Source organism: Mycobacterium sp. E342, from assembly GCF_001667665.1.
Taxonomy (GTDB): Bacteria; Actinomycetota; Actinomycetes; order Mycobacteriales; family Mycobacteriaceae; genus Mycobacterium.
On record NZ_LZJM01000233.1, the window covers coordinates 1 to 56,598 of the forward strand.

Below are 56,598 nucleotides of genomic sequence, written 5' to 3' on the forward strand. Positions count from 1 at the left end.
ATCAGCAGGAAGGGCAGGAACAGGATCAAACTCTCCATGAAGGGCCTGTCTTTTCGTAGTGGCATCGAAGGGCATTTGGTGCCGGGACGACCCGCAGGCCGCGCACCTCGTTACGGCCAGTGTGCCAGTGCCGCAGGTCGCACCCGAGCCCCGCGGTGCACCAGAGGCCCGTCGGTGCCCGGCCGGATAGGCTTGGGTGGCGACGTGACAGGCGCGCCGCGGTGAGGAGAAAATCGTGGCCGGCCTCGAGCAGACTCGCCAGCTGGTCACCGAAATCCCCGGTCCCGCTTCGCTCGAACTCACCAAACGCCGCGCGGCGGCGGTGTCACACGGGGTGAACGTTTCGCTGCCGGTGTTCGTCGCGCGCGCGTTCGGCGGCATCATCGAGGACGTCGACGGCAACCGGCTCATCGATCTGGCCTCCGGCATCGCGGTGACCACCGTCGGCAACTCCTCGCCCCGGGTGGTGGAGGCGGTGCGCGCACAGGTCGCCGAGTTCACCCACACGTGCTTCATGGTCGTGCCGTACGAGCAGTACATCGCCGTCGCCGAAGAACTCAACCGGATCACGCCGGGCTCCGGCGAGAAGCGCACGGTGTTGTTCAATTCCGGCGCCGAGGCGGTCGAGAACGCCGTCAAAATCGCCCGGTCCTACACGCGCAAGCCCGCCGTCGTGGCGTTCAACCACGCCTACCACGGCCGCACCAACCTGGCGATGGCGCTGACCGCCAAGTCCAAGCCGTACAAGAGCGGCTTCGGCCCGTTCGCCCCGGAGGTCTATCGCGCCCCGGTGTCCTACCCGTACCGGGACGGGCTGCTCGACAAGGAGCTGGCGACCGACGGCGAGAAGGCCGCCGCCCGGGCCATCGACGTGATCGAGAGCCAGATCGGCGCCGACAGCCTCGCCGCCGTGATCATCGAGCCGATCGCCGGCGAGGGCGGGTTCATCGTGCCCGCCGAGGGATTCCTGCCCGCCCTGCTCGACTGGTGCCGCAACAACGACGTGGTGTTCATCGCCGACGAGGTGCAGACCGGGTTCGCGCGCACCGGCGCGATGTTCGCGTGCGAGCACGAGGGTATCGAGCCCGACCTGATCTGCACGGCCAAGGGCATCGCCGACGGGCTGCCGCTGTCGGCGGTCACCGGGCGCGCGCAGGTCATGGACGCATCGCACGTCGGCGGTTTGGGCGGCACATTCGGCGGCAACCCCATCGCGTGTGCGGCGGCACTGGCCACCATCACCACGATCGAAAGTGACGGACTGATCGCGCGAGCCCAACAGCTGGAACGGCTGATCACCGAACCGCTGTTGCGCCTGCAGGCCGGCGATGACCGCATCGGCGATGTGCGTGGCCGGGGCGCCATGATCGCCATCGAGTTGGTGAAGTCCGGGACCGCCGAGCCCGATGCCGAGCTGACCCGGACGCTGTCCACCGCCGCCCACGCGGCCGGGGTCGTCGTGTTGACCTGCGGCATGTTCGGCAACATCATCCGGCTGCTGCCGCCGCTGACGATCAGTGACGAGCTGCTGAGCGAGGGGCTCGACGTTTTGGGCGGGCTGCTCGGCGACCTCTAGAACCGGGGATTCGACCGGGCGGCGTGGGCAATCTCACAACACTGGCCGGGGCGCGGTCATGGTGGAATACCGTTACTTTAGCTAACGTTCTATCTGTCAGCGCATTGGCGCCAAACTGTCTCACTATTTTTCATTGCGAGGGAATTGTTTATGTCGACCATCGACCACGACGAGCGGCTCGAGCGCCGCATCGAGGACCTGACCGCAAACGACCCACAGTTCGCCGCCGCACGCCCGGACCCGGCCGTCGAAGCGGCCCTGGAGACGCCGGGGCTGCGACTCCCGGACGTCATCCGGACCGTGATGGAGGGATATGCGGACCGCCCGGCGCTGGCGCACCGGGTGGTGGAGTTCGTCGCGGACCCGGCGACCGGGCGCACCAGGCTCGAGCTGCTCCCCCGGTTCGAGACCGTCACCTACCGTCAGCTGGGCGAGCGGGTCGCCGCGCTCGGCCGCGCCTGGGCCAACGACGAGGTGCAGGTCGGTGACCGGGTCTGCGTCCTGGGCTTCAACAGCGTCGACTACGCCACCATCGACATGGCGCTGGCGACGATCAGCGCCATCTCGGTCCCGCTGCAGACCAGCGCGTCGCTGACCTCGCTGCAGCCGATCGTGACCGAGACCGAACCCACCGTCATCGCGGCCAGCGCCAACCAGCTGCCCGATGCCGTCGAGCTGATCCTCAGCGGCCACCGACCCGCGAAACTGGTGGTGTTCGATTACCACCCCGAGGTCGACGACGAGCGCGAGGCGCTGGAAGCCGCACGCGCGGGGCTGGCGGCGGCCAACGTGGTGGTGGAGACGCTGACCGAGGTCCTCGACCGCGGCAAGGCGCTGCCGGACGCGCCGCTGCCGACCAGCGAGGAGCCCGACCCGCTGGCCCTGCTCATCTATACCTCCGGGAGCACCGGCGCGCCCAAGGGTGCGATGTACCCCCAGAGCAACGTCGCCAAGATCTGGCGCCGGGGCAGCAGGAACTGGTTCGGGGAAAGCGCCGCGTCGATCACCCTCAACTTCATGCCGATGAGCCACGTCATGGGCCGCGGCATCCTGTACGGCACGCTCGGCAACGGCGGCACCGCCTACTTCGCGGCCAAGAGCGACCTCTCGACGCTGCTGGAAGACCTCGAGCTGGTGCGGCCCACCGAGCTGAACTTCGTGCCGCGCATCTGGGAGACGCTGTTCGGCGAGTTCCAGCGCCAGGTGGAGCGGCGGCTGTCCGAGGGAGGTGACCGCCAGGCCGTCGCAGCGGAGGTGCTCACCGAGCAGCGCCAGTACCTGCTGGGCGGGCGGTTCATCTTCGCGATGACGGGCTCGGCGCCCACCTCCCCGGAGTTGCGCACCTGGGTCGAGTCGCTGCTCGAGATGCACCTGAGGGACGGCTACGGCTCGACCGAGGCCGGGATGGTGCTGTTCGACGGCGAGATTCAGCGGCCGCCGGTGATCGACTACAAGCTCGTCGACGTGCCCGACCTCGGTTACTTCGACACCGACCGGCCCTACCCCCGCGGTGAGCTGTTGCTGCGGACCGAGAACATGTTCCCCGGCTACTACAAGCGGGCCGAGACCACGGCCAACGTGTTCGACGAGGACGGCTACTACCGGACCGGCGACGTGTTCGCCGAGGTCGCGCCCAACAAGCTGGTGTACGTCGACCGCCGCAACAACGTGCTGAAGCTGGCGCAGGGCGAATTCGTGACCCTGGCCAAGCTGGAGGCCGAGTTCGGCAACAGCCCGCTGGTGCGCCAGATCTACGTCTACGGCAACAGCGCGCAGCCCTACCTGCTGGCCGTCGTCGTGCCGACCGAAGAGGCCCTGGGCCGCTGGGACCTGGACACGCTCAAGGGAAAGATCGCCGACTCGCTGCAGAACGTCGCGCGTCAGGCCGGCCTGCAGTCCTACGAGGTGCCGCGCGACTTCATCATCGAGACCACACCGTTCAGCCTGGAGAACGGTCTGCTGACCGGGATCCGCAAGCTGGCGTGGCCGAAGCTGAAGCAGCACTACGGCGAGCGGCTCGAGCAGCTCTACGCCGAACTCGCCGAGGGGCAGGCCAACGAGCTGGCCGAACTGCGCCGCAACGGCGCCGACGCGCCCGTGCTGGCGACCGTGAGCCGGGCCGCCGCGGCCATGCTCGGCACGGCGAGCACCGAGTTGACCCCGGACGCACACTTCACCGATCTCGGCGGGGACTCGTTGTCGGCGTTGACGTTCGGCAACCTGTTGCGCGAGATCTTCGACATCGACGTGCCGGTGGGCGTCATCGTCAGCCCGGCCAGCGACCTGGCGGCCATCGCCCGCTACATCGAGGGCGAGCGCCAGGGCACCAAGCGGCCCACGTTCTCCGCCGTGCACGGGCGCGGCGCGACCGAGGTGCACGCCAGCGACCTGACGCTGGACAAGTTCCTCGAGGCCGAGACGCTGGCCGCGGCGCCCAACCTGCCCAAGCCGGCCGCCGAGGTGCGCACGGTGCTGCTGACCGGTGCCACCGGCTTCCTGGGCCGCTACCTGGCGCTGGAGTGGCTCGAGCGCATGGACCTGGTGGACGGCAAGGTGATCGCCCTGGTGCGCGCCAAGTCCGACGCCGAGGCGCGTGCGCGGCTGGACCAGACCTTCGGCGTCGGCTCTCCCCACGGCGACCCGAAGCTCCTGGCGCACTACCGGGAACTGGCCGCCGACCACCTGGAGGTCATCGCCGGTGACAAGGGCGAGGCCAACCTCGGCCTGGACCAGCAGACCTGGCAGCGGCTGGCGGACACCGTCGACCTGATCGTCGACCCGGCCGCCCTGGTCAACCACGTGCTGCCGTACAGCGAGCTGTTCGGTCCCAACGCGCTGGGCACCGCCGAACTGATCCGGATCGCGCTGACCACCAAGCTGAAGCCGTACACCTACGTGTCGACGATCGGTGTCGGCGACCAGATCAAGCCGGGCCAGTTCGTCGAGGACGCCGACGTCCGCCAGATCAGCGCGACGCGGGCGATCAACGACAACTACGCTAACGGCTACGGCAACAGCAAGTGGGCCGGCGAGGTGCTGCTGCGCGAGGCCCACGACCTGTGCGGCCTGCCCGTCGCGGTGTTCCGCTGCGACATGATCCTGGCCGACACCACCTATGCGGGACAGCTCAATCTGCCGGACATGTTCACCCGGCTGATGCTGAGCCTGGTCGCCACCGGTGTCGCGCCCGGCTCGTTCTACGAACTGGACGCCGAGGGCAACCGCCAGCGTTCGCACTACGACGGCCTGCCGGTGGAGTTCGTCGCCTCGGCGATCTCCACGCTGGGCGCGCAGGTGCCGGACAACGTCTCCGGAGCGGACGGCTTCCAGACGTACCACGTGATGAACCCGTACGACGATGGCATCGGTCTCGACGAGTACGTCGACTGGCTGATCGACGCCGGCTACGGGATCCAGCGCATCGCCGACTACGGCGACTGGCTGCGGCGGTTCGAACAGGCGATGCGGACGCTGCCCGAGCGGCAACGCCAGTACTCGCTGCTGCCGCTGCTGCACAACTACCAGAAACCCGAGAAGCCGATCAACGGATCGATGGCACCGACCGACCGCTTCCGCGCCGCGGTGCAGGAGGCGAAGATCGGCCCCGACAAAGACATCCCCCATGTCTCGGCGCCGACCATCGTCAAGTACGTCACCGACCTGCAGCTGCTCGGACTGCTGTAAAGCGCCAGAAAGCAATCGCCCAGCCCCGTTCGGGGCCGGGCGATTGCTTTTGTGTACGCGTTACTGCTGCGGGTGCGGCCAGCGCAGGTACGCGGCGTTGGCCCCCGACGCCGAGCGTTGGCGACGCCACCCCCGCTTCGGCTCCGGGTCGGCCGCCGAGCGCGGCTTGGTCAGCGCGCCCGAGGACACCTCGGCCGGCTCGTATGCCGAATCCCGGTACGGGGCGACGCCCGGCGCCGCCGCGGCGTCCGCCGGCGTCAACGGCTGTACGTCGCGCGCCAGGCGTACGGCGGTGCGCGCCAGCGCCACACCGGCCACGAAGATGATCAGGGCACCCAGTCCGGAGAAATAGGTGACCTCCAGCACCGCGCGCTTGCGCTCGGTGGCGGCGACCGGGTCACCGGCGGAGCCGATGCCCAACAGCGGCGCGAGCTGACCACCGACGACGAACCAGGCGCCGGCCAGCACCGCCAGCCATCCGCCCAGCATGGCCGCCACCCGGTTTCCGGCGACGATCAACAACAGACCGCCCAGCACGGTCGCGGCTCCCGGCAGGACCTCGAGCCACCCTCGGGCCGTACTCCACGCCCACTCCCGGTCGGGTGTGTAAGCGAAGTTGAAGCGCGGTCCGACAAACGGTATTAACGCCCCCCAAGCTCCCAAGATGACCAGGAGCAATCCGCTGACCGCGCCACGCGAGCGAGGCATGCTCAGCCCGCGGGGTTGGCCGTCTTCTGCGTATTTCATGACATCCCCTCGTTGAATACCGGGCCTATTTCCGGCCGGAGATGGGTACCCGGCGTTTTCCAGTCGTAACCCATGGGGCGCGCGAAAGCCACCGCGCCCCGTGGCCTTTGGGGCTGGTGAGGCGGGTGTTACTAGTGAAGCGCGAGGAGCAAGAGCACGATCGCGATGACCGGAAAGGTGCCCTGGCTCACCGCCGCCCGCGCCTTGTCCGGCGCGGACAACAGCAGCACCACCGCGGCCGCGGCCATCGACCCGACGCCGGCGAAGACCAACGCGGCGCCAACGGCGTTGTGCCGCAAGGCAATCGCGACGACACCGACTCCGCTCACGACCGCCAGGAACAAGTTGTAGAAGCCTTGATTGAAAGCCAGCAGCTTGGTGGTCTCGGCCTCCTCGGCCGTGGTGCCGAATGCGGCGCGGGTGCGCGGCGTGGTCCAGGTCAACGATTCCATCACGAAGATGTACACGTGCAGTAACGCCGCCAGTGCGGCGAATATCAGGCCGGCTGTGAGCATCGCTCCTCCTCGTTGGTCGAGGCCTGCAGCGCGATGAAGGCATCCGCATGTCTCGGCGTGCGGGTGGACTTTACCGACTTGCGGTTGCCCAAGCCGTCCTAAACGCGAAAAGGCGCCGGTAGCTCAGCGCTACCGACGCCCCCCGCGTGACTGTTACCGCACTACACGCCGGCGTGGTGGTGCCGGTGGAACAGGCCGCCGCCGGCGCGCCGGCCGAAGAAGCCGTGCCCGCGGGGCTCGGGTGCCACCCGGTCCGTCCGCGCCGCGGTCACGCCGCGCGTCTCGTCGTACATTGCCGGTTCACCCGCCGGGACGGCGTCGGCCGCCATCGCCGGTTCCGTCACCACGACGTCGCGCGCATGCCGGACCGCCAGGCGCCCCACGGCCGCCCCGCCCAGGAACACGATCACCGCCCCCAGGCCGGTGAAGTAGGTGATCTCGAGCAGGGCGCGTTTCACGTCCGTCGCCGCCATCGGTTGACCGACGTCGCCGATGCCCAGTGTCGGCGCGAACGCGCGGCCGACGATGAACCAGGCGCCGGCGACGACCGCCAGCCAGCCACCCAACACCGCATTCGCGCGGTTGCCGGAGAGCAGTACCAGCAGGCCGCCCACCGCGGCCGCGGCGCCGGGGAGCACCTCGAGCCAACCCTTGGTCGTGGTCCACGTCCATGCCGGGTCGGACATGTAGGCCCAGTCGATGTTGGCCCCGAAGAACGGCACCAACGCCCCCCAGGCGCCCAGAAGAATAAGGAGTAGCCCGGTCAGCGCGCCGCGGGTACGTGGCATGTACAGCGCGCGAGGGCGTTCATAGTCGTGGCGCGTGGTCCTCATCAGAATCTCCTTCACCAGGTATGGCTGCTGTGACCCTGGTTACCCCTGCGGGACCGCACGTAACCGACTGCGGACCACCCAGGCGTTTGCCGTGCGACGGTGCGGCGGCCGCGCCGAAGGTGTCCCGTGCCCGATTACCCGTGGTGGCGCCGGCCTGAGCGGGCCGGACTGCGCGGTCGGCGGGCCTTCGGGCACTTGCTCGTCCGACAGGTCACGATTTGGTAATGGTCGGGTCCGCTAGTCGAACAGGCCCGGTTGGCCCAGCCCCGTGACCCCCGGCGGCGGGCTCATGCCCAGGTGCGTCCACGCCTGGGCGGTGGCCACCCGGCCGCGGGGCGTACGCGCGACCATCCCGGCGCGGACCAGGAACGGCTCGCACACCTCCTCGACGGTGGTGGCCTCCTCGCCCACGGCCACCGCCAGCGTCGACACCCCGACCGGCCCGCCGCCGAAGCTGCGGGTCAGCGCCGACAGCACTGCCCGGTCGAGCCGGTCCAGGCCGAGTTCGTCGACGTCGTAGACCGCCAACGCGGCTTTGGCGACGTCGCGGGTGATCACCCCGTCGGCGCGGACCTCGGCGAAGTCCCGGACCCGGCGCAGCAGCCGGTTGGCGATGCGTGGCGTGCCGCGCGAGCGACGGGCGATCTCCTCGGCGGCCTCGGCGCCCAGCTCGATGCCCAGGATGCCGGCGGAGCGGGCCAGCACCCGCTCCAGCTCGGCCGGCTCGTAGAAGTCCATGTGTGCGGTGAAGCCGAACCGGTCGCGCAGCGGCCCGGTCAGCGCACCGGAGCGGGTGGTGGCGCCGACCAGGGTGAAGGGCGCCACCTCCAGCGGTATCGACGTGGCCCCGGGACCCTTGCCCACCACCACGTCGACCCGGAAGTCCTCCATGGCCAGATACAGCATTTCCTCGGCGGGCCGGGCGATGCGGTGAATCTCGTCGATGAACAGTACGTCGTGCTCGACCAGGTTGGACAGCATGGCGGCCAGGTCACCGGCGCGTTCCAGCGCGGGACCCGACGTCACCCGCAACGACGACCCGAGTTCGGCGGCGATGATCATGGCCAGCGACGTCTTGCCCAGCCCGGGCGGGCCCGACAGCAGGATGTGATCCGGGGTGCCGCCCCGGTTCTTGGCGCCCTCGATCACCAGTTGCAGCTGTTCGCGCACCCGGGGCTGGCCGATGAACTCCCGCAGCGAACGCGGCCGCAGGCTGACGTCGATGTCGCCCTCCCCGACGGCCAGCGCCGGGGACAGCTCGCGGTCGGCGAAGTCGTCCGTCATTTCGACTTACCCAGCAGCGACAGAGCGGCGCGCAGGGCGCCGGACGTGGTCGCGTCCGGCTCGGCGGCCAGCACCTTGTCGGTGGCCTCTTCGGCCTGCTTGACCGCGAAGCCCAGGCCGGCCAGCGCCTCCACCACCGGCCCCCGGACCGCGTGCCCGTTCACCATGGGTGCGCCGCCCGGTGCGGCCGTCACCGCGCCGACCTTGTCGCGCAGCTCGAGCACCATGCGTTCGGCGCCGCGTTTGCCGATGCCGGGAACCCGGGTCAGGGCGGCGACATCGCTGTCGTGCAGCACCTGTCGCAGGGCCGCGGCGTCGTGCACCGCCAGCGTCGCCATCGCCAGCCGGGGCCCGACGCCCGACACCGTCAGCAGCGTCAGGAACAGGTCGCGGGTATCGGAGTCGCCGAACCCGTAAAGCGTCTGCGAGTCCTCGCGCACCACCATCGCGGTGATCAACCGGGCCTCGGTGCCCGTGCGCAACGTCGCCAGCGTCGACGGCGTCGCGTTCACCCGGTAGCCGACACCGGCGGCCTCGATCACCGCGTGATCGAGCGCCACCTCGAGCACCTCACCGCGCACCGAGGCGATCATCGGGCGGCCTTCAGCCTGGCCAGATACTTGTGCCGCTGCTGTTCGGCCAGCGCCTCGGCCGCGGCCATCCGGGCCAACATCGGCGCCCGCCAGCAATGACAGATCGCCAGCGCCAGCGCGTCGGCGGCGTCGGCTGGCGTCGGCTTGGCTTGCAGCGCAAGGATTTTGGTGACCATGGCGGTGACCTGAGCCTTGTCGGCGGCGCCGTTGCCGGTGACGGCGGCCTTGACCTCGCTGGGGGTGTGGAAGTGCACGTCGATGCCACGCTTGGCCGCCGCCAGCGCGACCACCCCGCCGGCCTGCGCGGTGCCCATCACGGTCGACACGTTCAGTTGGGAGAACACCCGCTCGATGGCAACGACGTCCGGCTGATGGGTGGCCAGCCAGTGCTCGACGGCGTCGCTGATGGCCAGCAACCTCTTGGCCAACGGCACGTCCGACGGGGTTCGCACCACGTCGACGTCCAACGCGACCACGTTGCGCCCGCGCCGGGTTTCCACGACCGACAGCCCGCACCGGGTCAGTCCGGGGTCGATGCCCATCACCCGCATTGCCCGCTCCCACCTGTAGAACAGCTGTTCGATACCCTAGCGGGCGGGACCGACCTCCTCGCGGAGGACACGCGGCGGCGGCGCCCGATTCCCGGTCGGGAGGTTACAACGCCCAATCCGCCGAAAAGCTGTTAGCTTTAGCCGACGTTCGCTCAAGCAAGGTGGCAACGGAAGGGCTCGCGTGGGATCACTGCTGGTCATTATCGCGATCGTGCTGTTCATCGCGTCCATCGTGGTGCTCATCATCGCTTTGCGACGTCCCAAGCAGGCGGGCCCTCCGCGCGGACGCCAGGATCCGCTCTCGTTCAACGCGATGCCGGAGTTCGGCCCCCGCCAGCTGGGCCCCGGCGCCATCGTCAGCTACGGCGGCGTCGACTACGTTGTGCGCGGTTCGGTGACCTACCGCGAGGGCCCGTTCGTGTGGTGGGAGCACCTGCTGGAGGGCGGCGACCAGCCGATCTGGTTCAGCGTCGAGGAGGACGACGGGCGCCTCGAGCTGGCGATGTGGGTCAGCCGCAAGGACATCCGGCTGCAGCCGGGTGATCAATACGTCGTCGACGGGGTGACCTTTCACGAGTCCGAACGCGGTCGCGCCTCGTTCACCACCGAGGGCACCACGGGTCTGCCGGCGGGCGGCGAGATGGAGTTCGTCGACTGCGCCAACTCCGACGAGTCCGCGCTGCTCTCGTTCGAACGCTGGGCACCGGGCATGCCGTGGGAGGTGTCGACCGGCAAGCCGGTGCTTACCGGCGAGCTGACGGTGTATCCCGCACCCCCGCCCTCCCCGTCCTCCTAGGAGCGCGTCGGTGCCGCTTCACCAGCTCGCCGTAGCGCCTTCGGACGTCTCCGGAGAAAACCTCGGGCTCGCCCTCAACGCGCCCGCGCCGCCACCCCTGGCGACCTGCCTGCTGGCCCACCCCGCCGGTGGCGCGCTGCTGCTCGGGGTGCTCGGCGCCTCGCACGTCGTCACCGTCGAGCACGCCGCGGGCCGGTTCTCCGAGGAGGTCTCCTGCACGGCGCGCGGCCACGGCGTCGACCTGCCGGAGCACACGGCCACCGCCGGCTACTCCCTGGAATCCCGCACCGACACGTACGGCGAGGCAACCTTCCGCCGCATCGCCGGTGACCTCCGTGACCGGTGTGTGCGCGAAAAGGGTTGGCTCGGCGGCTCTTTCCCCGGAGACGACGCCGCGCTGACCGCGTTGGCCGCCGAGCCTGACGGCGCCGGCTGGCGCTGGCAGACCTGGCACCTGTATCCGGCCGGCCTTGTGGCGTCGGGCGGCACGGTGGTGCACACGGCGAGCCGGTGGCATCCGTGAGCCGCAACCGCCTGTTGGTGATCGCCGGCGCGCTCGCGGTGGCCGCCGTCGCCTGCCTGGTGCCCGGAATCATCCTGCTGCAGAAGAACATCGGATCCTACATCGCCGGCCACTATCACGAGTACGCCCACGACGCGAACGGCACGCGCTACGAGTGCAGCGGTTCCCCCGACGACGTGGCCGACACGCTCGCCGAATACGAGGCACCCCAGGCCCGGGCCGCCAACGGCGACAACGAGTACCTGCGCTACAGCAACAACATCGTGATCGTCGGCCCCGACGGCAACCGCCCGTGCAGCATCCGCGTGGAAGGCCTGAACGCCGGATACAGCCACGGCGCCTTCATCTTCCTCGGCCCCGGCTTCACCCCCGGCTCCCCCTCGGGCGGAGCCGGAGGCACCCCGGGTGGCCCCGGCGGAACCAAGTGACGGCCCACCACCACAAAGGAGAGAACCATGTACCTCGCCGTCGAGATCGGCACCGTCGACCTCAATCCCGTCTTCAAAGGCGCAGTCGCGACAATCCTGTACTTCTGTGTCGGCATGGCGGTACTTCTCGTCGGGTTCTACGCGGTCGACGTGTTGACCCCAGGCAATCTGCGCCGACTGGTGTTCATCGACCGTCGACCCAACGCCGTCGTCGTCGCGGGCGCGATGTACATCGCACTGACCGTCGTCATCGTCACCGCCATCGCGAACAGCTATAGCCAGCTGGGTCAGGGGCTGGTCGGCGTGGCGGTGTACGGGCTGATGGGCGTGATCCTGCTCGGAATAGCGCTGGTGGCAATGCATCTGCTGATCCCTGGCAGCTTCCACGAGCACGTCGACGAGCCGGAGCTGCATCCGGGATCGTTCGCGGTGGCGCTGATCTTGCTCGCGGTGGGATGTGTCACGGCCGCCGCCGTGTCATGACTTCGGTTGATCTGCCGGCGCCGGAAGCGCGCCGGCCCGCGGATTCCTCGCTGCGCTGGCGGGCCGTGCTGCTGGCCGCGGTCGCGGCGTGCGCGGCGTCCGGCATTGTCTACGAGCTCGCGCTGCTCACACTGGCGGCGAGCCTCAACGGCGGCGGGATCGTCGCCACGTCGCTGATCGTCGCGGGCTACATCGCCGCGCTCGGCGTGGGTGCCCTGGTGGTCAAGCCGCTGCTGGCGCACGCGGCCATCGCGTTCATCGCGGTGGAGGTGCTGCTGAGCATCGTCGGCGGCTTGTCCGCCGCGGCGCTGTACACGGTGTTCGCCTTCATCGACGACGAGTCGATGTGGATGCTGGCGGTGGGCACCGCGCTGATCGGTGGGCTGGTCGTCGCCGAGGTGCCGCTGCTGATGACCATGCTGCAACAGGGGCGGATACGCCCCGAAAAAGACCAGGCTCCCGACACCGGCCGGACCCTGGCCAACCTCAACGCCGCCGACTACCTCGGCGCGTTGCTGGGCGGGCTGGTCTGGCCGTTCCTGCTGCTGCCGCAGCTGGGCATGATCCGCGGCGCGGCGGCCACCGGCATCGTCAACCTGCTGGCCGCGGCCGTCGTCGCGGTCTTCGTGCTGCGCCGGATCGTTTCGACCCGGCAGCTGGTGGCGGCGCTGTGCGCGCTGGCCGCCGCGCTCGCGCTGTTGGCCACGCTGCTGGCGCGTTCGGCCGACATCGAGACGACGAGCCGCCAGCGGCTCTACGCCGATCCGATCATCGCCTACCGGCACTCGGCGTATCAGGAGATCGTGGTGACCCGGCGCGGGAACGACATGCGCCTGTATCTCGACGGGGGCCTGCAGTTTTCCACCCGCGACGAGTACCGCTACACCGAAAGCCTGGTCTACCCCGCGCTCGGGGCCAGCGCCCGATCCGTCCTCGTGCTGGGTGGCGGCGACGGCCTGGTGGCCCGCGAACTGCTGCGGCAGCCGGGCATCACCGACATCGTGCAGGTGGAGCTCGACCCCGCGGTGATTCAGCTGGCGCGCACCACCATGCGCGCGGCCAACGGCGGTTCGCTGGACAGCCCGCGGGTCAAAGTGGTGATCGACGACGCGATGCGCTGGCTGCGCGCACCGCACCCGGACGTCATCCCGGCCGGGGGCTTCGACGCCGTCATCGTCGACCTTCCCGACCCCGACACCCCGGTCCTGGGCCGGCTGTATTCGACCGAGTTCTACGCGCTCATCGGGCACGCGCTGGCCGCCGACGGGCTCATGGTGGTGCAGTCGGGCAGCCCGTTCTCGACGCAGACGGCGTTCTGGCGGACCGCCTCCTCGATCCGGGCGGCCGGCTACGCGGTGACGCCGTACCACGTGTACGTGCCGACGTTCGGGGACTGGGGTTTCGTCCTGGCGCGCCGCGGGGGCAGCGCCCCCACACCCGTGGTGCCGCCCAACGCGCCGCCGCTGCGCTTCCTCAACCAGCACGTCCTCGACGCCGCCACGGTGTTTCCCGACGACACCCGGCCCCGCCCGCTTGAGCCTTCGACGCTGGACAATCCGCGCATCGTCGAGGACATGCGGCACGGATACGACTAGCTAGCCGACGGTGACTAGTCCTCGTCGAGGGCGGCCAAAACCTCGTCGGACAAATCGACGTTGGTCCACACGTTCTGGACGTCGTCGCTGTCTTCCAGGGCGTCGACCAGCTTGACCACTTTCCGGGCGCCGTCGACGTCCACCGGCACGCTGACCGAGGGCTGGAAGCTGGCCTCGGCGGACTCGTAGTCGATGCCGGCGTCCTGCAGAGCGGTTCGCACGGCGACCAGATCCGTCGGCTCCGAGATGACCTCGAAGCTCTCGCCGAGGTCGTTGACGTCCTCGGCGCCGGCGTCGAGGACCGCCGTCAGCACGTCGTCTTCAGTGAGCCCGTTCTTCTCCAGCGTGACGACGCCCTTGCGGGAAAACAGATAGGCGACCGACCCGGGGTCCGCCATGGTTCCGCCGTTGCGGGTCATCGCCACCCGCACCTCGCTGGCGGCACGGTTGCGGTTGTCGGTCAGGCACTCGATCAACACCGCCACGCCGTTGGGCCCGTAACCCTCGTACATGATCGTCTGGTAGTCGGCGCCGCCGGCTTCCTCGCCGGCACCGCGCTTCCGGGCGCGCTCGATGTTGTCGTTGGGCACCGACGTCTTCTTCGCCTTCTGGATGGCGTCGTAGAGGGTCGGGTTGCCCGCCGGGTCCCCGCCGCCGGTACGGGCGGCGACTTCGATGTTCTTGATCAGCCGGGCGAACTCCTTGCCCCGGCGCGCGTCCTTGACGGCCTTCTGGTGCTTGGTGGTGGCCCACTTGGAATGGCCGCTCATCGGTGTCTCTTACCTCTTCTGTCTTCGAAAGTTCGCCAGACGAGTCTACGTGCACGCCCGGCCCCGCCCGACGGACCGTTCCCCTTGCGGCCCAGAGGCCCCAGTCGTCACAAGAACCCGGGCACCGGTGCGACTGATGGGTTTCAGGCGACGCCGTTGACGATGTCCACGAACAGCTGGTGGACGCGGCGATCGCCAGTCATCTCGGGGTGAAAGGCCGTCGCCAGCTTGGCGCCCTGCCGCACCGCGACCGTGTGCCCCGACGCCTCGGCCAGCACCTGCACGTCGGCACCGGCGCGCTCGACCCACGGGGCGCGGATGAACACCGCGCGCACCGGGCCGTCCAGACCGGCGAACGGTATGTCGCCCTCGAACGAATCGACCTGACGTCCAAAGGCGTTGCGGCGCACCGTCATATCGATCGCACGCAGCGGCAGGGCCTGCCGGCCGCCCGCGCCGGCGTCAAGGATCTCGCTGGCCAGCAGGATCATGCCTGCGCACGCACCGTAGGCGGGCAGCCCGTCGGCCAGCAGCCCGCGCAGCGGCTCCAGCAGGTCGAGGTCGAGCAGCAGGTGGCTCATGGTGGTGGACTCACCACCGGGAATGACGAGCCCGTCGACCTTCTCCAGCTCTTCGCGGCGCCGCACCGGCATCGCCTCGGCCCCGGCCTCGTCCAGCGCGGCCAGGTGTTCGCGGGTGTCCCCCTGCAGCGCCAGCACCCCGATTCGGGGACCGCTCACGGCTGGAATCCGCGCTGGAAGCGGGTCAGCCCCTCCTGCATGACCGCCGCCACCATCTCGCCGGACTGGGTGAAGATCTTGCCCTGGCACAGCGAGCGACCGCCGCTGGCCGACGGCGACGACTGGTCGTAGAGCAGCCACTCGTCGGCCCGGAACGCCCGCATGAACCACATCGCGTGGTCCAGCGAAGCCACCTGCAGGTGCTCGCGCACGTCGAGGTGATTGACCTGCGCCGATCCCAGCAGCGTGAGGTCGCTCATGTAGGCCAGGGCGCAGATGTGCAGCACCGGATCGTCCGGGAGCGGGTCGCGGTGGCGAAACCACACCTGCTGCTGGGAGGCCTTTCCGGGCAAAAGCCGCAGCTGGTCGCGCGGCACGATGCAGACGTCCCACTCCTCGAACTGCTTGAATCCGGCGTCGTCGAACACCTTGATCGAGTCCAGGCCGGGCAGCCCGTCGGGCGGCGGCGCGGCCGGCATGACGTCCTGGTGGTGGATGCCCTCCTGGTCGGTCTGGAAGGACGCCCCCATGCTGAAGATGATCTCCCCGTGCTGGATCGCGTTGACCCGCCGGGTGGCAAACGAGCCGCCGTCGCGGGTGCGTTCGACGATGAAGACGGTCGGCTCGTTGGCGTCCCCGGGTCGCAGGAAGTAGCCGTGCAACGAGTGCACCTGGTAGCGCGGGTCGACGGTGCGCACCGCCGAGACGAGCGACTGGCCGGCGACGTGGCCGCCGAAGGTGCGCTGGAAATATCCCGACTCAGGGCTGAACACCCGACCGCGGTAGATGTTGACCTCGAGTTGCTCGAGATCAAGGATCTCTTCGATCGCCACAGACTGTTCTTACCAGCCGCGTTCGGCCAGCCGATGGGGCTGCGCGATCTGCTCGACGTTGATGCCCACCATCGGCTCGCCCAGCCCGCGCGACACCTTGGCCAGCACGTCGGGATCGTCGTAGAAGGTGGTGGCCTTGACGATGGCCGCGGCGCGCTGCGCGGGATCGCCCGACTTGAAGATCCCGGAGCCGACGAAGACGCCCTCGGCGCCCAGTTGCATCATCATGGCCGCGTCGGCCGGGGTGGCGATGCCGCCGGCGGTGAACAGGGTGACCGGTAGCTTGCCGGCCCGGGCCACCTCGACGACGAGGTCGTAGGGCGCCCGCAATTCCTTTGCGGCCACGTACAATTCGTCTTCCGACAGTGAGGTCAGCCGGCGGATCTCACCGCCGATCGCCCGCATGTGCGTGGTCGCGTTGGAGACGTCACCGGTGCCCGCCTCGCCCTTGGACCGGATCATCGCCGCGCCCTCGCTGATGCGGCGCAGGGCCTCGCCCAGGTTGGTCGCCCCGCACACGAACGGGACGGTGAACTTCCACTTGTCGATGTGGTGGGTGTAGTCCGCGGGGGTCAGCACCTCGGACTCGTCGACGTAGTCGACGCCGAGGCTCTGCAGGATCTGCGCCTCGACGAAATGCCCGATGCGCGCCTTGGCCATCACCGGGATGGTCACCGCGGCGATGATGCCCTCGATCATGTCGGGGTCGCTCATCCGCGACACGCCGCCCTGAGCGCGGATGTCGGCGGGCACCCGCTCCAGCGCCATCACGGCGACGGCGCCGGCAGCCTCCGCGATGCGGGCCTGCTCCGGCGTGACGACGTCCATGATGACGCCGCCCTTGAGCATCTCGGCCATGCCGCGCTTGACGCGCGCGGTCCCGGTTCGTCCGCTGCCGTTGGGTGACGCGGCGGTGTCCACTGCTGATCTCCTTCAACCGTTGTCGCCCCAGTCTAGTGGGGCGCGCGACACGAATTTGCCAACCGCCGAGCCAAAAGGGCCGATTGGCCCTAGGCCCCGAAATCGACGCCTTGCTAGACACTTCATCGTTACTTTGCTCACATCGTTGAGCGGTGGGACGTGTAGCGGGGCCACGTAGTTGCGGGACGGCGGCCGTCGACCGGGCTGAGGAGGGGTCGGGATGGTGCCGGATTTTGGGCTGCTGCCGCCCGAGATCAACTCCGGTCTGATGTATGCCGGTCCCGGCGCGGGGTCCGTGCTGGCCGCCGCGTCCGCGTGGGCGGGGCTGGCCGCCGAGTTGGGTTGGGCGGCGTCGTCGTATGCGACGGTGATCGCGGCGTTGACGGGCGGGCCGTGGCTGGGCCCGTCGGCCGTGGCGATGGCGGCCGCCGCCAGCCCCTTCGTCACCTGGTTGGCGGCGACCGCGCTGCAGGCCGAGCAGGTGTCGACCCAGGCGATGGCCGCAGCGGCCGCCTACGAGGCGGCGTTCGCGATGACGGTGCCGCCGCCCGTGATCGCCGCCAACCGCGCCCAGTTGGCCGCCCTGATCGCGACGAACTTCTTCGGTCAGAACACTCCCGCGATCATGGCCACCGAAGCGCAATACGCCGAGATGTGGGCCCAGGACGCCGCCGCGATGTCCGCCTACGATGCCGCCACGCTGGCGGCGGCCGCCCAGCTGACGTCCTTCAACGAACCGCCCGACGGTCTCGGCGCCGCCCCTCAGGCCGTCGACAGCCTCGCGACCGCCGCGGATTCGGCGGCGACCCAGACGCAATCGGTCATGTCGGACGCCCAGCTGATGTCGTCGCTGTTTCAGTCGTTCGGACTCTCGCCGTCGTCGGCCTCGGGGTTGTCGCCGCTGGAGATGCTCTCGATGGGCGGCGAGTTCGCTCTGCAACCCATGAGCATGCTGATGAGCCAGCTCGTGGGCCAGTTCATGGGTGGCGCCAACCCGTTGATGAGCGGCGCCCTCGGCGGCATGCCGTCGATGGGTTCTGTGTTGGCATCCGCCGGTTCGGCTGTCGGGACGACGAGCCCGTCCCAGCTCGGCGCCCCCGCGGTGTTGGCGGACCTCGGGAGGGCGGGTTCCGTTGGGGCGCTGTCGGTTCCGCCGAGCTGGACCACCGAGGTGCAGGCGACCCCGTCAACTGGGCCGGTTGCCGGGTTGCCGGCCACCGGGGTGAGCCAGGTGACGCCCAGCCTGCCGAGGGTGCCATTCAAGCCCGCGGTGAGCACGGGTGGGCGCGGGGTGGCCGGGGTTACCCCAGCGGCCGAGGCTTCGCGCTCCGGCGTGGTGGCGCGCCCGGTGGTCGGGTAGTCAGGCGGCGATGCGATGTCGTTCGTGATCACGGCCCCGGACACGTTGACGGCGGCCGCCGGCGATTTGCAGGGAATCGGTTCGGCGATCGCCGCCGCCGACGGGGCGGCGGCCACCCCGACGACCATGGTGTTCCCCCCGGCCGCGGATGCGGTATCGCTGCGCACCGCGGCTCTGTTCGCCGCGTACGGCCAGAGCTACCAGGAGGTCGCCGCCCGCGCGGAGGCGTTTCACCAGCGGTTCGTGCAGACGTTGATCGATAGCAGCGATTCGTACGCCCAAGCCGAGGCTTCCAACGCGGCCGCCGCGCAACTGACGCCCGCGCTGCCCTCGCAGCAGACGGTGAGCGGAGGCTTGAGCCTGGCGAGCCAAGCGCCGAGCGCCCCGACGACGACGTCGTCGACCAACGTGGCGTTGATCATGGGCGGCACCGGAAACCCGCAACCCACCCCCTCCTATGTGACCTCGGTCTACAACACCTACATCGCGCCGCATTACCCCGGCTATACGCCGGAGGGCCTGACCACGCCGGAGGACTTCTGGCCCGTCACCGGCCTCACGAGCGAAACGTTCGGCCAGTCGGTCCGACAGGGCGTGACGATACTGAACAATGCGATCCTGACCGAAACCGGCGCAGGCAATCATGTTGTCGTACTGGGCTATTCGCAAAGCGCCACCATCGCCACCCTGGAAATGCGCTATCTGGACGCCCTGCCCGCAGCCATCCGGCCGAGTTCGGACCTGCTGTCGTTCGTGTTGCTCTCCGACCCGAACGTTCCGGGCACGGGCATCCTGACGCACTTCATCCCCGGCTTCGGGGCGTTTCACGTCGTGACCCCGGTGGACACCCTCTACCAGACCGCCATCTACACGCTGCAATACGACCCCGTCGCCTACTTCCCGCGGTCGATCTTCAACATTGCGGCCGACCTCAACGCCCTGTTGGGCTTCCCCTACCTGCACGGGACCTACCCGACCCTGAGCGCGGCGCAGGTGGCCACGGCCATCCAGACGCACATCGGCATGACGACCTACTACCTGATTCCCACGCAGAACCTGCCCCTGCTGGACCCGCTGCGCCTGATCCCCGTCTTCGGCAACCCGCTGGCCGACCTGCTCCAGCCCTTCCTGCGGCCGTTTGTCGACTTCGGTTACGCCACCGGCCTTCCCGGACCGTTCCAGACCCTCTCGGTCACCGTTGCCGGTGGCCTGAGCCCGGTCGCCGCGCAGGCGATTCCGGAATCACTGTCCGCAGGGTTGGGCCTGCCGCCCGAGTCGCTGGCCGCGGGGTTGAACCTGCCGCCCGACCTCCATGTCGCGATCGACGGGTTCTAGCGGTCAGCGGATGGATTGCAGCGGGCCCGGGACCCGGCCGCCGGCCAGCGCGGCCGCGTCGTTGAGCAGTTCAAAGAGCTGCATCGGGTACACCGTCTCGCCGGCCGCCGCCAGCCGGAGGATGTCCGCGGCATCGCACCAGCGGTGACCGTGGATGTAGCTGTGTTCCAGGTTCGTTCGGCCCGCATCGGAGGGCTCGAACCGGCGGGTGCGGTAGACGAAATAGAACTCTTCACTGTCGATCAGGGAGCCGTTGAACTCGAACACCTCGTCGCGCCGCCAGACGGGGCCGACCATCTCGCCGGGCGCGACCCGCAGTCCGGTCTCTTCGGCCAATTCCCGGGCGGCGGCCTCGGCCAACCGCTCCCCCTTGCGCACCTCTCCACCGACGGTGATCCACCATTTCGGCGCGTCGTTCTTGAGTGGGTCACGGCCGATCGCCGGATCCGAACCGCGCAGCAGCAGCACCGAGCCCGTCTCGTCGAGCAGCACGACGCGCGCCGACGTGCGGTGGTTCAGCACCCCGTGGTCGCCGTGGGCCAACGCGTGCGGCCGCTCGACGATTTCGAAATAGCTGGGCAGCGCGGCGGTCCCGCCGAGGCGAAGAGTTCGGACCAGGAATCGCTCGCGCAGTGCAAGGGTGTCGCGGACCGCGTCGTTGTGGAAGCGGCGGGCCAGCAGCACCCGGGCCTCGGCGTCGGCCAGCTCAGCGATCAGCCCGGCCGGCAGCGACGCCGGGTCGACGATCGCCAGCGCGGCCGACAGCTGGTTCTCGCACGCCTCGCGGTCCTGCCGCGGCGCGGCCTCGGCGGCGTCGGCCAGCGCGGCCAGCCGCCTGCCCTCGGAGGCGCCGCCGTACGCGTCGATGGCGACCGCCCGGGCGACCACCGCGCGCCGCGCCAACGCCCCGTCGAGCGCCTGCCACGACAGGTCGTAGCGAACGTGCAGCCGGTCCAGCCGATTCGCCGTCTGATACGCCCAGGCGCCCACGATGGCCAGCAGCCCGACCAGCACCGCGATGGCGGCCATCCACGTCATCAGCCGGCCACCTCGACCTTGGCGCCGGACGCGGCGACCGTCTCGTAGACCCGCATGATCTGGCTGGCCACCACCGACCAGTCGTAGCGCTGGACGGCCGCCGAACCGGCGGCCACAAAGCGTTCGCGCAGCACATCGTTTTCTAGCACCGAAACCAGGGCGCCCGCGAGCGCAGCGCCGTCACCGACGGGCACCAGGCAGCCCACCTCGCCGTCGAGCAGCACCCGCCGAAAGGCGTCCAGGTCGCTGGCCACCACCGCGGTGCCGGCGGCCATGGCCTCGACCAGAACGATGCCGAAGCTCTCGCCGCCGACGTGCGGCGCGCAGTACACATCGGCGCTGCGCATCGCCGACGCCTTCCCGGCATCGTCGACCTGACCCAAGAAGCGCATGTGCTTCACCAGTTCGCCTGCCTGGCCACGTAATTCGTCCTCATCGCCGCGGCCGACGATGAGCAGTTGCACGTCCGGGAAGCGCTCAACCACCCTGGGCAGCGCATCGAGCAGGACCGACATCCCCTTGCGCGGCTCGTCGTAGCGGCCCAAGAACAGCACCGTCTTGCCGGGCCGCGGGTAGCCGTCCAGCAGCGGTGCGGAGGCGAACGAGTCGACGTCGACCCCGTTGGGTATCTCGACCGCGTCGGTGCCCAGGGCCTCCATCTGCCAGCGGCGGGCCAGGTCCGACACCGCGATCCGCCCGACGATCTTTTCGTGCATCGGCCGCAGGATGCCCTGGAAGACGGTCAGCGTCAGCGACTTGGTGGTCGAGGTGTGAAACGTCGCGACGATGGGCCCTTCCGCGATGTTGAGGGCCAGCATCGACAGGCTCGGCGCGTTGGGCTCATGTAGGTGCAGGACGTCGAAATCGCCCTCGGCAAGCCACTTTTTGACCTTGCGGTGCGTCGCCGGGCCGAACCGCAGCCGGGCCACCGAGCCGTTGTACGGAATCGGAACGGCCTTGCCGGCCGAGACGACGTAGTCGGGTAAGACCGCTTGCGGCGACGCCGGCGCCAGCACGCTCACCTCGTGCCCGCGGCGGCGCATCACCTCGGCCAGCTGCAGGACGTGCGACTGCACCCCGCCCGGCACGTCGAACGAGTAGGGGCACACCATCCCGATTCGCATCAGGTCTCCCGGAGGCGCGCCCGTTTAGCGTCGGACAGGTCGGCCAGCCACTGGGGTTGCAGCATGTGCCAGTCCTCGGGATGGGCGGCGATGTTCACCGCGAAGCGGTCGGCCAGCGCCTGGGTGATAGCAGCGACGTCGCCGCTGCTGGTGTCCACCGGACTGGCCACGTCGATGCCCCAGCCGTCGCCCTCGAACCAGCAGTGCGCCGACACCAGGGTGGCCCCGGTTTCGATCGCGAGCTTCGCCGGCCCCGCAGGCATCCGGGTGGGTTCGCCGAAGAAGTCGACCTCAACACCGGTGCGGGTGAGGTCACGCTCGGCCATCAGGCACACCAGCCCGTTGTTCCGCAGCCGCTCGCACAGCACCTCGAACGGCGGTCGTTCGCCGCCGGAGAGCGGCAGCACTTCGAAGCCGAGGCCCTCGCGATAGTCGATGAAACGCCGGTAGAGCGACTCGGGCTTGAGTCGCTCGGCGACCGTGCTGAAAGTGCCGCGCGTCTGCACAAACCACACCCCGGCCATGTCCCAGTTGCCGCTATGCGGCAACGCCACGATAGCGCCGCGGCCGGCGGCCAGCGCGGTATCCAAATTGTGCGCGCCCTGAGTCGTCTCCTCGAGCCGGCGGCCCAGCTCCCGCTGATCCATCGACGGCAGGCGGAATGCCTCGCGCCAGTAGCGGGCGTAGGACGCCAGCGAGGCCCGCATCAGCGCGTCGGGCACCTCGGCCGGCGGCGCGCCGATGACGCGGGCCAGGTTCTTGCGCAGCTGCTCGGGGCCGCCGCCGCGGGCGGCATAGCGTGCCCCCGCCGCGAACGCGGTGCGCGCCGCGAATTCGGGCATCGCCCGCACCGCCATCCACCCGGCCGCGTACGCCCAGTCGCTCGCGGTGCCGGACACCATCCGGCGGGGCGCGCTGATCAGATTCGTGCCCGGAATCACGGCATGCGCTCCGTCGCGCCGGGCGAGGTCCGCACCGTGTGCAGCCGCTGCACGCAGGTGACCACGCTGGCCGCCGCCAGCAGCCACATCGCCACCGGCAGCGCCGGCGGCCAAGCCACGAACGGGAAGTCCGACACCCCGGCGCCGACCAGCACGATGATCAAGCGTTCCGGGCGTTCGATCAGGCCGCCGTCCCCGCGCAGCCCGCTGGCCTCGGCGCGCGCCTTGATGTAGGAGATCACCTGCGACGTGACGAGGCAGATCAACGTCGCCACCGCCAGCAGCTTGTCGTGCAGCCCGAATGCCGCCCACCACAGCAGCCCGCAGAACACCGCCCCGTCGCTGACCCGGTCGCACGTGGCGTCCAGCACGGCACCGAACCGGGTGCCGCCCCCGCGCTCGCGGGCCATGGCGCCGTCGAGCATGTCGAACAGCACGAAGAACCAGACCACCAGCGTGCCGATGAACAGCTTGCCCATCGGGAACAGCGTCAGCGCCCCGGCCACCGCCACGATGGTGCCCAGAACGGTGACCGCATCCGGTGTCAGCCCGATCCGCAGGCACGCCCGGGCGGTCGGTGTGGTGAGCCGCGCGAACGCCGCTCGCGACAGGAACGGCACCTTACTCATGTGCGCCCAAATCTCATGGCTGGTTAGCCCACTCCGTGGCCAGCAGCCGGCGGGTCTCGCGCAGCAACTGCGGGATCACCTTGGACCCGCCGATGATGGTGATGAAGTTGGCGTCGCCGCCCCAGCGCGGCACGACGTGCACGTGCAGGTGTTCGGCCAGCGATCCGCCCGCCGAGCTGCCCAGATTGAGGCCGACGTTGAAGCCGTGCGGCCGCGACACGTTCTTGATGACGCGAATAGCCTTCTGTATGAAGGCCATCAGTTCCGCGCTCTCCTCGACGGTGAGGTCCTCGAGCTCGGACACCCGCCGATACGGCACCACCATCAGGTGCCCAGGGTTGTAGGGGTACAGGTTGAGGACGGCGTAGACCAAGTCGCCGCGGGCGACCACCAGGCCTTCCTCGTCGGACAGTTGCGGGATGTCGGTGAACGGCTGCTCGGTCTTGCCGTTGTCGCGCTTCATCGGCGCTTCGGCCAGATACGTCATCCGGTAGGGCGTCCACAACCGTTGCAGGTGGTCGCTCTGGCCGACACCGGTGTCCAGGATGGTGTCGTCGGCGCGGTCGTCGGGATCACTCACCGCCGGTTACCTTCACGAGTTCGGCCGTGGGAGTGGCATTCTCGCGATCAGCGATCCACTTGACGATGGCATCGATCGCCGCGCCGACAGGCACGCCGTTGATCTGGGTGCGGTCGCCGAAGCGGAAACTCACCGCCCCCGCCTGGACGTCACGGTCACCGGCCAGCAGCATGAACGGCACCCTCTGGTTGGTGTGGTTGACGATCTTCTTGGCCATCCGGTCGTCGCTGGTGTCCACCTCGACGCGCACCCTGTGTGACTTCAATTGTGCGGCAACCTGATACAGATAGTCGACGTGCTCGTCCGCGACAGGGATGCCGACCACCTGCACTGGCGCCAGCCACGCCGGGAAGGCCCCCGCATAGTGCTCGGTGAGGATGCCGAAGAACCGCTCGATCGAGCCGAACAAAGCCCGGTGGATCAGCACCGGTCGCTGCCGCGAACCGTCGGCGGCGGTGTATTCCAGCTCGAAGCGGTCCGGCATGTTGAAATCAAGCTGAATGGTCGACATCTGCCAGCTGCGACCCAGCGCATCCTTGACCTGCACCGAGATCTTCGGGCCATAGAACGCGGCGCCACCCGGGTCGGGCAGCAGTTCCAGGCCGGACGCTTCGCCGACCTCACGCAAGACTTCGGTGGCCTCGTCCCACATCTCGTCGGAGCCGGAATACTTCTCCGGGTCTTTGGTGGACAGCTCCAAATAGAAGTCGTTGAGCCCGTAGTCGGCCAGCAGGCCAAGCACAAAACGCAGGAGCGAGGCCAGCTCAACGCGCATCTGCTCGCGCGTGCAGTAGATGTGGGCGTCGTCCTGGGTCATGCCCCGCACCCGGGTCAGCCCGTGCACCACACCCGACTTCTCGTAACGGTAGACGCTGCCGAACTCGAAGAGCCGCAACGGAAGCTCGCGGTACGACCGTCCCAGTGACCGATAGATCAGGTGGTGCATCGGGCAGTTCATCGGCTTGAGGTAGTAGTCCTGGCCGGGCTTGCGTACCGTGCCGTCCGGGTTGAACTCGGCGTCGAGGTGCATTGGCGGATACATGCCGTCGGCGTACCACTCCAGGTGCCCCGACGTGACGTAGAGCTGTTCTTTGGTGATGTGCGGGGTGTTGACGAACTCGTAGCCCGCCAGCTCGTGCTCGCGTCGCGAGTACTCCTCCAGTTCGCGCCGGATAATGCCGCCCTTGGGGTGGAAAACGGCCAGCCCGGAACCGATCTCGTCGGGGAAGCTGAACAGGTCCAGCTCGGCGCCCAGCTTGCGGTGGTCGCGCCGCTGGGCTTCGGCGATCAGCTCGAGGTGGCGGTCCAGCGCCTCCTGCGATTCCCATGCGGTGCCGTAGATGCGCTGCAGGCTGGCGTTTTGCTGGTCGCCGCGCCAGTAGGCGGCCGAGCTGCGAGTCAGCTTGAACGCCGGGATGTGCTTGGTGGTGGGGATGTGCGGCCCGCGACACAGGTCGCCCCAAACCCGTTCGCGGGTGCGGGGATTGAGGTTGTCGTAGGCGGTGAGCTCGTCGCCGCCTACCTCCATTATTTCGGCCATGTGCTCGGTTCCGACGGACTTGTCGTCGACGAGTTCGAGCTTGTAGGGCTCGTCGGCCAACTCCGCGCGCGCCTGGTCCTTGGACTCGTAGACGCGGCGCTCGAACAGCTGTCCGTCTTTGACGATCTGGCGCATCCGCTTCTCCAGCGCCGCCAGATCCTCGGGGGTGAACGGCTCGGCCACGTCGAAGTCGTAGTAGAAGCCATCGGTGATGGGCGGCCCGATCCCCAACTTGGCGTGGGGGAACATTCCCTGGACGGCCTGGGCCAACACGTGCGCGGCCGAATGCCGGATGACGCTGCGGCCCTCGTCGGTGTTGGCGGCGACGGGCACGACCTCGACGTCGGCGTCGGGCACCCAGCTCAGGTCGCGCAGCTTGCCGTCGGCGTCGCGCACCACCACGACCGCGTCCGGCGCCCCCCGGCCCGGCAGCCCCGCCTCGCGGACCGCGGCGCCCGCCGTAGTGCCGGCAGGAACCCGGATCGGGGCCTGCGGCGATCGCAAGCCCGGCTCGGCCGGGCGCTGCGGGTCGCCGCCATCGGCCTGCGGGGTGGGCTGTGCGGCGGCGCTCATCGGGTGAATTCTCCAGGCTTGGGCATGTCGGAACGATCGCGACCATGCTATCCGTGTGGCCGACCGCCACCCCACACCGCCGGGCCACACCGATTGACCCCTCGATCGAAGTGCGCCTACCGTGCCTGCGTGGTCACCACCATCGAACGGTTGGCCGGGTGGGCCGCTGACCTTCGTCTCGACGATGTCCCCGACGCGGTGGTCGACCTGTGCCGTACCCAACGCCGATCCGTGTTCGCGGCCACGGCCGCATCGGCCGGTGACGTCGCGTCGCGGCGCGTGCTCGGCGGCGTCGAAAGCTGGGCCGGCGAGGGCCCTGCGGTGGTGCCGGGATTGCGCCGTTCCGTTGCCGTCGACGACGCCCTGTACGCCGCGGCCGCGTTGTCGATCGCGCTCGACTTCGACGACTACATGTGCTTCGCTCACGCCGGCCACTCCGCCGTCTGGGTACCGGTACTCCTGGCCGCCGAGACCGGCGCCTCGGCGGCCGAGCAACTCACCGCCCAGGTGGCGGCCAACGAGCTCGAGGCCCGCTTGGGCGGCGCCTGCCTGCTCGGGCCGCTCAATGGTCAGTTGTGGTCGTTCGTGCATGCCGCCGGAGCCGCCGTCAGCGCTGGGCGGCTGCTCGGACTCGATGCGGGACGGATGGCGCATGCCCTGGCGCTTGCCCTCTACCAGGCTCCGCGCCCCACTGTGCCGGGCTTCATGGCCCCCGATTCGAAGCTGCTGACGGCCGCGGAACCGACTGTGGCCGGCGTCCGGGCCGCGCGACTCGCCGCCAACGGCGTCACCGGTCCGCTGGACGCCCTCGACCACCCGCAGGGCTTCTTCGATGCGTTCTCCTACGCGCCGCTGCCCGCACTGCTGGGTGGGCTCGGCTCCGGTTGGGCGACACGGACTCTGAGCGTCAAGCGGTATCCGGGCTGCGCTTATGTCGATACGACCGTCGACGCGCTGCACGAGCTCGGGCCGCCGCCGGCCGCCGAAGTCGAGTCGGTGGTCGTCGATGCGGGCGTGCTGACCTGCGGGATGGATGCCATGTCGCAGGGGTACACGGGCGGCCGCGTGCCCACACCGGTGACCATCAACTTCTCGATCCCGTGGACCGTGGCGGCCACGCTTGTTGCCGGGCGGCTCACACCGGACGAAGTCAACGAGGAATGGCTGGCCGGCCACCACCGCGAGCTCGCCGAGGTCGCCGCCCGGGTGTCGTTGCGGCACGACTGGTCGCTCACCCTGCGAACGGCCCAAGCGATGGCACCGCTTCTTCCGGTTCGCGCCATGATGGCCGGGACGCCGACGCGCCGACTGCTCGGCGCCCTCCGGCGAACTCGCCGGGAACACAAGGGCGTTCGCTTCGCCCTCGGCGACGGCATCGCTCTGCTCCGCGCCCTGCGAGACGGTGGAATCGGCGCGACCGGGCGAGCGGCGACAGGACAGTTGTGGGCGCCGGCAGCACTCGACGCATTCACCATGACGTTCCCCGCCCGGGTGCGGGTGAGGTTGCGCGGCGGCCGGGAGTTGGCGGCCGAATGCGGTGTTCCGCACGGCGGAGCCGGCAATGTGAAAACCGGTCCCGACGCGGTCAGCCGCGAAAAGCTTTTGGGCAGTGGACCTGCGGTGTGGGGCCAAGAGCGGTCTGAGGACATCTCGGCGGCGATTGACGCCGACGCCGACGACCTGTGGCGCCTGCTGGGCCGTCAGGGCTGACCGGGCTTGAGCCGAACGAACAGGGCGTCGGCTTCGGTCAGCAGCGTCTCGCCGTCGGTCAACCGGCCGGAGACGAAGATCTTGCGCCCGTCCACCCGGTCGACGCCGGCGTCGAACTGCAGTTCCTTCTCGATCGGCACGATGTGGCGGTAGTCGATCTTCAGGTACGCGGTGCGCTGGTAGGGGCCCCCGGTCAGCACCGAGGACGTCAACCCGAGCACGCTGTCGAACAGCATCCCCAGGCATCCGCCGTGCACGGCGCCGTTGCGGCCGAGATGGAACCGGGCGAATCGGGCCGAGCCCTGGATGCGGCCGTCATCGGTCTTGCGGGCCTTCATGGGCACGCTCAGGATGTTGCCGCGCATCGGCAGGTCCATCCGGCGCCCCGACGGGGAGTTCCATTCGTCGGCGTCGAACGGGCTCAATAGCGCCGACACCTTGTCCAGCAGGTCGGCGGCCTCGGTGATCACCGCGTCGGGCGCGTCCACGGCTCGGGCGTGGTCCTGCAGGGTGCGCACGGCGTCGATGAACCGGCCGTAGTCGGGGCCGCCCTTGGTCGTCGGCTCCGGCGGATTGAACCCACCGCCGGGATGCCCGGCCTGTCCGCTGGTCACCCGGACACCGTATCCGGCGGTCAGACGGTTTTCTGACCTCCGGCAGTCGACAGCGCCTCGAACTCGTCGTCGCTCAGCTCGATCTGGGCCGCGGCGACGTTCTCCTCCAGGTGCGTCACCTTCGACGTGCCCGGAATCGGCAGCATCACCGGCGACCGCTTCAGCAACCAGGCCAGCGCGAGTTGCGACGGGCTCGCGTCGTGCTCGGCGGCGATGCGCTGCAGCGGGCCGTCGGCGGCGGCCAGCGGCCCGGCCGCCAGCGGGAACCACGGGATGAACCCGATGCCCTGCTCGGTCGCGGCGTCCAGCAGCGGTTCGGCGCCCCGGGCGGACAGGTTGTACATGTTCTGCACCGAGACGATCTCGGTGATCTTCTGGGCCTCCGCCAGTTGGTCGACGTTGACCTCCGACAGGCCGATGTGGCGGATCTTGCCTTCGTTCTTCAGCGTCAGCAGCTCGCCCACCTGATCGGCCAGCGGGAAGTCGCGGTCGATGCGGTGCAGCTGGAACAGGTCGATGGTGTCGACGCCGAGGCGGCGCAGGCTCATCTCGCATTCCTGGCGCAGATAGCTCGGGTTGCCCAGCGGGATCCAGACGTCCGGTCCGGTGCGCAGCAGGCCCGCCTTGGTCGCGATGACCAGCCCGTCGTACGGGTGCAGCGCCTCGCGAATGATCTCCTCGGCGATGTAGGGGCCGTAGGAGTCGGCGGTGTCGATGAAGTTCACGCCGAGTTCGACGGCGCGCCGCAACACCCTGACGGCCTCGTCGCGGTCAGCCGGCGGCCCCCAGACGCCCTTCCCGGTCAGGCGCATGGCGCCGAACCCGAGCCGGTTGACGGTCAGGTCGCCGCCGAGGGTGAACGTTCCGGACGCTTCTGCAACGGTTTTCGAGTTCTGTGCGGTCACTTTTACGACCGTACGCCGCAAATGTCGGCGCGCATCCCGGCGTGGCAAGCTGGCCGGGTGGACTTAGCAGCGCTCGAGGGCCTCCCGTTGACCTACACCGAGGTGGGAGCGACGGCCTCCGGCACGCTGCCCGCGGGTTACGGCCACCTGCACACCGAGAGCCAGATCGGCACCGGCCGGCAGCGCTTCGAGCAAGCGGCCCACGCCGTCATGCGCTGGGGCATGCAGCACGGGGCCGGCCTGCGGGTCAAGGCCAGCTCCGAGGTCGCCGATGTCGACACGGTGGTGGTGGTGCGCATGGGTTTCCTGCCCGCGCCGTGCCGGGTGGTCTATGTCATCGACGAACCCGACATCCGCGGATTCGCCTACGGCACGCTGCCCGGACACCCGGAGTCTGGTGAGGAACGCTTCGTCGTCCGGCATGACCCCGTCACCTCCGCGGTGTTCGCGGAGGTGACGGCTTTCTCGCGGCCGGCCACCTGGTGGAGCAAGGCCGCGGGGCCGGTGGTGTCGGTGGCCCAGCGTGTCATCGCCAAACGCTATCTGCGCGGCGTCTGAGCCGAGGGGTCATCGGCTCCCGATGGCGCCGCTGTGCACGCCCTGCGCCAGCCGGGCCAGGGCGATGGCGCCCACCAGCAGTCCGAAGTCCCGCAGCGCGACGTCGTAGAAACCCGGCCCGGTGACCAGGTCGATGATGATTCCGGCCAGCCATGCCGCGACCACCCAGGCGCCGAACCGCGGGGCCACGGCGACCAGCACGCCGGCCACGATCTCGATGACGCCCACCAGGTACATGCATTGGTCGGCCGTACCGGGCACCAAGTCGTCGATCCAGCGGGCCAGGTACATGCTCCAGTGATGCGGGTGAGTCAACACGTTGAAGAACTTGTCCAGCCCGAAAACGATGGGCGCGATGGTGAAAACGGTGCGCAGGGCGTAGTACGCCGACAGCGCGGGATCCTTCAGCTGGGCCGCGAACGTGGGGGTCGCGTCGGTTGTGTTCATATTCGCCTCCTTCTAACAGATAATAATCTGAACGTTAGAATCGATAGACTGTAGCGTCAAGAGTTTTATCTGTTAGAAATGGCCGTGGACTTCGACGACGACCCCCTGGAACGCGACGCCGCCGGCATCGGGGCGCTCGCCGACCCGGTGCGCCGCGAGCTCTACCGATATGTGTGCGCACAATCGGCCCCGGTGAGCCGCGACCAGGCGGCCGATGCGGTGGGGATCGCCCACCACCAGGCCAAGTTTCATCTGGATCGGTTAACCGCCGACGGACTGCTGGAAAGCGACTACGCACGTGTGACCGGCCGGTCCGGCCCGGGCGCGGGACGGACATCGAAGCTGTATCGCCGCGCGCGCCGTGACATCGCCGTCAGCCTCCCCCAGCGCGAGTACGAATTGGCGGGACGGCTGATGGCGACGGCGATCGCGGAGTCCGCCAGCACGGGCGAGCCCGTTGTCGAGGTCCTCAACGGGGTTGCGCGCGACTACGGACGGACCATCGCAGCGACGACGCGCCGGCCCGGCAATGCGGCGGCCGGGCTCAAGGCCGCGGTCAAGGTCTTGAGCAGGTACGGCTACGAACCCCACACAGTGGGGCGCCGGATCGAACTCGCCAACTGCCCATTCCACGCGCTCGCCCGGGAGCAGACCGAGTTGGCCTGCAACATGAACCACGCACTCATCACCGGCGTGGCCGACGCCCTGGCGCCGCACGGGCCCGACGCCCGGCTATGCCCCGGGCAGGACCGCTGTTGCGTCGTGCTGACCCCGGGCGACGGGTAGCCCGGCCGCTACCCACCCCAGCCGGACAGCAAACGCTCTGCACCCGAACACATTTCGTCGATCACCTCGGCCACCGAAGCGTCGTCGCGGATCATCCCGACGCCCTGACCGGCGTCCACCGGGGCGACCCGGCGGTCGTCGGCCGCGATGGACGCCGCCAGTTCGTCGCAGGCCTGCGGGTTGAGCGCGTCCTCGTTGCCGGTCCAGCGCTCGACGAAGTCGTTGGTCAGCACCCGCGACGGGAATCGCGCGGGCCACGGCCGGGCCTGGGCGACGTCGAAGGCCCGGGTGACCGCGGTGTCGGTGGCCCGGGCCGCGATCAGTGCGCGGCGGCTGCCGTCGCCGGAGAGCGCCTCGGGACAGGCGGCCAGGCGGGTGCCCACCCACGCGCCGCTCGCCCCGGCGGCCAGCACGGCGGCCAGGCTGCGCGCCGACGCGACCCCGCCGCCGGCGAGCACCGGCACCGAGACGGCATCCAGCACGGTGTCGAGCAACGGCAGGGTCGCGAGCTTCGTCTCACCGTGCCCGCCGCCCTCCGAGCCGCGGGCCACCAGGATGTCGACGCCGGCATCGGCCGCCTGTCGCGCCCCGAGGCCGTCGTACACCTGGGTGGCGGTCGGGATTCCGGCATCGTGGGCTTTGGCGACCCATGACCAGTCGGTGCCGAAACTGACCGACAGCAGCGCCGGCCGCGCGGCCAGGGCGTCGTCCAGCAGGCCCGCCTCGGTGCGCATCACCCAATCGACCAGGCCGATGCCGAACCTGCCCCGCACGTGCTCCAGCTGGGTCCTGAGCAGTTCCCTCGTCGCGACACTGCCCATGCCGACCATGCCCAGACCGCCCGCGGCCGTGACCGCCGCGGCCAGCCGGCCACCGGCGACCCCGCCCATCGGCGCGTTGACGATCGGTACCCGCAGCCCGAAGTCCCGTGACCAGGGCGTGGAAAGCATCGGCTAGTGAGCCGACGGGATGGTCTTGAGGACGGTCAGCATGACCACCGAATCCTCGACCGCGTGCAGGGCGTGCCGTTCCGTCGGGATCGCGACATAGTCGCCGGTCTTGCCCTCCCAGGCGTCGTCGCCGGCGGTCATCCGCACGTGGCCCTGCAGCACCTGCAGCGTTGCCTCCGCGGGGCCGTCGTGCTCGGAAAGCTCATGGCCGCCAAGCAAAGCCAGCACGGTCTGCCGAAGTTCGTGGCTGTGGCCACCGTGGATGGTGTGGGCGGCCCGCCCGCTGTGCGATTCCTTGGCCTCTGCCAGCTTTTCGGACGCGAGGCCGGTCAACGAGATCGATTCCATAGCTGAGTCCTTTGCGGTTGAGCGGAGGCGATCAGGCCGTCAATAGCAGTATCCCCGCGACGACTAACGCGACTACCTTGACCACCTCGAAGGCCACATATACGTAATGGGCTCGGGAGCGCGGTCCCTCCGACCCGGCGAGCACGCTGTCGGATCGGCGCGTCAATCGCGGGCGCACCGCGATCAACTGCAGGGCCAGCGCGCCGACGGCGACGAAGACCGCCGCGGCGATGCCCGGCCGCGTCGGGCCGGCGACCACGATCGCCAGGACGACAAGGGCGAAGCAGACCTCGACGGTGTTGAGGGCGCGAAACACCAGGCGCCCGATGCCGAGCCCGATCTGCAGGGTCACGTTGGGCGCGCGGAACTTCAGCGGCGCTTCCAGGAAGGAGATGGCCAGCACCATGCCGAGCCACACGAAGGTGACGGCGACGGCGATCGCCGGGCCGGTGCTCATGTGGCCGCCTTCTGCAACGCCAGGTGCGCCACACACAGATCCGGTTCGACGAATGCGTCGAGCCGCTCGACTGACACCGGAGCCCCCCAGGCCTCCATGGCGCCCTGCATGAGGCCCAGGTGCACAGGACAGACGACGGTGGTCCGGTTTTCGGCCAACTCCAGGAACGGGCAGTGCCGCAGGCCGACCTGTTGCTCCCCGTCGGCCGCCCGGCGCTCGGGCGCGAAGCCGAGTTCGTCGAGCATGTTGACCAAATGGTCGATGGCGTCGTCGGCGCTGGCGGGCCGCGTGGGCACCGCTTCCAGGCTGGATTCCAGTTTGTGCCCCCAGGCCCGGCCCGCGGCCTGGGCCTTGGCGCCGGCATCGCGCTCTCCGGCGAAGGCGGTGGCCAGGATCTCGGCAAGCAGGCGGTAGTGCCGCGTGCCGCCGCGGTCCATCTGCCGGACGGCGCGGAACATCAGCGGAGGGCGGCCCGGCCCCTTGCGGTCCAGTTCGACATGCTCCACTTGCCCGTCGCCGACCAGGCTGTCGAGGTGGAAGCGGACGGTGTTCGGGTGCACGCCCAGCATTTCGGCGATCGCGGCGATGCTCATGGGGTCGGGTGACCTGCGCAACACCCGCAGCACCTCGCGCCGGCGGCTGGCGGATTCCCCGACCGAAGGGGGCGGCAACTTCACGGGACCCTCACGCTCCTTCCGCTTGGTCGGCCCTCGGCTGAGCGGCCACCAAAGGCGTGTCTACACCGAGCGGCCCCAGCTTGGCCGCCCCACCCGGAGATCCCAAGGGGGCGTCGCGGCCCGGCAGCGTCTCGGCGAAGAACGCCTCATTGTCGGCCAGGTACGGTCTGAGCTCCTCGGGCAGGTCGTCTTCGTAGTAGATGGCGTCGACCGGGCACACCGGTTCGCACGCGCCGCAGTCCACGCATTCGTCGGGATGGATGTAGAGCGCCCGTCCGCCCTCGTAGATGCAGTCGACGGGACACTCCTCCACACAGGCACGGTCCATCACGTCGATGCACGGCTTTCCGATCACGTATGCCATGCGGCAGAGTTTACACAACGGCTCTTGTAAAAACCAGGGCCTTGGGAGGACCTCCGCCGGCATCGCGGTCGACGGCCTAAACGCTTTGAGCCGACGCCGGTTTCGCGTCTTCGGGATGGGCGAGCCGGTATACCTCGATCAGCCGCGCCACATCGGTGGGGGTGACGATGCCGACCACCTGGTCGCCCTCGAACACCAGGGCGCGGCTGCGCGGACCCGCGGGCGCCATGCGCTCCAGCAGGGCGGTCAGCGGCTCCTGGGGCGCACCGGAGGGCACCTCGTGCAGCGGTTGCGCGACGTCGCCCACGGTGGTGGTGGTGCGCCGCCCGGGCGCGACGTCACGCAACTGCCGCAACGTGATCAGTCCTGAGACCGCCCCACTCTGGTCGACGACCGGGTACGCCGAGTGGCGGTCGCCGAGCACGTAGCGCTGGACGAAGTCGTCGACGGTGATCCACCCGGGAGCGGTATGCGGCCGGGCCGTCATGGCGTCGGCGACGCGCACCCCGGAAAACATCTGCTGGGTCGATATCCGCATCTCCTCTTCGCGACTGGCCGCGAAGATGAACCAGCCGATGAAGGCCAACCAGACGCCGCCGACGAGGCCGCCCAACAGGAATTCCGCCAAGCCCAACCCGATCAGGATGAACGCGACCACCCGGCCGGCGTGCGCGGCCCCGATGCTGGCGCGCACGCTGTCGCCGTGGCGGCGCCACAGGAAGGCCCGCAGCACCCGGCCACCGTCCAAGGGCGCGCCCGGCAGCAGATTGAACAGGCCCAGCAGCAGGTTGATGCCCGCCAGCCAGGAGGCGACGCCGACCACGATCGGGGCGGCGCCGACCATCGGCAGCGCGACAACGAGGCCGCCGAAGATGGCCGCCAGCGCAAGGCTGGTGGCCGGTCCGGCAATCGCGATCCGCAAAGCCGCCCGGGGTGTCTTCGCCTCGCCGCCCAGGGTCGTCACACCGCCGAACAGCCAGAGCGTCACGCTCCCCACGGCCACCCCGGCGCGACGGGCGACCACGGCGTGCGCCAGTTCGTGCGCCACCAGCGAGGCCAGCAACACCAGCGCGCCACACGCACCGGCCACCCAGTAGGCGACCGGCGAATACCCCTTGACGCTGCCGGGAAGGGTGCTTGCCAGGCTCCAGGTGAACAGCCAAAGAATGACCAGCACGCTCCAGTGGACATTCACCGGAAAACCGGCGATCCGCCCCAGCGGGATCGCATCGCGCACCTCAAACCTCCAAAGTCGTTGCGGCCAGGCGATTCGACCGCCGCCTCCTTATCCGAAAGTAGGGCGGCGCCGCGGTCGTCACTAGGGCCGTTGGACCCCGCTGGCGCCGCCGATCGGCCTACTTTGGACACGGTCAAAACTCGCACCGCCGTCCCAGGCAACCGCCGCTGAACGTGGCGTCGGCGGCGAGCAGCGCCTGGTCGGAACCGACGTAACTGAGCACCTGGCCTTCCCGGGTGCCGTAGCGGTAGACGGTGATGCCTTTCACTTTGGCCTTCCACGCGGCCAGGTAGATCGCCCGGACGTCCTCGACCGTCGACTCCGCCGGCAGATTGACGGTCTTGGACACCGCGGCGTCGACGTGCCGCTGCACCGCGGCCTGCATCCGCAGGTGCCATTCCGGGGCGATTTCCGCCGCGGTGGGGAACGCCGCGCGCACCTCGGGGGGCACGTGCGGGTCCCCGCGCACGCCGCCGCACCGGGCGATCTCGGCGATCAGGTCGGGATGGTAGAAGCCTCGGTCGCGGGCGAGGCGGTCGAAGCACGGGTTGACTTCGAGCAGCCGTCGCCCGATGACGGCACGCACGTAGGCGATCGCGAACATCGGCTCGATCCCCGCGCTCGTGCCGGCGATCAGCGAGATCGTGCCGGTCGGGGCGATCGAGGTGAGCTGGGCGTTGCGCTGTGGCGCCGACCCCGCAAACCGGCTGTCGCCGAAGGCCGGAAACGGTCCGCGTTCCTCGGCCAGCCGCTCCGAGGCGGCGCGCGCGACCCGGCCGATGGTGCGGGCGATCCGCCCGGCCAGGCGAACGCCCCGTTCGCTGTCGTACGGAATGCCCAGGCCGGCCAGCATCTCGGCCAGGCCCATCACGCCCAACCCGATCTTGCGGGTGGCCGTGGTGGCCGCCTCGATCTCGGGGAAGGGGAAGCGGCTGACGTCGATGACGTCGTCCAGGAAGCGCACGGCGAGTTCGGCCACCGCCGCGAGGCGGTCCCAGTCGACGCCACCGCCGCTGACCATCCGGGCGAGGTTGATGGACCCCAAGTTGCACGATTCGTAGGGCAACAACGGGACTTCGCCGCACGGGTTGGTCGCCTCGATCCGGCCCAGCGCCGGTGTGGGATTGGCGCGGTTGATCGTGTCGAGGAACACCAGCCCCGGATCGCCACACCGGTGCGCCGCCTCGCAGATCGCGGTGAACAGCTCGGCAGCGGAGACCGTTGCGACCGTCGCGCCGGTCCTCGGGTTGACCAGTCGGTGGCTGCGGCCGGCCCCGACGGCGCGCAAGAACTCGTCCGTCACCCCGACCGAGAGGTTGAACTGGTTGAGCTCGCTCGGCGAGCCGGATTTGGCGGTGACGAAGTCGTAGATGTCGGGGTGCGATACGTCCAGCACGGCCATGGACGCGCCCCGTCGACGGCCGCCCATCGAGATGACCGCGGCGGCGTAGTCGAAAAGCCGCAGAAACGACAGCGGCCCGCTGGCCGTGCCCCCGGTGCGGGCCACCAGGTCACCGGCGGGCCGCAGGTGGCTGAACGGGTAGCCGGTCCCTCCCCCGGCCTGGTGGATGTCCGCGCCCTGGGCGAGCGCGGCGAAAATCGAGTGCAGCGAATCCTGCACCGGGAGGACGAAACAGCCGGAGAGCACGCCCAGCTCGGTACCGGCGTTCATCAGCGTCGGCGAGTTGGGCAAGAACTCGAGGCCGCGCAGCATCGCCGAAAACCGTTGGGACCACATGGCCGAGGACCCGCGACGGTACCGCTCCTCGGCCCCCGCCACATGGTTCGCGACGCGGTCCATCATTTCGCCGGTCGACTCCACGGGCCTGCCCCGGTCGTCTCGCCGCAGATAGCGTTCGCCCAGCACGGTCACGGCAGCCACACTCAATTTCAGGTCATCGCGCACGCCGATCAGCTCTTTGGTCGCGCGCAGCTCGGCATGCTGCTGGCGGTAGACGACATAAGCGCGGGCCACGTCGTCCAAGCCGGCCGCCCCCAGCTGCGCCTCGACCAGATCCTGGATGTCCTCGACCGTGGGAATCCCGCTGCGGGGCCGACCCACCAGGGCGTCGGCTACCGACCCGGCGAGCGCACCGGGCAGGTCGGGGTCGCGATGCCCGACCTCGCGCGCTGCCCGGGCGATCGCCTTTTCGATGCGGCCCACATCGAACGGCACCAGGCGCCCGTCCCGGCGCCGGACGCTCGACGGCCACCGCGTAGACCGCGCTGTCCCGACCATCATCCGAGTATCCCCGTCGCGCCAAAAGTCGTCGCCCGAAACGTGATAAGGACTTCCGTCCCTACCCTGGCGCCGGCTCGCGTGGTCGGATCGAAGATGTCCGTTTCAGACAAGTGACAACATCTGTAGGAGAAGACGATGACCACCACCCTGCCGGCGGCCCAAAAACCGCACACGCTGTTCCCCGAGTTCTTTTCGGCCTTCCCGTCCTTTGCCGGACTCCGCTCGATGTTCGACACCCGGCTCATGCGGCTGGAAGACGAAATGGTCGACGGCCGCTACGAGGTGCGCGCCGAGATCCCCGGCATCGACCCGGAAAAGGACATCGATATCACCGTCCGCGACGGCCAGCTCACCATCAAGGCCGAGCGCAGCGAGAAGAAGGAATTCGACGGCCGATCGGAATTCACCTACGGCTCGTTCGTCCGCACCGTGTCGCTGCCGTCCAACGCGAACGAAGACGACATCAAGGCCACCTACGACAAAGGCATTTTGACTGTCTCCGTGCCGGTTTCGCAGCCCGCACCCGAGGAGAAGCACGTCAAAGTCGCCGCCAAATAGCCGGCTGAAGCGCGGGCCCGGGCAGCGTCGCCCGGGCCCCATGGCCGTTACGCAGGCGGATTCCGGTGATGACTTTGGGCCCTATCCGCAATCTGCGCGTGACGCAATAATGACGACGTCTGACGTAATTTTGCTGGTGCGATTTGCGGCTGAACAAAGGAGCATCACGGCTATGGGTAATAGCCCGACGATGTTGTTGACCGACTCTGACGTGGACGCCCTGGCTTCGGAATTCCTGCAGTCGCGGTATCTCGGCACGATTTATGCCGACTGGTCCCCCGATCGACGCCTCGACACGTTCCTGCGGCGCCGCGGCCTGTCTCGCGTCGCCGACGACGGCGACCTGTCCAACACCGTCTTGGAACGCATCATGGCCCACGTGGGCCGCGCGTCGCGGTTGGCGCGAGGCTGATCGTTTCCCGCGAATCGTGCCGCGCGAGGGCGGCACATCGGGCTCAGTGGCGTTCTTGCGAAGGCAGGTAACGTTTCTCGACAGCTTCGACCACTTGCTGGCGGATGCGTTCCAAGTCGGCGGCGCGACGGGCTTCCAGGTCGTCCTCCCAGGCCGCTACCCGCGCCGCGAGCTCTTTGTCGGCGATGGTGCCTTCCAGCCAGTGGGAGAAGTCGCCGCGTTCGAGATGATATTCGAGCGCTTGTTGGTCGAGATGCCGCAACGCAACCGTGAAGTCATGCATCGTCGCGGCCGGTGCGATGGGCAGGCCGTCGGTGGTGTGGAAGTAGAACCGCCGCTCCGCCGGAAGGTGGATATCGGCGTATTTGTGGCGGTGCCGGACGTGCCTGGTATGGCGTTCCCCGATGGTGAACTCGCGGGGCGGTCCCGAGCCGAATCGGATGGTGGCGCGGCGTCGGGAGGCGAGGTCCGTTACCGTGTCGGACCTCGTGAGAGCCAGCACGACGTCGCTGCTGTCGGCCTCGTGGGCGGGCAACGATGCCGGGACGAAGGAGCACAGGACGTAGCCGCCGCGGCGTGCCCAGTGAGCTTCCTCTCCCATGCCGAGGAGGTGGGCCTCGTCGTAAATCACCCAATGCGGGTAGCCGCACCGTTCGCGGTGCGCCTCAGCGGTCGACCGAAGCCGATGCACGTAGTCGGTTTTGCCCGGCTCGGCTACTCCCGACAGGTCGACCACCATGCCGGAGTTGGGACGCAACGCCTTGACCAGCTCGGCGGGTTCCGGGAGATGGTGGCCGGCGTCGACGACCTGCACGTGGCCGAGTTGCTGTAGCTGCAGGTGATCACCCTCGGGGTCGATGACAAGAACGCAGTAGCCGGCCGAGACCCATCGCTCCGCCATCAGGCCGACGAGATAGCTCTTGCCCGACGCGGCCGGGCCGGTGACCAGGATGCGCGCCTGGCTGCCCGGCAACCTGGTGGGGGTGCCGTCCTCGAACGCTCCGATCTCGAGCCAGTGGCGCGGCGGGCACAGACGTTCTGCGCCAGACAGATAGGGGCCGTTCAGCAGTCCGGTCACGCCGGCACCACCCGGCTCGTCCAGGACCACATCGGCCGATCGCCGAAGCGACGAGACGGCGTTGGCCACCGCCGCACCCACCTCGGCTACCGCCAGTAACGACAAATCGTTCTCGGCGTCGCCGACGGCCACGGTGTTGTGCGGCGACAGGTTCATCGTTTCCAAGAGTGCGGTCAACCCGGTGCCCTTGGTGATCCCTGCCGGCAGCACCATCAGGGCGGCCCGATTTCGGACCAACTGGTAGTCCATTCCCAGCTCACCGATCACCTCGGCGACGTCCGCGAGGTGCTCACCGTCGACAGCCACCAGCACCTCACCCCGCCGGTAGGGGATCTCCCGCTTGGCGAGCGCTTCATCAAGGTCCGGCCCCACGGGCGGCGCCAGCGGCTGCGCCTGTCCGTCGAACGACACGACAGCGCCGTTCTCGAGCACCAGCGCATCGACGTGGTCGGCCAACTGAGGGAACTCGGCGTGCAATTCGGCCCCGATGCGGCCGGTGACCACCACGATCGCCAAGCCGTCGCTGCGTGCCTGGTCGACCACCCGCAGGACCGCTGGATCCAGTTTGCCGCCCGACGTGAGGGTGCCGTCGAGGTCGACTGCGACCACCTTGAAAAACGCCAAAGCCTCGCCCACCTGTATTCGCCGAACCGCAATCCGAATGCTTGTGCCGGGACATCCGATGCCCATGCCCAACGTATGGCCTGTCGCCTGCAACCCTCTAGGGCCGTTCGTCCCCGTTGGGCATTGACGAGTGGCCCGGACGCATCACGGTGCTGCGCCGTCAGGCGGCACCCAGGGCATCCTCCAGCTCCGCCAGCGACTGCTCGGTCAGGGGAATCAGAGTCTCGATGTCGGGCACCACGTCGCGGCCCGCGGCGTAGCCGAATCCGACCCGGTCGGCGTATGAGCACGTTGTGATGTTGAGCCCGTGGCCGTCGTAGACCGTCGAAACCGGATACATTTCCTCGATACGGGCGCCATTCCAATACATTTCGGCCGCCGGACCACGAACGTGCGAAATCGGCAGGTTGTATCCGGTCCGGATTTTCGGCGTGAACGGCAGCAGCGGGCCGATCGCCGTCGTCGCGATGCTTCCGGCGTTCGTCAGCAGAGATGCCGCCGCCCCGCGTTTGGCCACCCAGCGCTTCCCCTCCGACATCGATCGATGGATCGCGTTCAGTCGGGCCAGCGGGTCATCCAGCTCGGTGCGCAGCGGGCACATCCACAGCCCGAACCTGTTGGCATGCCCATCGTTTGGCATTTCGTGCTCCCGGTCGCGCACCGTGATGGGGCAGGCGGCCACCAGTGACCGCTTGGGCAGCTCCCCTATCTCCAGCAACCAGCGGCGGACAACCCCGGCGGCCATCGCGGTGAGGACGTCGTTGACGGTCACGCCGGCCGCCCGCCGCACGGCGTGGATGCGATCGTTTGCCCAGCTGCCCGCGGCCACCGCGCGCTCGGGGCCCAGGCGGCCGTTGAACCGGGTGTAGGGCGCTCCCAGGGGCAGCGCGGTGGTGTGGTCGACCAGGGCGTCCAGCACAGTGGCGATTTCGCCGGTGGCCACCCGCCCGACCAGCCCCGCACCCGACGCGGCGACGCCGGTGAGCGACCGTAGCGGCGACAATAACCGAGAAATCAGCCCACCCGGCTCCGGCGCCGACCCCGTGGGCTCGCCACATGAGTCGGCGTAAAACGGTGGCATCGAACGCCGGTCCGGGTCGTCGCTGAGCGCATCGGTGATCATTCGGAAGCCGGCCACGCCGTCGACGACGGTGTGGTGCACCTTGATGTAGAAGGCGAACCGGCCCCGGTCGAGGCCGTCGATCAGGTACGACATCCACATCGGCCGTGACCGATCGAGGCCCAGTGCGTCCAGCTCGCCGATCAGCCGCCACAAGCCGTCCCCGGAGACGGTGCGGCGCTGGCAATGTCGGCTGATATCAACGGGATCCATGTGCCGCCAGACCCACATGCCACCGGTGTCCACACCGCGGTGCGGATACTTGCGCAGCCGGGGATCGATTGAGCCGTTCCCGGCCAGCGTCGTCCGATGCAACTCGTCGACGTAGCCGGGTCCGGCGTCGCCGGGCGGAGACAGGATCAGCACGGCACCGACGTGCATCGGGTTGGACACCCACTCCGCGGTCATCATCGCCGCGTCGAGCGGATCCAGCGGGTTCATCGTCGAACCTCCGCGGCTAGGCGGGGCGGTCACGCTCGTCTACGGTACCGGTCAGCAGGCCCGACTGCTGCAACGCCGCCTCGACGAACCGCTGGACCGGTCGGGCGCGGAAGAATCCGGTGTGCCCGCCGCGGTACCAGACGATTTCGGGTTTGCCCCAGTGCTCCCAGAGGCGGACGACCTGCTCGCGTGGGTGCACCACCTGATCGGCGACGCCCGCGTAGATGAACCGGCCCGGCATCGGCACGAGCGGGGTCAGTGACAGGGGCGACGTCATCCGTCCGATGGGCTCGGCGAGTTCGATCGTCTCGCGGCGGGGATCGCCGGGTGCAAGCCCGGAGTGCCGACTCAGCAGCCCGACCAGGTCCGCGACCGGGACACCGAGGATCGCGCACGTCAGCCCGGCTTCGAGGCTGGCGACCAACGCGGTGATGTAGCCGCCCAGCGACAAACCGTTCAACCCGATCTGCGATTCGGGCTCCTGCCGGCGTATCCAGGAGAGCAACCGGCGGATGTCCCACACCGCCTGCCCCGTCGCGTGCACGTCGTCGAGGACGTCCTCTCCGGGGAAGACCGCACCCTTCGGGAGGCCCCTGGCGCGGGGGCCGTGCATCGGGAGGACAGGCATGACGACGTTCAAACCGAGATCTTCGTGCAACCGCCAGGCCCGGAACAGGGCGAGATCCAAAGCGGCTCGGCCCATTTCAGTTCCGTGGATGCACACCAGCCACGGCCGTGGTTGCGGATGGCGAAGCAGCAGGGCGTATTCGCGGTTGTTCGCGGTGTAACCCATCCACCGGTCGGCGCCCGGTTCACCGGGCCGGGGCAGATACCCGCTGTCGAAGGACATGCGATAGAAGGTGCGCTTGCCCTTCTTGACCTTTCGCACCTCGACGTCCGAAAGCGGCGGCGGTGCACCGAAGAATCTTTTGGGGTTGTCGAGCCATCCGCGGTCGCCGTAGAACTTCAGCCCGGCGACCACCTCGCTCGTGATCCGCTCGAATTCTTCGGGGCGGCTGACCGGGCGTCGCGCCTTCAGGCCCAGCAGGACGACCTCGTCGCGAAACGCCTGCGCCGCCAGGGCGAGGGTGGGTCGCGCGATGGGAAGCTCGTCGGGCGCCTGGCTCAGGTAGTCGCGCCACGACTCGGCGACGTACCGACCGGTGCTGGTGAACGGTTTGACGGCGCTGCCCAGGCCGACGCCCCCGGGCGGGCTCAAAGGTAAGGAGCCCGGGCGCCGGGGAGCACCGTTGTTGGTCGATACCGCCATGGTGGCAAGTTAGCAGGCGCGCAATTCGGCGTGTTAGGGACTTACGGCCCGGTCACGGCTGCGAAAGTCCTTGGCCGTCAAGCCGACGGCCAGGGCCCCGGTCCACGCCGGCTGAGCGGGCGTGAAGGGCCTTTCGCCACTCGTGTCGCACGCCGGCCAGTCGTAACGTCGGAGCCGCACACGCAAGCTGTGACCTAAGGAGTGGGGAATCATGGCAGAAGCACCGCAGAAGACCGAGCCGCGCTGGGCCGAACTCTCCGACGACGTGCTGGAATCGGTCGAAAACGGCCGCAAGCAAGCCATCGAGGCGGTCCGCAAGTTCGTCGACCAGATCAGTCCCGTGCTCCCGGAAGAGTCACGACGCAAGACCGTCGTCGACGCCGCCCTGGACCTGGCCGATGAGTTGGTCACCGCGCGCATCGAGTTCTTCCGGAACGTGGTCCGAAGCGCCGGTCAGGCCGTCGGCAAGCGCGACGACTGAACCTCGCCCTCACGGGCTGTCCGCTCATTCGACGTCCGGCTCCCCGGACAGCAGCAGGACGGCTTTGCGTACGGCGCGCTGCAGTTCGACCGCCGCGGTCCAGCTGTTGCCCGAGGGCATGATGGGCTCGCCAACGGTGATGTCGATGGCCCCGTGTCGCGGGAAGTGGTGTTCTGGACGCAGTATGGTGCGCGTCCCGCGGATCCCCACCGGGGTGACGGCCACCCCGGTCCGGGCGGCCACCACGAAGGCACCCATGTGAAACGGCCGCAGGCCGGGCGCACGGGCCAGGCGGCCTTCGGGAAAGATGACGAGCGACTGGCCGGCACGCACCAGACCGGCCAGCCGGTCGGCGTCCGCCACGCCGTGTTCACGCTCGTGGCGCTCGACGAACTGGTGACCCAGCCGCCTCAGCACGAATCCGTTGATCCCTTGATGCTCAAGCACTTCGGCGGCAACGAAGCGAAACGATTGCGGCATGACACAGGCCAGCGCCAACGGATCGATCCAGCTCGGGTGGTTGGCCACCGCGATAGCCGCGCCCGGGGGAAGGTGGTCGAGGCCGTGCACGGTGATCGCGGTTCGCGTGAGACGGGCCAGCAGCCGGACCGCCGCCCGCGCCACCTGCCACCGCCACCCCGCGCGTGGGAGCAGCGGCACCAAGGCGGCGACCGACAACCCCAGGATGGCGTACACCGCCCACGCGTAGCCGGCGAAGGCCAGATCCGCGGCCGCGCGCCGGGCGCGGCGCAGCGACGGCGCCGCGCCGCGCAGGCGGAGCCGGGCCAGTTCCCACCACAGCGCGCGCGGTCGCGCGCCGATCTTGCCGGCCTGGTAGATGTCCCGGCTGGCGGACCGCCGAATCTTGCCGCTGGATGTCTTCAACACCGTGCGCGGCGGCGCCAGCACCACATCGTCGGGCGCTACCCCGAGCAAATCGACTGTGGTGGCTGCGATTTCGGAGCGTAGCGCGGCGCGTGCGTCGTCCCGCAGCGCTCGCGTCTCGGCCATGACGACGAGTCGCTCGGGGCCGCCGGAGGGATCGGGAGCGGCGAACACCGCGACACAGCCCTTGCGGACCCCTTTGATGCCGCCCACCGCTTCTTCCAGTTCCGCGGGGTGGAGGTTGCGCCCGGCCCGGATGATCATGTCCTTGATCCGGCCGGTCACGTAGACGTCGGCTTCGACCGTGTACCCGAGATCGCCGGTGTCGAGCCAGCCGTCGTGGAACAGTGCGCGCGTCGCCGCCGGGTTGTTGAAGTAGCCTGCGGTCGCCGACGGCCCCCGAAACTCGATGCGGCCTTCGCGGCGATCGCCCAACTCGTTGCCGGCGGCGTCGACGATGCGGATTTCATGTCCCGGCAGCGGACGGCCGCAGGCGACGAATCGTCGGTCCCGCTCCCCTGGCCTGGCGGGCTCGGCCTGACCGGACCGTGCAAAGGTGTCTCGGCGAATGCGGTCGATCACCGGACCGCGGCCGGGCGGCGGGAACGCCAGTCCCACCGACGACTCCGCCAGCCCGTACACCGGGGTCATCGCTTCCCGGCGAAATCCGTACGGGGCGAAGCGATCACCGAAGCGCTCGATGGTGTCGGCGCTGACCGGTTCGGCGCCGTTGTAGGCCAACCGCCAGCTACTGAGGTCCAGTCCCTCGATCTCGTCGTCGCGGATCTTCGACAGACACAGTTCGTAGGCGAAGTTGGGGCCGGCCGACATGGTGGCACGGTTGGCATGAATCGCCCACAGCCATCGCGACGGGCGGATCAGGAACGCCTGCGGGCTCATCACCACCAGCGGTACACCGAAGTACATGCAACCGAGCCAGGCACCGATCAGGCCCATGTCGTGGTAGAGCGGCAGCCAGCTGACGAACGTGTCCGACCCGGTCACCCCGGCCGCCTGACCCATCACCCGGATGTTGGCGAGCAGGTTGCGGTGCGTGAGTGCGACCCCTTTGGGCTGCCCGGTGCTGCCGGAGGTGTACTGCAGCAGCGCGAGGTCGTCGGGCCGCGGCCGGACGAGAGGTGGTGTGGCGCCTTCGCCTGCGCGCGTAAGGGATTCGGGTACGACGATGTGACGCAGGCTTTCGACATTCGAGCGCAGCAGGTGGCCGAGGGTGACCGCCTCTTCAACCGTGACGAGCAGCGTGGCACGGGCGTTGCTGAGGATGCCGGCGGTGCGGCGCAGGTGATCCGGGAGCTGGGACGGGCGCGCCGGTGGGTAGACCGGGACGGGCACGGCGCCGGCGAGGACCACGCCGGCGAAGGTCACGAAATACGCCCGCGAGGTGGGCAACATGATCGCGACCGCCTCGCCCGGCGCCACGTCGTGTGCGATCAGCCCGGCCGCCACAGCGGCCGCCTCCCGGTGCAGGGTGCGGTAGGTGATGTCGGAGCCGTTCGGAGGGTCGCCCGTGTCGTCGAGGATGCGCAGATGGGTCCGGTCGGGCGTGGCATCGACGTGCCAGCCGAGCATGTCGTTGAGGCTCTGCGCGGACTCCGGCGTCGAAGCGGCCGGCGCGGTAGCCGGCTGCGAAACGACGCCGCGGCCCACCCGCACCGCGGGGCGGTCGTGCGCCAGGGCCGGATTGAGGGCCGCTACCAGGTCGCGCGGCGTCTCCGCGCTGGACAGGATGTGCGCCGGCAGCGCCACCCCGAATTTGTCCTGGACCCGCAGCAACAATTCCGCCAGCTCCAGGCTGCCGATGCCGAGTGTGTCGAAGGGGCTATCGAGCGTCACCGATGGCGACGCGGCCTGCGGGTGAACCTCGTCTACGAGGCCGCGCACCAGGGCCAGGAGCGGAGGAGCGCAGTCTTGGGTCGCCATTGGTCACGAAGCGGCCGGGGATCCGGATGCGCACCCGATGAGCGACTCCATGGCACATCTCCTCGAACTGGCGGACGAGTCCTCATGGTGCCGGCGTACCGGGCTTTCGGGTAAGGGCGCAAAGCCATCAAACCGCGGGGCGTTTGTCACTCGGGCCCTAGTCGAATGCATGGATCACCTGGCGGGCCACCTGCCGGATCTGCTGGTACATGGCGCGATCGAGGGGCAGATCGCGGAAACGGGGGATCTCTCCCGTCGTGGTGACCACGCCCGGTTCCTCGTGCGCCCAGCGGGCGTGCACCTTGTCGCCCAAAGCGCGCGCGGGCGGATTGTCCGACAGGACGCGGGCGTGGAACCGTTTGATGCCGTCGACGCGGGCCGCGACCGCCAGCGCGCCCAGCAACAGCGTGCCGATTCCACGGCCCTGGTAGCCGTCCGCGACGGTGAGCGCGACCTCCGCCGAGGCGGGATCGTCTTGATCCCGGACGAATCGCGCGTCGGCGACGACCGGGCCCGCCACGCCGTCGGTGACGACCCAGACGAAGTGGTCGACATAGTCGACCTCGAACAGATAGGTCAGGCGCGCGTCGGTCGGAGCGCCGCCTTGGTACCGCCGGTACAGCGTCTCCCGCGAGAAGGAACCGCTGCTCTTGAACCGCTCGGCGTCACCGGGCAGGACGGGTCGCAACGAGAGCACGGCACCGTCTTTGGTCGATACCGGGATGGGGGCGACGTAAGCGGCCAGCCGCTGCCGCGCGGTACGCAGCATCCGGTCGGCGATGACCGGCATGGCCAGCATGAGGTCGAAGGCGGCGCTGTATCCGGTGTAGCCCCACACGTCCTCCCGCGCGGTCACCGTCGCTGTCCTGGTCGCGCGGCGCAGCAACGCGATCTCGCCGACGATCGTCGCGCACGTCAGCTCGGTGGCGATGATCCGCCCCTTCGGGCCGACATGCCTGATGGCGACCGAACCGGACGCGATGATCGCGAATGACTCCGCTCGTTCCCCCTGCCGCATCAGGACCTCGCCGGCGGCGGCATGCAAGGGCTCGAGGAGGGTGGCCAATCCCGCGAGGTCCTTCGCCTCGATATCGGCGAACACGGGCAGGGACGCCAGTTCCTCGGCGCTGACAGACATCACAGCGCGCCACCTGTCGGCCTCGGACTCCATCCCCAGTCACGCCCCGATTGCGAATCCATTGCTAATGCGGTCATCTCGCCGATTTCGGAATCCAGGGCCCTTGAAACGAGTAACGTGGCGATGCACCATCCGCGATGTACGCTACGCGACCGGCACCGCCATTGCCGGAGAAGTAAGTAGGTGACCGCAGTGACAAAAGACCCTGCCGGACTGGGACTTCGGCAGGCCGCAAGTAAGACCAAAGCCTTTCGGTAATCGTGCTCTTGGCCTCTACGGCCGGACCTTCGGGACTGGTCGGATGGATCGTTAAGGCTAATGGGGAGGGAACATGAATACAGCGAAGTGGCGGCAGCATTGGCCTCAGCGTAAGCCCACGGCCGCGATCTATCAGCTGACTGATCGCCTCCACGAGGGACATGTCGCCCGCGTGCCCGCCAATCAGATTCCCGAAACCGTTTCCGCCTGGTTGGCCGAACTCGGTGCCCACAGCCCTTTGGTCGACGACCTCGAGCGCGCCGTTCGAGGCGGCGACTGGTCCGCGGCACACGCCCTCGGCGAGTGCCTGTCCATCGAGATAGCCCCGGCCGACTGACGGCCGTCCGGTCCGACGCGGTCGCCGGAGGACGTTTGCCGACCCCGACGTGACTTTCGTCTCTATCGCCGGATTGCCACACTCCGCAGGATCGAATGATATGCCGGTGCACCACGGCATCGGTTTCGTTTGGCAGCAATGGATTCGAGCTATGAAAGCATCACTCGCCTCAACGGAGAGGCCAGATTTCCGCAAGATCGAGAACCGCGCGCCGTCGGTGGCACAGATGTTCGTCAACCGCGTCGCCGCCACCCCGCACGCCGAGGCCTTTCGCTACCCACAGGACCACACCTGGGCAAGCGTGACCTGGCAGCAGGTCGGCGAACGCGTCAACAATCTCGCCGCGGGCCTGATCTCGCTGGGGATCGAGCATGAGGATCGGGTCGCGCTCGCGAGCGCGACCCGTTACGAGTGGGTGCTCGTCGATTTCGCGATCATGTGCGCGGGCGCCGCGACCACCACCGTGTACCCGACGACGAACGCCAGCGACGTCGCGTACATCGTCGCCAACTCCGGCAGCCGGGTGGTGGTCGCCGAGAACCAAACTCAGCTGGACAAGCTGCTCGAGCACCGCGCCGAACTGCCCGACGTGCGCAAGGTCGTCATGATCGACGGCAACGGCGACGGCGACTGGGTGATCTCACTTTCCGACCTGGATCTGTTGGGCAAGCAACTGCTTGCCGACTCGCCCGAGGCCGTCAACGAGCGGGTCGCCGCCGTCGGCCCCGAACAGCTGGCCAGCCTCATCTACACCTCAGGCACCACCGGGCGACCCAAGGGCGTGCGGCTGACGCACGGGGCGTGGACGTACACCGCGGCGGCCATCGATTCGCTGGACATCCTCGGCCCCGACGACCTGAATTTCCTCTGGCTGCCGCTGGCGCACGCGTTCGGCAAGGTGATGCTGGCGTTGCCCCTGCAGGTCGGTTTCCCCACGGCGATCGACGGCCGGGTCGAGCGGATCATCGACAACCTCGCGGCCCTGCGCCCGACCATCATGGGCGCCGCGCCGCGCATCTTCGAAAAGGCGCACGCCCGCATCCAGGACATGGCCGCCCAGCAGGGCAGGCTCAAGAAGATCGTCTTCGATTGGGCGATCGGGGTCGGTCTGAAGGTGTCGAAAGCCCGGCAGGCCGGCAAGACTCCCTCGCTGGCGTCGGCACTGTCCTACAAGGTCGCCGACCGGCTGGTGCTCTCCACGATCCGGGAGCGGTTCGGCGGGCGCCTGCGGTTCTTCGTCTCCGCGGCCGCGGCCCTCGACCGCGACGTCGCGCAATGGTTCGACGCGGTGGGCATCATCGTGCTCGAAGGCTACGGGCTGACCGAGACGGCCGCCGCGTCCTTCATCAACCGCCCCAACGCATACCGGTTCGGGACAGTCGGCCGGCCGTTCCCGGCCACCGACGTCAAGATCGCCGACGACGGCGAGATCTTGCTCAAGGGGCCGGGCCTGATGACCGCCTACCACGGCCTGCCGGACGCCACGGCAGAGGCGCTCGACGGGGACGGCTGGTTCCACACCGGCGACATCGGGCAGATCGACGCCGACGGATTCCTGCGGATCACCGACCGCAAGAAGGACATGTTCAAGACCTCGCAAGGCAAGTACGTGGCGCCGTCCGCCATCGATGCGCGGTTCAAAGGCTCGTGTCCGTATGTGAGCGAGATCGTCGTCTACGGGGAGGGCAAGCCGTACTGTGTCGCCCTGGTCAGCCTCGACACGGAGGCCATCACCGACTGGGCCAACAAGAATGGTCTGGCGGGTAAGTCGTTCGCCGAGATCGCGCATGACGACAAGACCCAGGAGCTCATCGCCGGGTACATCGACGCCTTGAACGCCGAGCTGAACCGCTGGGAACAGATCAAGAAGTTCACCATCGCCGACCGCGAATTCACCGTCGAGTCGGGCGATCTGACGCCCAGCATGAAGCTCAAGCGCAAGGTGGTCATCGAAAAGTTCGCCGACCGCCTGGACGCCCTCTACGAGCAATGACAACTCAAAATTCCTCTGCGCTGTTCACGGACCTGTACGAGGTAACGATGGCGCAGGCGTATATGGCCGAACACATGTCGGCGACGGCGGTGTTCGAGACCTTTTTTCGGAAGCTTCCCCGAGACCGGTCCTATGTCATGGCCGCCGGCTTGTCCGATGTGCTCGACTTCTTGGAAGCGTTTCGTTTCCGGCAAGCCGACATCGAGTATTTGCGCGGAATGGGGCTGTTCTCCGAAGATTTTCTGCGGTCGCTGGCCTGCGTTCGTTTCACCGGCGATGTGTGGGCGGTGCCGGAAGGCACGGTCGTTTTTCCGAACGAGCCGATCGTTCAGGTGATCGCGCCGATCCTCGAAGCGCAGCTCGTGGAGACGTTCGTGGTGAACCAGATTCATTTGCAGAGCGTGATCGCCAGTAAGGCCGCGCGTGTGGTCGAAGCCGCTCGCGGACGGAAGGTCGTCGATTTCGGAGCGCGGCGCGCGCACGGCACCGACGCGGCGCTGAAGGTGGCACGCGCCGGCTATCTCGCCGGACTTGCGGGCACGTCAAATCTGCTGGCCGCCCGCGAGTACGGCATTCCCGCGGTCGGCACCATGGCGCACAGCTTCGTCCAGGCCTTCGACAACGAACGCGATGCGTTCGCCGCATTCGCTCGGATATATCCCGGCACAACGCTGCTCGTCGACACATACGACACCCTGCGCGGGGTGGACCGTGTCATCGAACTTGCCAAAGCTAAGGCAGATCTCAACATTGCGGCCGTGCGGCTCGACTCCGGGGATCTCGGGGCCCTGTCAAAGGCGGCCCGTGCAAAGCTCGACGCGGCAGGCTTGGACGGCGTCGAAATCTTCGCCTCGTCGGGTCTCGACGAGCACCGCATCGCGGCACTGGTCAAGGACGGCTGCCCGATCGACGCGTTTGCCGTCGGCACCAAGCTCGTCGTCGCCCAGGACGCGCCCGCGCTCGACATGGCGTACAAGCTCGTCGAGTATGACGGCACCGGCCGGACCAAGTTCTCCAGCAACAAAGTGATCTATCCGGGACGCAAGCAAGTCGTGCGCCGGCTCGACCGGGGAATGTTCGCCGGCGACACGATCGGCAGGCCCGACGAGCAACTCGACGGCGAGCCGCTGCTGGTGCCCGTCATGAAGAATGGCAGGCGCCTTCCGTCAGGCGACGCCGACCTGCCGACGTCGCGAAACTGGGCACGCCAACAGGTCGACCGGCTTCCGCCCCGGCTTCGCGCCGTGGAAGCCGATGGCTGGTGCTACCCGGTTGACGTCAGCCCTGGGGTTACCCGCGAGCTCGAAAAGCTGCGGCGCGCACAGCAACCGAAGGGTTGACGATCACGGTCCGACCGACAAGACGGTGACGGTTCCGGACCAATAGTCGCCGACATAGAGGCGGTCACCGTCGGGGCTCAGCGCCAGCGCTTCGGGCTGTCCGCCGACGTCGATCGTCTCAGCCACACACCCCGCGATGGTGTCGATGATCGACACACTGTGATCGCCGAAGTTGCTGGCGTAGGCGTACTTGCCGTCGGGACTGATCCGCACGCAGCGCGGCAGATCACCGACCGAGATTCGCTCCGCCGCGCCTGCAACGGTGTCGATGACCGATAGGGAGCGTCGGTTGGCCACATACGCCTGCAACCCGTCCGGTGTCACTTGCACCCCAATCGGGTTGTCACCCAGCGTAATCCGTGTGACGCGGAGAGTCGCGAGGTCGATCGCCGTTACGGACGAATGATCGTAGTGCGTTGCGTAGAGCACCGCTCCGTCCGGACCGATGGTGAGGCTGTCGGGGGGCCCGACCAGGTTGGTGGCATGCATCGCGGCATTGGTCGCGGTGTCGATCACGGCAAGCGAACCGGCGTCGTATTGGTGGTAGTCGCTGCGCCGGCACAGCCCCACGTACAGGCGTTGGTGTTCAGAGTCTGCCGCGAGATCGGTAACGGCGGAGCCATCCAACCCGTCAATGGTGCCCACCGCGGTACCCCCCTCGTCCATCACCGAGATCCAGCCGCCACGCGCGAGGTTGCTTGCCGCGTAGATCAACGCCCCGTCCGCGGTGTCGATTTGCTGCACACAGCACGCACCCGGGAGCAGACCGACGCGATGGTCGGAAATGTCGATCACCGAGACGGCATCCCCGTAGTTGGTGGCGTACAACCGGCTGGCGTCGGCACCGATGGCCAGCGTCCTCGGAGGTCCGCCGACCGGGATGACGCAGGAAATCTCATGATGGCTGTTGATCAGCGCGACCGAATCGGTCAAGGCCGCATAGGCGATGGAATTGCCCGGGTTAGTGACCACATCGTTCACGCGATCACCGAGCGCGATGGTTGCGATGACTGATCCCCCGGTTCGTCGCTCCACGTCCCCCATCGTTCGCAACCCGACCGCGGCGAGCGTAGGGAAGAAGGTCCTCAAGAAAACGACGTTGGTCCCGCAGCTGGGGGCTAACGACTCTCGTGCGGTCGCCGCCGCTCTCCATACGGTTGGCGAACACAAAGACGCAAGCAGCGGAGGAATGGAATGCACTCGGATCGCCTCAAGTGGCTGGTGAAAGCGGAAGGCCCGTTCGTTTCGGTCTATTTCGACGACTCACACGACACCCTGGATGCCGTCGAGCAGCTCGAAACGAATTGGGGTGACATCCGCAGACAACTCGAAGACTTGGGTGCGGGCACGGAGGTCCTGGGCATGCTCGAACAAGCCGTGCTGCACCATCGTCCGGCTGTCGGCCGGCGGGGCCGCGCGGTGATCGCGACTCGCGACCATGTGCTGGTCAACGAGCAGTTGACCAGCCCACCTGCTGCGACGGCGGTTCGCCTGTCGGATTACCCCTATGTCGTGCCGCTGATCGACATGCAGATGCAGCGACCGACCTACGTGTTCGCCATGGTTGACCACACCGGCGCGGACATCAGCCTGTATCAGGGCGCGGTCGTCAAGTCCACAAGCATCGACGGTGGCGGCTACCCGGTGCACAAGCCGGCCACGGCCGGCTGGAACGGCTACGGCGACTTCCAGCACACCACCGAGGAAGCCATCCGGATGAACTGCCGGGCAGTCGCCGACGAGCTCACGCGACTGGTGGACGACGCCGATCCCGAGGTGGTGTTCCTGTGCGGCGAGGTCAGTTCGCTCGCGGACCTCACCACCGAGTTGCCGGAGCGGGTGGCCGCGCGCGTCTCGCGGTTGCACGGCCCAGCCCGCAAGAGCGGCATCGACGAGGCGGAAGTCCGCGAATTGACGGCCGCTGAGCTCGATCGCCGTCGCGGCGCCGAAACGACCGGCATCGCCGATCGGTTCGAAGCGGAGATCGGGCGCGGCTCCGGGCTGGCCGCCGAAGGCCTGGCCGCGGTGTGTGCGGCACTGCGCGACGGCAACGTCGACACGCTGATCGTCGGTGAACTCGGCGACGCCACCGTGGTTACGGGCGACGCGCTGACCACAGTCGCCCCGGACGCCGATGCGCTGTCCGAACTCGGCGAACCCGTGCAGCGGGTTGCCCGAGCCGACGAGGCGTTGCCATTCGGCGCGATCGCGGTGGGTGCCTCGCTGGTGCGCGCCGACGGTCGGGTCACACCCGCAGATGGAGTCGGGGCGCTGCTGCGATATCCGGCCGGCGACAGGGTCAGCCGGCGGGGTGTGTAGCCGCGAAACGCCATGGCGCACCGCGGTTCAGGGCATCGAACCGTGCCGCATACGGCCGATTTGCGTATCGAGGCCTGGGCACCATCGCGAGACGGCTGTATTCGGCAGGCGGTGCTCGGTGTCGTCAAGAGCTTCCTGGACCTGTCGGCGGCGCATGCGGAGCACACTCGCCACCGCCGGCTGACCGCCGATAGCGATGACGATCTGCTGGTCGCGGTACTCGATGAGGTCATTTATCTCCTGGATACCTCCGGTGAAGCACCTGTCGATCTAGAGCTGCACGACGTCGGCGATGGCGTGGAGGTCGAATTCGCGATGACCGACGCGCATGCGCTGGCCCAGCTGGGCGCGGTGCCTAAGGCGGTGTCACTCAACGACCTTCGGCTGTCGCACGACCGACAAGGCTGGCGCTGCCTGGTGACGCTCGATGTATGAGGCGAAGGCGAGCGGGTGAAGCTCATCGAGGAAACCCCTTACCGGTTCCGCATCGAAAAAGAGGGCGCGATGCGGGTGCCTGGGATAGTGTTCGCGTCCCGAGGGCTGCTCCCCCATGACCAGGGTGACATGGCGCTGATGCAGGTGGTCAATGTGGCCACCTTGCCGGGGATTGTCCGGGCGTCGTTCGCGATGCCCGATGTGCACTGGGGTTACGGATTCCCGATCGGTGGCGTGGCGGCGACCGACATCGAGGACGGCGGGGTCGTCTCGCCCGGTGGTGTTGGCTTCGATATCTCCTGCGGGGTAAGGCTTTTGGTGTGCAACGGCCTTAGCCGTGAGCGGCTGCAGGGACGTCTGCCCGCGATAATGGACCGGCTCGATCGCACGATACCCCGCGGCGTGGGCACCAAGGGCGTGTGGCAGCTGCCCGATCGCACCGTGTTGCAACAAGTGCTGAGCGGTGGTGCCTGGTTCGCCGTGGAGCAGGGTTACGGCGTCGCACGGGACCTTGAACGGTGCGAAGACGGCGGCGTCATGGCCGGAGCGGACGCCGACGCGATCAGCGACCGCGCGATCGAACGCGGGCTCGACCAGATCGGCAGCCTCGGCTCAGGAAACCACTTCCTCGAGATCCAGGCCGTCGATCGCGTCTTCGATCCGGTCGCTGCAACGCAGCTGGGTTTGGCCGAGGGAACGGTCTGCGTCATGATCCACACCGGCTCGCGTGGCCTGGGACACCAGATCTGCACCGACCACGTCCGGCTCATGGAACACGCCATGGGTCGCTACGGCATCTCAGTGCCCGATCGCCAATTGGCATGTGTGCCGGTGCGTTCTCCCGAGGGCCAGGCTTACCTCGCGGCGATGGCCGCCGCGGCCAATTACGGACGGGCCAACCGGCAATTGCTGACCGAGGCTGCCCGCCGCGCTTTCGACGCGGAGACCGGTAAAGCTTTGGATGTGCTCTACGACGTGTCGCACAACCTGGCGAAGGTCGAGACGCACGACATCGACGGTCACCCCCGCGCGGTGTGTGTGCACCGCAAGGGTGCGACCCGCTCGCTGCCGCCTCATCATCCGGAACTGCCGCCCGATCTGGCAACGGTCGGCCAACCGGTGCTGATACCGGGCACCATGGGCACAGCGTCTTACGTGCTTGTCGGGGTCGCCGGCAACCCGGCGTTCTTTTCCACCGCGCACGGCGCCGGCCGCACCCTCAGCCGTCACCAAGCGGCCCGCCACACCAGCGGCGACGAGGTGCGCGCCCGCCTCGCAACAGGCGGCATCCTCGTCCGCGGAACCTCCCGCAGGGGGCTCGCCGAGGAGAAACCCGAGGCCTACAAGGACATCGACGCGGTCGTCGAGGTCAGCCATCAGGGCGGCCTGGCGCGCAAAGTGGCTCGCCTGACTCCGTTGGGGTGCGTAAAGGGATAAGGCTGAAGCTGGAGCGGCGGTCCCGGACGGGGGGGTGCCGGGACCGCCGCGGATTCAGTTGGCCTCTCGGGTGTTCAGCCCGCCGGTGTGATCAGGCCGTAGTGTCCGTCGTAGCGGTGATAGAGCACGCTGCCACGGTCGCGGGCGGCGTCGACGAAGAACAGGAAGGGCAGGCCGAGCAACCCGATTCGCTCGATGGCCTGGTCGACGTCGAGCCGCGGGGCGGGCTGCGGGCTGACAGTCAGCGGCAAACCGAACGGCGCCAACTCGCCGGCGGCGGCCGGATTGACCTGCGCCAGGCGGTATTCCGTTGGTCCTCCGCGATAGAGCACGCTGTCCTGCCCCGTGCCCTGCTCGGTGAAGAGGTGAAAGTCGTAGTCGAGCTGTTCCATCTCGTGCGCGGCCTCTTCCACCGTGCAGGTCGGCAGGCTGTATGACTTGTGCCGCATGATTCGGCGTTCGCTTTCCGGCCGCGGGAAGTACTTCGGCCGGTGGGTCGGCTCGCTTTCGTGCCGCCATTCATGCGGACCGCGGCGGGGCACACCGCCCCGTTTGGCCTCCCAGTGCTCGGCGGCGCGCTCCAGCTGGCGGCGCAGCCGCGCCTCGAGCCGGTCGATCGCCTCCCGCTCGGTGGTGCCTTCGACCTGCGCACGCACCGGCCGGCCGTTGACGTCGAGGTTCGCCTGAGCGATCACCCGGCGGGCCACGGCTGGGTCACCGTGCTCGCTCAACCTGACGTGGGCGTCCAGCACCGGTTCGTGGGTGAGGTGGCCGAGCTCGCCGATCTTGGTGCGCGCGTAGTCCTCGGCACCGGCCAGCTGACCGTGCGTCGTGACCCGCACCTCGAATGCGGCCGGCAAATCGGGGCGTTGTCTCATGATGGCTTCCGCTCTCCGTCGCGTCGCTCAGTGATGCAGACCAGTGACGGGCTCGTGCGTACTGGCCTGGATGTCGGTGGATGTCGCGGCGAACAGCTGGTTCGCCAGATCGGACAGCGCACGAGCCATGGCCAGCTCGTCGCCGATGGCGGCCACCGGCGGGTCGGCCGGGTCGAGCCGCGCCAGGCCGATGCCCACGAGCGTCTTGCCCGCCCAGGACAGTCGTGCCTTGGCCCGCGTCCGTTCGTCGCGCTCTTCGACCAGCACGTCGATGTGACATTGCTTGGTGCCGTCGTCGGTGTTCGTCATCGCCAGATCTCCTCAGGTCGCCGATGGATTCCTCGGCGCTATTGATGCGACCACTTC

Annotated in this window: 55 protein-coding genes; 21 read left to right on the forward strand and 34 right to left on the reverse strand. The window is 68.7% G+C overall.

All coding sequences use genetic code 11. The features are described 5' to 3' along the window. The first annotated feature begins 235 nt into the window (after window positions 1–235). Window positions 236–1,576, forward strand: coding sequence for a 4-aminobutyrate--2-oxoglutarate transaminase (gene gabT, locus A5692_RS17970; protein WP_068058250.1), 1,341 nt, complete (start codon window positions 236–238; stop codon window positions 1,574–1,576). Between the two features lie 150 nt (window positions 1,577–1,726). Then, complete coding sequence (gene car, locus A5692_RS17975) at window positions 1,727–5,260, forward strand: carboxylic acid reductase (RefSeq protein ID WP_068058252.1); 3,534 nt, start codon at window positions 1,727–1,729, stop codon at window positions 5,258–5,260. A 60-nt stretch (window positions 5,261–5,320) separates the two neighbouring features. Here car and A5692_RS17980 read toward each other — a convergent pair whose 3' ends face one another. The 6 genes from A5692_RS17980 to ruvC form a co-directional block, all read right to left on the reverse strand. Next, window positions 5,321–6,007 (reverse strand): hypothetical protein, encoded by a 687-nt coding sequence (locus A5692_RS17980; RefSeq protein WP_068058254.1) that lies wholly within the window; start codon window positions 6,005–6,007, stop codon window positions 5,321–5,323. A gap of 131 nt (window positions 6,008–6,138) precedes the next feature. After that, window positions 6,139–6,522, reverse strand: a complete 384-nt coding sequence (locus A5692_RS17985; protein ID WP_068058256.1) for a DUF1304 domain-containing protein — start codon at window positions 6,520–6,522, stop codon at window positions 6,139–6,141. Between the two features lie 161 nt (window positions 6,523–6,683). After that, window positions 6,684–7,355 (reverse strand): hypothetical protein, encoded by a 672-nt coding sequence (locus tag A5692_RS17990; RefSeq protein WP_068058374.1) that lies wholly within the window; start codon window positions 7,353–7,355, stop codon window positions 6,684–6,686. Window positions 7,356–7,592: 237 nt separating this feature from the next. Next, on the reverse strand, window positions 7,593–8,639 hold the full coding sequence (ruvB, locus tag A5692_RS17995; protein ID WP_068058258.1) for a Holliday junction branch migration DNA helicase RuvB: 1,047 nt from the start codon (window positions 8,637–8,639) through the stop codon (window positions 7,593–7,595). Then, window positions 8,636–9,232, reverse strand: a complete 597-nt coding sequence (ruvA, locus tag A5692_RS18000; protein WP_068058260.1) for a Holliday junction branch migration protein RuvA — start codon at window positions 9,230–9,232, stop codon at window positions 8,636–8,638. The genes ruvB and ruvA overlap by 4 nt, the downstream gene beginning before the upstream one ends. Further along, window positions 9,229–9,783 (reverse strand): crossover junction endodeoxyribonuclease RuvC, encoded by a 555-nt coding sequence (gene ruvC / locus A5692_RS18005; RefSeq protein WP_068058262.1) that lies wholly within the window; start codon window positions 9,781–9,783, stop codon window positions 9,229–9,231. Before ruvC ends, ruvA begins: the two co-directional genes overlap by 4 nt. Window positions 9,784–9,964: 181 nt before the next feature. On the opposite strand from ruvC, the gene A5692_RS18010 reads away from it, so the two are divergent. Genes A5692_RS18010 through A5692_RS18030 form a run of 5 tightly spaced genes read left to right on the forward strand, consistent with a single transcriptional unit; the run spans window position 9,965 to window position 13,608 of the window. After that, complete coding sequence (locus tag A5692_RS18010; protein ID WP_068058264.1) at window positions 9,965–10,579, forward strand: DUF4178 domain-containing protein; 615 nt, start codon at window positions 9,965–9,967, stop codon at window positions 10,577–10,579. A 10-nt stretch (window positions 10,580–10,589) separates the two neighbouring features. Further along, window positions 10,590–11,102, forward strand: a complete 513-nt coding sequence (locus A5692_RS18015) for a DUF2617 family protein (RefSeq protein ID WP_068058266.1) — start codon at window positions 10,590–10,592, stop codon at window positions 11,100–11,102. Beyond that, on the forward strand, window positions 11,099–11,530 hold the full coding sequence (locus A5692_RS18020) for a DUF4247 domain-containing protein (RefSeq protein ID WP_068058377.1): 432 nt from the start codon (window positions 11,099–11,101) through the stop codon (window positions 11,528–11,530). Before A5692_RS18015 ends, A5692_RS18020 begins: the two co-directional genes overlap by 4 nt. A 27-nt stretch (window positions 11,531–11,557) precedes the next feature. Further along, window positions 11,558–12,013: a DUF350 domain-containing protein gene (locus A5692_RS18025; protein WP_068058276.1), complete on the forward strand. Its 456-nt coding sequence runs from the start codon at window positions 11,558–11,560 to the stop codon at window positions 12,011–12,013. Beyond that, on the forward strand, window positions 12,010–13,608 hold the full coding sequence (locus A5692_RS18030) for a polyamine aminopropyltransferase (RefSeq protein ID WP_068058379.1): 1,599 nt from the start codon (window positions 12,010–12,012) through the stop codon (window positions 13,606–13,608). The genes A5692_RS18025 and A5692_RS18030 overlap by 4 nt, the downstream gene beginning before the upstream one ends. 14 nt (window positions 13,609–13,622) lie before the next feature. Here the strand turns inward: A5692_RS18030 and A5692_RS18035 are convergent, their stop codons facing one another. The 4 genes from A5692_RS18035 to pdxS form a co-directional block, all read right to left on the reverse strand. Further along, window positions 13,623–14,378: a YebC/PmpR family DNA-binding transcriptional regulator gene (locus A5692_RS18035; protein WP_068058278.1), complete on the reverse strand. Its 756-nt coding sequence runs from the start codon at window positions 14,376–14,378 to the stop codon at window positions 13,623–13,625. Between the two features lie 143 nt (window positions 14,379–14,521). Then, window positions 14,522–15,118: a pyridoxal 5'-phosphate synthase glutaminase subunit PdxT gene (gene pdxT, locus A5692_RS18040; protein WP_068058284.1), complete on the reverse strand. Its 597-nt coding sequence runs from the start codon at window positions 15,116–15,118 to the stop codon at window positions 14,522–14,524. Further along, a complete protein-coding gene (gene tesB / locus A5692_RS18045) occupies window positions 15,115–15,951 on the reverse strand; it encodes an acyl-CoA thioesterase II (RefSeq protein ID WP_068058286.1) in 837 nt (278 codons plus the stop codon). The genes pdxT and tesB overlap by 4 nt, the downstream gene beginning before the upstream one ends. Window positions 15,952–15,960: 9 nt before the next feature. Continuing rightward, the gene (gene pdxS, locus A5692_RS18050) at window positions 15,961–16,809 is read right to left on the reverse strand and encodes a pyridoxal 5'-phosphate synthase lyase subunit PdxS (RefSeq protein ID WP_231984365.1); all 849 of its coding nucleotides are present in this window, start codon (window positions 16,807–16,809) and stop codon (window positions 15,961–15,963) included. Window positions 16,810–17,092: 283 nt separating this feature from the next. On the opposite strand from pdxS, the gene A5692_RS18055 reads away from it, so the two are divergent. Next, window positions 17,093–18,232: a PPE family protein gene (locus tag A5692_RS18055; protein WP_068058290.1), complete on the forward strand. Its 1,140-nt coding sequence runs from the start codon at window positions 17,093–17,095 to the stop codon at window positions 18,230–18,232. Window positions 18,233–18,247: 15 nt separating this feature from the next. Then, a complete protein-coding gene (locus A5692_RS18060) occupies window positions 18,248–19,567 on the forward strand; it encodes a PE-PPE domain-containing protein (protein WP_068058292.1) in 1,320 nt (439 codons plus the stop codon). A gap of 3 nt (window positions 19,568–19,570) precedes the next feature. On the opposite strand, the gene A5692_RS18065 is transcribed toward A5692_RS18060, so the two are convergent. The 6 genes from A5692_RS18065 to thrS are packed head-to-tail and all read right to left on the reverse strand — an operon-like array spanning window position 19,571 to window position 25,992. Next, the gene (locus A5692_RS18065; protein WP_068058294.1) at window positions 19,571–20,605 is read right to left on the reverse strand and encodes an NUDIX domain-containing protein; all 1,035 of its coding nucleotides are present in this window, start codon (window positions 20,603–20,605) and stop codon (window positions 19,571–19,573) included. Beyond that, window positions 20,605–21,729, reverse strand: a complete 1,125-nt coding sequence (locus A5692_RS18070) for a glycosyltransferase family 4 protein (protein WP_068058296.1) — start codon at window positions 21,727–21,729, stop codon at window positions 20,605–20,607. Before A5692_RS18070 ends, A5692_RS18065 begins: the two co-directional genes overlap by 1 nt. Next, on the reverse strand, window positions 21,729–22,631 hold the full coding sequence (locus A5692_RS18075) for a phosphatidylinositol mannoside acyltransferase (RefSeq protein ID WP_068058381.1): 903 nt from the start codon (window positions 22,629–22,631) through the stop codon (window positions 21,729–21,731). Before A5692_RS18075 ends, A5692_RS18070 begins: the two co-directional genes overlap by 1 nt. Before the next feature lie 35 nt (window positions 22,632–22,666). After that, window positions 22,667–23,299 carry a phosphatidylinositol phosphate synthase gene (gene pgsA / locus A5692_RS18080; protein ID WP_068058298.1) on the reverse strand — a complete coding sequence of 211 codons (633 nt, stop codon included), beginning with the start codon at window positions 23,297–23,299 and terminating at the stop codon, window positions 22,667–22,669. Window positions 23,300–23,312: 13 nt separating this feature from the next. Further along, on the reverse strand, window positions 23,313–23,879 hold the full coding sequence (locus A5692_RS18085; RefSeq protein WP_068058300.1) for an HIT domain-containing protein: 567 nt from the start codon (window positions 23,877–23,879) through the stop codon (window positions 23,313–23,315). Beyond that, entirely contained in the window at window positions 23,872–25,992 is a 2,121-nt protein-coding gene (gene thrS, locus A5692_RS18090; protein WP_068058302.1) for a threonine--tRNA ligase, read from the reverse strand. The genes A5692_RS18085 and thrS overlap by 8 nt, the downstream gene beginning before the upstream one ends. A 129-nt stretch (window positions 25,993–26,121) precedes the next feature. Here thrS and A5692_RS18095 point away from each other — a divergent pair, with 129 nt between their 5' ends. Beyond that, complete coding sequence (locus tag A5692_RS18095) at window positions 26,122–27,702, forward strand: MmgE/PrpD family protein (RefSeq protein WP_068058303.1); 1,581 nt, start codon at window positions 26,122–26,124, stop codon at window positions 27,700–27,702. On the opposite strand, the gene A5692_RS18100 is transcribed toward A5692_RS18095, so the two are convergent. Both A5692_RS18100 and A5692_RS18105 read right to left on the reverse strand, forming a co-directional pair. Continuing rightward, entirely contained in the window at window positions 27,693–28,316 is a 624-nt protein-coding gene (locus A5692_RS18100; protein ID WP_068058304.1) for a PaaI family thioesterase, read from the reverse strand. The two genes, A5692_RS18095 and A5692_RS18100, sit on opposite strands and share 10 nt — an antisense overlap. A gap of 20 nt (window positions 28,317–28,336) precedes the next feature. Further along, window positions 28,337–29,221 carry an aldo/keto reductase gene (locus A5692_RS18105; RefSeq protein WP_068058305.1) on the reverse strand — a complete coding sequence of 295 codons (885 nt, stop codon included), beginning with the start codon at window positions 29,219–29,221 and terminating at the stop codon, window positions 28,337–28,339. A gap of 57 nt (window positions 29,222–29,278) precedes the next feature. On the opposite strand from A5692_RS18105, the gene A5692_RS18110 reads away from it, so the two are divergent. Next, the gene (locus A5692_RS18110) at window positions 29,279–29,779 is read left to right on the forward strand and encodes a DUF1990 family protein (RefSeq protein ID WP_068058383.1); all 501 of its coding nucleotides are present in this window, start codon (window positions 29,279–29,281) and stop codon (window positions 29,777–29,779) included. A 9-nt stretch (window positions 29,780–29,788) separates the two neighbouring features. Here the strand turns inward: A5692_RS18110 and A5692_RS18115 are convergent, their stop codons facing one another. Beyond that, window positions 29,789–30,226: a DoxX family membrane protein gene (locus A5692_RS18115; RefSeq protein WP_068058307.1), complete on the reverse strand. Its 438-nt coding sequence runs from the start codon at window positions 30,224–30,226 to the stop codon at window positions 29,789–29,791. Window positions 30,227–30,304: 78 nt separating this feature from the next. On the opposite strand from A5692_RS18115, the gene A5692_RS18120 reads away from it, so the two are divergent. Then, complete coding sequence (locus A5692_RS18120) at window positions 30,305–31,012, forward strand: metalloregulator ArsR/SmtB family transcription factor (protein ID WP_068058309.1); 708 nt, start codon at window positions 30,305–30,307, stop codon at window positions 31,010–31,012. A gap of 8 nt (window positions 31,013–31,020) precedes the next feature. Here the strand turns inward: A5692_RS18120 and A5692_RS18125 are convergent, their stop codons facing one another. The 7 genes from A5692_RS18125 to A5692_RS18155 form a co-directional block, all read right to left on the reverse strand. Then, window positions 31,021–31,962: a nitronate monooxygenase family protein gene (locus A5692_RS18125; protein ID WP_068058311.1), complete on the reverse strand. Its 942-nt coding sequence runs from the start codon at window positions 31,960–31,962 to the stop codon at window positions 31,021–31,023. Window positions 31,963–31,965: 3 nt separating this feature from the next. Continuing rightward, window positions 31,966–32,310 carry a cupin domain-containing protein gene (locus A5692_RS18130; protein ID WP_068058313.1) on the reverse strand — a complete coding sequence of 115 codons (345 nt, stop codon included), beginning with the start codon at window positions 32,308–32,310 and terminating at the stop codon, window positions 31,966–31,968. Between the two features lie 31 nt (window positions 32,311–32,341). After that, window positions 32,342–32,767 (reverse strand): hypothetical protein, encoded by a 426-nt coding sequence (locus A5692_RS18135; protein ID WP_068058315.1) that lies wholly within the window; start codon window positions 32,765–32,767, stop codon window positions 32,342–32,344. Next, window positions 32,764–33,444 (reverse strand): metalloregulator ArsR/SmtB family transcription factor, encoded by a 681-nt coding sequence (locus A5692_RS18140; RefSeq protein ID WP_068058317.1) that lies wholly within the window; start codon window positions 33,442–33,444, stop codon window positions 32,764–32,766. Before A5692_RS18140 ends, A5692_RS18135 begins: the two co-directional genes overlap by 4 nt. A 7-nt stretch (window positions 33,445–33,451) precedes the next feature. Further along, on the reverse strand, window positions 33,452–33,808 hold the full coding sequence (gene fdxA, locus A5692_RS18145; RefSeq protein WP_068058319.1) for a ferredoxin: 357 nt from the start codon (window positions 33,806–33,808) through the stop codon (window positions 33,452–33,454). Between the two features lie 76 nt (window positions 33,809–33,884). Then, window positions 33,885–35,045 carry a site-2 protease family protein gene (locus A5692_RS18150; protein ID WP_068058321.1) on the reverse strand — a complete coding sequence of 387 codons (1,161 nt, stop codon included), beginning with the start codon at window positions 35,043–35,045 and terminating at the stop codon, window positions 33,885–33,887. A gap of 133 nt (window positions 35,046–35,178) precedes the next feature. Next, window positions 35,179–37,284, reverse strand: coding sequence for an adenosylcobalamin-dependent ribonucleoside-diphosphate reductase (locus A5692_RS18155; protein ID WP_068058386.1), 2,106 nt, complete (start codon window positions 37,282–37,284; stop codon window positions 35,179–35,181). Window positions 37,285–37,422: 138 nt separating this feature from the next. Here A5692_RS18155 and A5692_RS18160 point away from each other — a divergent pair, with 138 nt between their 5' ends. Both A5692_RS18160 and A5692_RS18165 read left to right on the forward strand, forming a co-directional pair. Next, entirely contained in the window at window positions 37,423–37,845 is a 423-nt protein-coding gene (locus A5692_RS18160; protein WP_068058325.1) for an Hsp20/alpha crystallin family protein, read from the forward strand. 196 nt (window positions 37,846–38,041) lie between these two features. Further along, the gene (locus tag A5692_RS18165; RefSeq protein ID WP_197514499.1) at window positions 38,042–38,257 is read left to right on the forward strand and encodes a hypothetical protein; all 216 of its coding nucleotides are present in this window, start codon (window positions 38,042–38,044) and stop codon (window positions 38,255–38,257) included. A gap of 43 nt (window positions 38,258–38,300) precedes the next feature. Here the strand turns inward: A5692_RS18165 and A5692_RS18170 are convergent, their stop codons facing one another. From A5692_RS18170 to A5692_RS18180, 3 genes are all read right to left on the reverse strand, one after another. After that, window positions 38,301–39,971, reverse strand: a complete 1,671-nt coding sequence (locus tag A5692_RS18170) for an HAD-IIB family hydrolase (protein ID WP_231984362.1) — start codon at window positions 39,969–39,971, stop codon at window positions 38,301–38,303. Window positions 39,972–40,119: 148 nt separating this feature from the next. Then, the gene (locus A5692_RS18175) at window positions 40,120–41,520 is read right to left on the reverse strand and encodes a wax ester/triacylglycerol synthase family O-acyltransferase (RefSeq protein WP_068058329.1); all 1,401 of its coding nucleotides are present in this window, start codon (window positions 41,518–41,520) and stop codon (window positions 40,120–40,122) included. A 16-nt stretch (window positions 41,521–41,536) separates the two neighbouring features. After that, a complete protein-coding gene (locus A5692_RS18180) occupies window positions 41,537–42,790 on the reverse strand; it encodes a S9 family peptidase (protein WP_068058331.1) in 1,254 nt (417 codons plus the stop codon). 211 nt (window positions 42,791–43,001) lie between these two features. Here A5692_RS18180 and A5692_RS18185 point away from each other — a divergent pair, with 211 nt between their 5' ends. Continuing rightward, window positions 43,002–43,271, forward strand: a complete 270-nt coding sequence (locus A5692_RS18185; RefSeq protein WP_068058333.1) for a hypothetical protein — start codon at window positions 43,002–43,004, stop codon at window positions 43,269–43,271. A 24-nt stretch (window positions 43,272–43,295) separates the two neighbouring features. Here A5692_RS18185 and A5692_RS18190 read toward each other — a convergent pair whose 3' ends face one another. Beyond that, complete coding sequence (locus A5692_RS18190; RefSeq protein WP_231984363.1) at window positions 43,296–46,058, reverse strand: AMP-binding protein; 2,763 nt, start codon at window positions 46,056–46,058, stop codon at window positions 43,296–43,298. Window positions 46,059–46,254: 196 nt separating this feature from the next. Further along, window positions 46,255–47,235, reverse strand: a complete 981-nt coding sequence (locus A5692_RS18195; protein ID WP_068058392.1) for a GNAT family N-acetyltransferase — start codon at window positions 47,233–47,235, stop codon at window positions 46,255–46,257. A 331-nt stretch (window positions 47,236–47,566) separates the two neighbouring features. Here A5692_RS18195 and A5692_RS18200 point away from each other — a divergent pair, with 331 nt between their 5' ends. The 3 genes from A5692_RS18200 to A5692_RS18210 all read left to right on the forward strand — a co-directional run bounded on the left by A5692_RS18200 (window position 47,567) and on the right by A5692_RS18210 (window position 51,163). Next, window positions 47,567–47,830: a hypothetical protein gene (locus A5692_RS18200; RefSeq protein ID WP_068058338.1), complete on the forward strand. Its 264-nt coding sequence runs from the start codon at window positions 47,567–47,569 to the stop codon at window positions 47,828–47,830. A 151-nt stretch (window positions 47,831–47,981) separates the two neighbouring features. After that, window positions 47,982–49,823 carry a long-chain fatty acid--CoA ligase gene (locus tag A5692_RS18205; protein ID WP_068058393.1) on the forward strand — a complete coding sequence of 614 codons (1,842 nt, stop codon included), beginning with the start codon at window positions 47,982–47,984 and terminating at the stop codon, window positions 49,821–49,823. Then, window positions 49,820–51,163, forward strand: coding sequence for a nicotinate phosphoribosyltransferase (locus A5692_RS18210; RefSeq protein WP_068058340.1), 1,344 nt, complete (start codon window positions 49,820–49,822; stop codon window positions 51,161–51,163). Before A5692_RS18205 ends, A5692_RS18210 begins: the two co-directional genes overlap by 4 nt. A gap of 3 nt (window positions 51,164–51,166) precedes the next feature. Here the strand turns inward: A5692_RS18210 and A5692_RS18215 are convergent, their stop codons facing one another. Beyond that, window positions 51,167–52,144 (reverse strand): YncE family protein, encoded by a 978-nt coding sequence (locus tag A5692_RS18215; protein WP_068058342.1) that lies wholly within the window; start codon window positions 52,142–52,144, stop codon window positions 51,167–51,169. Window positions 52,145–52,357: 213 nt separating this feature from the next. Between A5692_RS18215 and A5692_RS18220 the strand changes: the two genes are divergently transcribed. The 3 genes from A5692_RS18220 to rtcB are packed head-to-tail and all read left to right on the forward strand — an operon-like array spanning window position 52,358 to window position 55,354. Further along, entirely contained in the window at window positions 52,358–53,482 is a 1,125-nt protein-coding gene (locus tag A5692_RS18220) for a hypothetical protein (protein WP_068058344.1), read from the forward strand. Between the two features lie 12 nt (window positions 53,483–53,494). Continuing rightward, window positions 53,495–53,917, forward strand: a complete 423-nt coding sequence (locus tag A5692_RS18225) for an archease (RefSeq protein ID WP_068058346.1) — start codon at window positions 53,495–53,497, stop codon at window positions 53,915–53,917. Between the two features lie 15 nt (window positions 53,918–53,932). Then, on the forward strand, window positions 53,933–55,354 hold the full coding sequence (gene rtcB, locus A5692_RS18230) for an RNA-splicing ligase RtcB (RefSeq protein ID WP_068058348.1): 1,422 nt from the start codon (window positions 53,933–53,935) through the stop codon (window positions 55,352–55,354). Between the two features lie 74 nt (window positions 55,355–55,428). Here the strand turns inward: rtcB and A5692_RS18235 are convergent, their stop codons facing one another. Then, window positions 55,429–56,232, reverse strand: coding sequence for an HPF/RaiA family ribosome-associated protein (locus A5692_RS18235; protein WP_068058350.1), 804 nt, complete (start codon window positions 56,230–56,232; stop codon window positions 55,429–55,431). 27 nt (window positions 56,233–56,259) lie between these two features. Then, complete coding sequence (locus tag A5692_RS18240) at window positions 56,260–56,541, reverse strand: DUF1876 domain-containing protein (RefSeq protein ID WP_068058353.1); 282 nt, start codon at window positions 56,539–56,541, stop codon at window positions 56,260–56,262. Between the last annotated feature and the right edge of the window lie 57 nt (window positions 56,542–56,598).

Bases quoted from the DNA above. Each gene is read 5' to 3' on its own strand.
- A5692_RS18225 (WP_068058346.1), top strand. From the start codon at position 53,495: ATGGCGCACCGCGGTTCAGGGCATCGAACCGTGCCGCATACGGCCGAT.
- A5692_RS18180 (WP_068058331.1), bottom strand. From the start codon at position 42,790: ATGGCGGTATCGACCAACAACGGTGCTCCCCGGCGCCCGGGCTCCTTA.
- pdxS (WP_231984365.1), bottom strand. From the start codon at position 16,809: ATGGCCGAGATGCTCAAGGGCGGCGTCATCATGGACGTCGTCACGCCG.
- A5692_RS17980 (WP_068058254.1), bottom strand. From the start codon at position 6,007: ATGAAATACGCAGAAGACGGCCAACCCCGCGGGCTGAGCATGCCTCGC.
- A5692_RS18220 (WP_068058344.1), top strand. From the start codon at position 52,358: ATGCACTCGGATCGCCTCAAGTGGCTGGTGAAAGCGGAAGGCCCGTTC.
- A5692_RS18055 (WP_068058290.1), top strand. From the start codon at position 17,093: ATGGTGCCGGATTTTGGGCTGCTGCCGCCCGAGATCAACTCCGGTCTG.
- A5692_RS18070 (WP_068058296.1), bottom strand. From the start codon at position 21,729: ATGCGAATCGGGATGGTGTGCCCCTACTCGTTCGACGTGCCGGGCGGG.
- thrS (WP_068058302.1), bottom strand. From the start codon at position 25,992: ATGAGCGCCGCCGCACAGCCCACCCCGCAGGCCGATGGCGGCGACCCG.
- A5692_RS18135 (WP_068058315.1), bottom strand. From the start codon at position 32,767: ATGAGCACCGGCCCGGCGATCGCCGTCGCCGTCACCTTCGTGTGGCTC.
- A5692_RS18235 (WP_068058350.1), bottom strand. From the start codon at position 56,232: ATGAGACAACGCCCCGATTTGCCGGCCGCATTCGAGGTGCGGGTCACG.
- A5692_RS18175 (WP_068058329.1), bottom strand. From the start codon at position 41,520: ATGAACCCGCTGGATCCGCTCGACGCGGCGATGATGACCGCGGAGTGG.
- fdxA (WP_068058319.1), bottom strand. From the start codon at position 33,808: ATGGCATACGTGATCGGAAAGCCGTGCATCGACGTGATGGACCGTGCC.
- A5692_RS18035 (WP_068058278.1), bottom strand. From the start codon at position 14,378: ATGAGCGGCCATTCCAAGTGGGCCACCACCAAGCACCAGAAGGCCGTC.
- A5692_RS18205 (WP_068058393.1), top strand. From the start codon at position 47,982: ATGAAAGCATCACTCGCCTCAACGGAGAGGCCAGATTTCCGCAAGATC.
- A5692_RS18185 (WP_068058333.1), top strand. From the start codon at position 43,002: ATGGCAGAAGCACCGCAGAAGACCGAGCCGCGCTGGGCCGAACTCTCC.
- A5692_RS18075 (WP_068058381.1), bottom strand. From the start codon at position 22,631: ATGGTGTCCGGCACCGCGAGCGACTGGGCGTACGCGGCCGGGTGGATG.
- ruvA (WP_068058260.1), bottom strand. From the start codon at position 9,232: ATGATCGCCTCGGTGCGCGGTGAGGTGCTCGAGGTGGCGCTCGATCAC.
- A5692_RS18155 (WP_068058386.1), bottom strand. From the start codon at position 37,284: ATGGTCGGGACAGCGCGGTCTACGCGGTGGCCGTCGAGCGTCCGGCGC.
- A5692_RS18030 (WP_068058379.1), top strand. From the start codon at position 12,010: ATGACTTCGGTTGATCTGCCGGCGCCGGAAGCGCGCCGGCCCGCGGAT.
- A5692_RS18130 (WP_068058313.1), bottom strand. From the start codon at position 32,310: ATGGAATCGATCTCGTTGACCGGCCTCGCGTCCGAAAAGCTGGCAGAG.
- A5692_RS18240 (WP_068058353.1), bottom strand. From the start codon at position 56,541: ATGACGAACACCGACGACGGCACCAAGCAATGTCACATCGACGTGCTG.
- A5692_RS18025 (WP_068058276.1), top strand. From the start codon at position 11,558: ATGTACCTCGCCGTCGAGATCGGCACCGTCGACCTCAATCCCGTCTTC.
- A5692_RS18125 (WP_068058311.1), bottom strand. From the start codon at position 31,962: ATGCTTTCCACGCCCTGGTCACGGGACTTCGGGCTGCGGGTACCGATC.
- car (WP_068058252.1), top strand. From the start codon at position 1,727: ATGTCGACCATCGACCACGACGAGCGGCTCGAGCGCCGCATCGAGGAC.
- A5692_RS18065 (WP_068058294.1), bottom strand. From the start codon at position 20,605: ATGACGTGGATGGCCGCCATCGCGGTGCTGGTCGGGCTGCTGGCCATC.
- A5692_RS17985 (WP_068058256.1), bottom strand. From the start codon at position 6,522: ATGCTCACAGCCGGCCTGATATTCGCCGCACTGGCGGCGTTACTGCAC.
- A5692_RS18115 (WP_068058307.1), bottom strand. From the start codon at position 30,226: ATGAACACAACCGACGCGACCCCCACGTTCGCGGCCCAGCTGAAGGAT.
- A5692_RS18060 (WP_068058292.1), top strand. From the start codon at position 18,248: ATGTCGTTCGTGATCACGGCCCCGGACACGTTGACGGCGGCCGCCGGC.
- A5692_RS18200 (WP_068058338.1), top strand. From the start codon at position 47,567: ATGAATACAGCGAAGTGGCGGCAGCATTGGCCTCAGCGTAAGCCCACG.
- A5692_RS18160 (WP_068058325.1), top strand. From the start codon at position 37,423: ATGACCACCACCCTGCCGGCGGCCCAAAAACCGCACACGCTGTTCCCC.
- ruvB (WP_068058258.1), bottom strand. From the start codon at position 8,639: ATGACGGACGACTTCGCCGACCGCGAGCTGTCCCCGGCGCTGGCCGTC.
- ruvC (WP_068058262.1), bottom strand. From the start codon at position 9,783: ATGCGGGTGATGGGCATCGACCCCGGACTGACCCGGTGCGGGCTGTCG.
- A5692_RS18195 (WP_068058392.1), bottom strand. From the start codon at position 47,235: ATGTCTGTCAGCGCCGAGGAACTGGCGTCCCTGCCCGTGTTCGCCGAT.
- pgsA (WP_068058298.1), bottom strand. From the start codon at position 23,299: ATGAGTAAGGTGCCGTTCCTGTCGCGAGCGGCGTTCGCGCGGCTCACC.
- A5692_RS17990 (WP_068058374.1), bottom strand. From the start codon at position 7,355: ATGAGGACCACGCGCCACGACTATGAACGCCCTCGCGCGCTGTACATG.
- A5692_RS18120 (WP_068058309.1), top strand. From the start codon at position 30,305: ATGGCCGTGGACTTCGACGACGACCCCCTGGAACGCGACGCCGCCGGC.
- A5692_RS18210 (WP_068058340.1), top strand. From the start codon at position 49,820: ATGACAACTCAAAATTCCTCTGCGCTGTTCACGGACCTGTACGAGGTA.